The organism is uncultured Modestobacter sp., from assembly GCF_947486615.1.
Classification (GTDB): Bacteria; Actinomycetota; Actinomycetes; order Mycobacteriales; family Geodermatophilaceae; genus Modestobacter.
The window spans coordinates 55,077-110,517 of the sequence record NZ_CANKUD010000012.1 but is presented as its reverse complement, the minus strand read 5'-3'; the positions used below and the strand labels follow the sequence as shown (position 1 = coordinate 110,517).

The 55,441-nt window shown below is 73.7% G+C and carries 56 protein-coding genes (2 of these 56 only partly in view); 24 read left to right on the top strand and 32 right to left on the bottom strand.

From position 1 onward, the window contains the following. The 6 genes from Q1A09_RS19270 to Q1A09_RS19245 form a co-directional block, all read right to left on the bottom strand. Nucleotides 1-326: the 5' portion of a dihydrodipicolinate synthase family protein gene (locus Q1A09_RS19270; protein ID WP_299958757.1), read on the bottom strand. 841 nt of this gene lie to the left of the window's left edge; the window shows 326 of its 1,167 coding nt (coding positions 1-326); the start codon lies at nt 324-326; its stop codon lies off the left edge, out of view. Beyond that, complete coding sequence (locus Q1A09_RS19265; RefSeq protein WP_299958755.1) at nt 323-1,504, bottom strand: Gfo/Idh/MocA family protein; 1,182 nt, start codon at nt 1,502-1,504, stop codon at nt 323-325. Before Q1A09_RS19265 ends, Q1A09_RS19270 begins: the two co-directional genes overlap by 4 nt. Beyond that, nucleotides 1,501-2,913 carry a Gfo/Idh/MocA family oxidoreductase gene (locus Q1A09_RS19260; protein ID WP_299958753.1) on the bottom strand — a complete coding sequence of 471 codons (1,413 nt, stop codon included), beginning with the start codon at nt 2,911-2,913 and terminating at the stop codon, nt 1,501-1,503. The genes Q1A09_RS19265 and Q1A09_RS19260 overlap by 4 nt, the downstream gene beginning before the upstream one ends. Nucleotides 2,914-2,995: 82 nt before the next feature. Beyond that, nucleotides 2,996-4,354 carry an ABC transporter substrate-binding protein gene (locus Q1A09_RS19255; RefSeq protein ID WP_299958751.1) on the bottom strand — a complete coding sequence of 453 codons (1,359 nt, stop codon included), beginning with the start codon at nt 4,352-4,354 and terminating at the stop codon, nt 2,996-2,998. 44 nt (nt 4,355-4,398) lie between these two features. After that, nucleotides 4,399-5,289, bottom strand: coding sequence for a carbohydrate ABC transporter permease (locus tag Q1A09_RS19250; protein ID WP_299958749.1), 891 nt, complete (start codon nt 5,287-5,289; stop codon nt 4,399-4,401). Continuing rightward, on the bottom strand, nt 5,279-6,244 hold the full coding sequence (locus Q1A09_RS19245; RefSeq protein ID WP_299958747.1) for a carbohydrate ABC transporter permease: 966 nt from the start codon (nt 6,242-6,244) through the stop codon (nt 5,279-5,281). The genes Q1A09_RS19250 and Q1A09_RS19245 overlap by 11 nt, the downstream gene beginning before the upstream one ends. Before the next feature lie 417 nt (nt 6,245-6,661). Here Q1A09_RS19245 and Q1A09_RS19240 point away from each other — a divergent pair, with 417 nt between their 5' ends. From Q1A09_RS19240 to Q1A09_RS19225, 4 genes are read left to right on the top strand one after another with little or no spacing between them, the layout of a single operon-like run. Then, nucleotides 6,662-7,840, top strand: a complete 1,179-nt coding sequence (locus Q1A09_RS19240) for a Gfo/Idh/MocA family protein (RefSeq protein WP_299958745.1) — start codon at nt 6,662-6,664, stop codon at nt 7,838-7,840. 2 nt (nt 7,841-7,842) lie between these two features. After that, the gene (locus Q1A09_RS19235) at nt 7,843-8,760 is read left to right on the top strand and encodes a PmoA family protein (RefSeq protein WP_299958743.1); all 918 of its coding nucleotides are present in this window, start codon (nt 7,843-7,845) and stop codon (nt 8,758-8,760) included. After that, complete coding sequence (locus Q1A09_RS19230) at nt 8,757-9,845, top strand: LacI family DNA-binding transcriptional regulator (RefSeq protein WP_299958741.1); 1,089 nt, start codon at nt 8,757-8,759, stop codon at nt 9,843-9,845. Before Q1A09_RS19235 ends, Q1A09_RS19230 begins: the two co-directional genes overlap by 4 nt. Nucleotides 9,846-9,864: 19 nt before the next feature. Then, entirely contained in the window at nt 9,865-10,953 is a 1,089-nt protein-coding gene (locus Q1A09_RS19225; RefSeq protein ID WP_299958739.1) for a Xaa-Pro peptidase family protein, read from the top strand. 43 nt (nt 10,954-10,996) lie between these two features. On the opposite strand, the gene Q1A09_RS19220 is transcribed toward Q1A09_RS19225, so the two are convergent. Further along, the gene (locus tag Q1A09_RS19220; RefSeq protein ID WP_299958737.1) at nt 10,997-12,340 is read right to left on the bottom strand and encodes a polysaccharide lyase family 1 protein; all 1,344 of its coding nucleotides are present in this window, start codon (nt 12,338-12,340) and stop codon (nt 10,997-10,999) included. A gap of 146 nt (nt 12,341-12,486) precedes the next feature. Between Q1A09_RS19220 and Q1A09_RS19215 the strand changes: the two genes are divergently transcribed. Then, nucleotides 12,487-12,939 (top strand): hypothetical protein, encoded by a 453-nt coding sequence (locus Q1A09_RS19215; protein WP_299958735.1) that lies wholly within the window; start codon nt 12,487-12,489, stop codon nt 12,937-12,939. Nucleotides 12,940-12,988: 49 nt separating this feature from the next. Here Q1A09_RS19215 and Q1A09_RS19210 read toward each other — a convergent pair whose 3' ends face one another. Then, nucleotides 12,989-14,827 carry an ABC transporter ATP-binding protein gene (locus tag Q1A09_RS19210; protein WP_299958733.1) on the bottom strand — a complete coding sequence of 613 codons (1,839 nt, stop codon included), beginning with the start codon at nt 14,825-14,827 and terminating at the stop codon, nt 12,989-12,991. Between the two features lie 71 nt (nt 14,828-14,898). Here Q1A09_RS19210 and Q1A09_RS19205 point away from each other — a divergent pair, with 71 nt between their 5' ends. Beyond that, the gene (locus Q1A09_RS19205) at nt 14,899-15,315 is read left to right on the top strand and encodes a MarR family winged helix-turn-helix transcriptional regulator (RefSeq protein ID WP_299958731.1); all 417 of its coding nucleotides are present in this window, start codon (nt 14,899-14,901) and stop codon (nt 15,313-15,315) included. Nucleotides 15,316-15,317: 2 nt separating this feature from the next. On the opposite strand, the gene Q1A09_RS19200 is transcribed toward Q1A09_RS19205, so the two are convergent. The 3 genes from Q1A09_RS19200 to Q1A09_RS19190 all read right to left on the bottom strand — a co-directional run bounded on the left by Q1A09_RS19200 (nt 15,318) and on the right by Q1A09_RS19190 (nt 19,343). After that, nucleotides 15,318-16,190, bottom strand: a complete 873-nt coding sequence (locus Q1A09_RS19200) for a metallophosphoesterase (protein WP_299958730.1) — start codon at nt 16,188-16,190, stop codon at nt 15,318-15,320. Further along, nucleotides 16,190-17,677 (bottom strand): phosphatase PAP2 family protein, encoded by a 1,488-nt coding sequence (locus Q1A09_RS19195; RefSeq protein ID WP_299958729.1) that lies wholly within the window; start codon nt 17,675-17,677, stop codon nt 16,190-16,192. Before Q1A09_RS19195 ends, Q1A09_RS19200 begins: the two co-directional genes overlap by 1 nt. A 91-nt stretch (nt 17,678-17,768) precedes the next feature. After that, entirely contained in the window at nt 17,769-19,343 is a 1,575-nt protein-coding gene (locus Q1A09_RS19190; protein ID WP_299958728.1) for a sulfite oxidase, read from the bottom strand. A gap of 124 nt (nt 19,344-19,467) precedes the next feature. Here Q1A09_RS19190 and Q1A09_RS19185 point away from each other — a divergent pair, with 124 nt between their 5' ends. After that, the gene (locus Q1A09_RS19185) at nt 19,468-20,298 is read left to right on the top strand and encodes a dienelactone hydrolase family protein (RefSeq protein ID WP_299958726.1); all 831 of its coding nucleotides are present in this window, start codon (nt 19,468-19,470) and stop codon (nt 20,296-20,298) included. 18 nt (nt 20,299-20,316) lie between these two features. Here the strand turns inward: Q1A09_RS19185 and Q1A09_RS19180 are convergent, their stop codons facing one another. Continuing rightward, nucleotides 20,317-20,691, bottom strand: a complete 375-nt coding sequence (locus Q1A09_RS19180; RefSeq protein WP_299958724.1) for a VOC family protein — start codon at nt 20,689-20,691, stop codon at nt 20,317-20,319. A gap of 137 nt (nt 20,692-20,828) precedes the next feature. Here Q1A09_RS19180 and Q1A09_RS19175 point away from each other — a divergent pair, with 137 nt between their 5' ends. From Q1A09_RS19175 to Q1A09_RS19160, 4 genes are all read left to right on the top strand, one after another. Then, nucleotides 20,829-22,892, top strand: coding sequence for a hydantoinase/oxoprolinase family protein (locus Q1A09_RS19175; protein WP_299958721.1), 2,064 nt, complete (start codon nt 20,829-20,831; stop codon nt 22,890-22,892). Further along, nucleotides 22,889-24,772, top strand: coding sequence for a hydantoinase B/oxoprolinase family protein (locus tag Q1A09_RS19170; RefSeq protein ID WP_299958718.1), 1,884 nt, complete (start codon nt 22,889-22,891; stop codon nt 24,770-24,772). The genes Q1A09_RS19175 and Q1A09_RS19170 overlap by 4 nt, the downstream gene beginning before the upstream one ends. Nucleotides 24,773-24,991: 219 nt before the next feature. Further along, nucleotides 24,992-25,540 (top strand): hypothetical protein, encoded by a 549-nt coding sequence (locus tag Q1A09_RS19165; RefSeq protein WP_299958715.1) that lies wholly within the window; start codon nt 24,992-24,994, stop codon nt 25,538-25,540. Nucleotides 25,541-25,604: 64 nt separating this feature from the next. Next, nucleotides 25,605-25,742 carry a hypothetical protein gene (locus Q1A09_RS19160; protein WP_299958712.1) on the top strand — a complete coding sequence of 46 codons (138 nt, stop codon included), beginning with the start codon at nt 25,605-25,607 and terminating at the stop codon, nt 25,740-25,742. A gap of 3 nt (nt 25,743-25,745) precedes the next feature. Here Q1A09_RS19160 and Q1A09_RS19155 read toward each other — a convergent pair whose 3' ends face one another. Then, nucleotides 25,746-26,225, bottom strand: coding sequence for a DUF1992 domain-containing protein (locus tag Q1A09_RS19155; protein ID WP_299958709.1), 480 nt, complete (start codon nt 26,223-26,225; stop codon nt 25,746-25,748). Nucleotides 26,226-26,267: 42 nt separating this feature from the next. Here Q1A09_RS19155 and Q1A09_RS19150 point away from each other — a divergent pair, with 42 nt between their 5' ends. Next, entirely contained in the window at nt 26,268-26,795 is a 528-nt protein-coding gene (locus tag Q1A09_RS19150) for an NUDIX hydrolase (RefSeq protein WP_299958705.1), read from the top strand. Between the two features lie 9 nt (nt 26,796-26,804). Here the strand turns inward: Q1A09_RS19150 and Q1A09_RS19145 are convergent, their stop codons facing one another. Continuing rightward, nucleotides 26,805-27,395: an NADPH-dependent FMN reductase gene (locus Q1A09_RS19145; RefSeq protein ID WP_299958702.1), complete on the bottom strand. Its 591-nt coding sequence runs from the start codon at nt 27,393-27,395 to the stop codon at nt 26,805-26,807. 109 nt (nt 27,396-27,504) lie between these two features. Here Q1A09_RS19145 and Q1A09_RS19140 point away from each other — a divergent pair, with 109 nt between their 5' ends. Next, nucleotides 27,505-27,918, top strand: a complete 414-nt coding sequence (locus tag Q1A09_RS19140) for an STAS domain-containing protein (protein WP_299958690.1) — start codon at nt 27,505-27,507, stop codon at nt 27,916-27,918. A gap of 7 nt (nt 27,919-27,925) precedes the next feature. On the opposite strand, the gene Q1A09_RS19135 is transcribed toward Q1A09_RS19140, so the two are convergent. Further along, nucleotides 27,926-28,927: a questin oxidase family protein gene (locus Q1A09_RS19135; RefSeq protein WP_299958687.1), complete on the bottom strand. Its 1,002-nt coding sequence runs from the start codon at nt 28,925-28,927 to the stop codon at nt 27,926-27,928. A 64-nt stretch (nt 28,928-28,991) separates the two neighbouring features. On the opposite strand from Q1A09_RS19135, the gene soxR reads away from it, so the two are divergent. Then, the gene (soxR, locus tag Q1A09_RS19130) at nt 28,992-29,444 is read left to right on the top strand and encodes a redox-sensitive transcriptional activator SoxR (protein ID WP_299958684.1); all 453 of its coding nucleotides are present in this window, start codon (nt 28,992-28,994) and stop codon (nt 29,442-29,444) included. 19 nt (nt 29,445-29,463) lie between these two features. Here the strand turns inward: soxR and Q1A09_RS19125 are convergent, their stop codons facing one another. The 3 genes from Q1A09_RS19125 to Q1A09_RS19115 all read right to left on the bottom strand — a co-directional run bounded on the left by Q1A09_RS19125 (nt 29,464) and on the right by Q1A09_RS19115 (nt 31,842). Further along, nucleotides 29,464-30,000, bottom strand: a complete 537-nt coding sequence (locus tag Q1A09_RS19125) for a MarR family winged helix-turn-helix transcriptional regulator (RefSeq protein ID WP_299958681.1) — start codon at nt 29,998-30,000, stop codon at nt 29,464-29,466. Then, nucleotides 29,997-30,863, bottom strand: coding sequence for an SDR family oxidoreductase (locus Q1A09_RS19120; RefSeq protein WP_299958678.1), 867 nt, complete (start codon nt 30,861-30,863; stop codon nt 29,997-29,999). Before Q1A09_RS19120 ends, Q1A09_RS19125 begins: the two co-directional genes overlap by 4 nt. A 67-nt stretch (nt 30,864-30,930) precedes the next feature. Beyond that, nucleotides 30,931-31,842: a sensor histidine kinase gene (locus Q1A09_RS19115; protein ID WP_299958676.1), complete on the bottom strand. Its 912-nt coding sequence runs from the start codon at nt 31,840-31,842 to the stop codon at nt 30,931-30,933. 459 nt (nt 31,843-32,301) lie between these two features. Between Q1A09_RS19115 and Q1A09_RS19110 the strand changes: the two genes are divergently transcribed. Both Q1A09_RS19110 and Q1A09_RS19105 read left to right on the top strand, forming a co-directional pair. Further along, a complete protein-coding gene (locus Q1A09_RS19110) occupies nt 32,302-33,036 on the top strand; it encodes a GAF domain-containing protein (protein WP_299958673.1) in 735 nt (244 codons plus the stop codon). Between the two features lie 49 nt (nt 33,037-33,085). Then, nucleotides 33,086-33,589 (top strand): phosphoribosyltransferase, encoded by a 504-nt coding sequence (locus Q1A09_RS19105; RefSeq protein ID WP_299958670.1) that lies wholly within the window; start codon nt 33,086-33,088, stop codon nt 33,587-33,589. A 69-nt stretch (nt 33,590-33,658) separates the two neighbouring features. On the opposite strand, the gene Q1A09_RS19100 is transcribed toward Q1A09_RS19105, so the two are convergent. After that, entirely contained in the window at nt 33,659-34,780 is a 1,122-nt protein-coding gene (locus Q1A09_RS19100) for a methyltransferase (protein WP_299958667.1), read from the bottom strand. A gap of 154 nt (nt 34,781-34,934) precedes the next feature. On the opposite strand from Q1A09_RS19100, the gene Q1A09_RS19095 reads away from it, so the two are divergent. After that, on the top strand, nt 34,935-36,539 hold the full coding sequence (locus tag Q1A09_RS19095; RefSeq protein ID WP_299958664.1) for a methyl-accepting chemotaxis protein: 1,605 nt from the start codon (nt 34,935-34,937) through the stop codon (nt 36,537-36,539). A gap of 235 nt (nt 36,540-36,774) precedes the next feature. Here the strand turns inward: Q1A09_RS19095 and Q1A09_RS19090 are convergent, their stop codons facing one another. Further along, on the bottom strand, nt 36,775-37,188 hold the full coding sequence (locus Q1A09_RS19090) for a MerR family transcriptional regulator (RefSeq protein ID WP_299958661.1): 414 nt from the start codon (nt 37,186-37,188) through the stop codon (nt 36,775-36,777). Nucleotides 37,189-37,321: 133 nt separating this feature from the next. Between Q1A09_RS19090 and Q1A09_RS19085 the strand changes: the two genes are divergently transcribed. After that, nucleotides 37,322-38,305 (top strand): arsenic resistance protein, encoded by a 984-nt coding sequence (locus Q1A09_RS19085; protein ID WP_299958658.1) that lies wholly within the window; start codon nt 37,322-37,324, stop codon nt 38,303-38,305. Between the two features lie 92 nt (nt 38,306-38,397). Next, nucleotides 38,398-39,372: an IS481 family transposase gene (locus Q1A09_RS19080; RefSeq protein WP_299958655.1), complete on the top strand. Its 975-nt coding sequence runs from the start codon at nt 38,398-38,400 to the stop codon at nt 39,370-39,372. A gap of 57 nt (nt 39,373-39,429) precedes the next feature. Here the strand turns inward: Q1A09_RS19080 and Q1A09_RS19075 are convergent, their stop codons facing one another. The 6 genes from Q1A09_RS19075 to msrA form a co-directional block, all read right to left on the bottom strand. Then, nucleotides 39,430-39,954, bottom strand: coding sequence for a hypothetical protein (locus Q1A09_RS19075; RefSeq protein WP_299958652.1), 525 nt, complete (start codon nt 39,952-39,954; stop codon nt 39,430-39,432). 11 nt (nt 39,955-39,965) lie between these two features. Beyond that, nucleotides 39,966-40,457, bottom strand: a complete 492-nt coding sequence (locus Q1A09_RS19070) for a hypothetical protein (protein WP_299958649.1) — start codon at nt 40,455-40,457, stop codon at nt 39,966-39,968. Between the two features lie 711 nt (nt 40,458-41,168). Continuing rightward, nucleotides 41,169-41,840 carry a type II toxin-antitoxin system RelE/ParE family toxin gene (locus tag Q1A09_RS19065; protein WP_299958646.1) on the bottom strand — a complete coding sequence of 224 codons (672 nt, stop codon included), beginning with the start codon at nt 41,838-41,840 and terminating at the stop codon, nt 41,169-41,171. Further along, nucleotides 41,837-42,259 (bottom strand): type II toxin-antitoxin system Phd/YefM family antitoxin, encoded by a 423-nt coding sequence (locus tag Q1A09_RS19060; protein ID WP_299958644.1) that lies wholly within the window; start codon nt 42,257-42,259, stop codon nt 41,837-41,839. The genes Q1A09_RS19065 and Q1A09_RS19060 overlap by 4 nt, the downstream gene beginning before the upstream one ends. 49 nt (nt 42,260-42,308) lie before the next feature. Then, the gene (locus Q1A09_RS19055) at nt 42,309-43,223 is read right to left on the bottom strand and encodes a haloalkane dehalogenase (protein ID WP_299958642.1); all 915 of its coding nucleotides are present in this window, start codon (nt 43,221-43,223) and stop codon (nt 42,309-42,311) included. Between the two features lie 55 nt (nt 43,224-43,278). After that, nucleotides 43,279-43,932, bottom strand: coding sequence for a peptide-methionine (S)-S-oxide reductase MsrA (msrA, locus tag Q1A09_RS19050; RefSeq protein WP_299958640.1), 654 nt, complete (start codon nt 43,930-43,932; stop codon nt 43,279-43,281). A 76-nt stretch (nt 43,933-44,008) separates the two neighbouring features. Between msrA and Q1A09_RS19045 the strand changes: the two genes are divergently transcribed. The 3 genes from Q1A09_RS19045 (at nt 44,009) to Q1A09_RS19035 (ending at nt 46,159) form a co-directional block, all read left to right on the top strand. After that, entirely contained in the window at nt 44,009-45,031 is a 1,023-nt protein-coding gene (locus tag Q1A09_RS19045) for an NADP-dependent oxidoreductase (protein ID WP_299958639.1), read from the top strand. A gap of 183 nt (nt 45,032-45,214) precedes the next feature. Beyond that, nucleotides 45,215-45,415 carry a hypothetical protein gene (locus tag Q1A09_RS19040; protein ID WP_299958637.1) on the top strand — a complete coding sequence of 67 codons (201 nt, stop codon included), beginning with the start codon at nt 45,215-45,217 and terminating at the stop codon, nt 45,413-45,415. Nucleotides 45,416-45,430: 15 nt separating this feature from the next. Continuing rightward, nucleotides 45,431-46,159 carry an alpha/beta hydrolase gene (locus tag Q1A09_RS19035; RefSeq protein WP_299958635.1) on the top strand — a complete coding sequence of 243 codons (729 nt, stop codon included), beginning with the start codon at nt 45,431-45,433 and terminating at the stop codon, nt 46,157-46,159. 27 nt (nt 46,160-46,186) lie between these two features. Here the strand turns inward: Q1A09_RS19035 and Q1A09_RS19030 are convergent, their stop codons facing one another. From Q1A09_RS19030 to Q1A09_RS19010, 5 genes are read right to left on the bottom strand one after another with little or no spacing between them, the layout of a single operon-like run. Then, nucleotides 46,187-47,746, bottom strand: coding sequence for a hypothetical protein (locus Q1A09_RS19030; RefSeq protein ID WP_299958633.1), 1,560 nt, complete (start codon nt 47,744-47,746; stop codon nt 46,187-46,189). Between the two features lie 47 nt (nt 47,747-47,793). Beyond that, nucleotides 47,794-48,702 carry a glycosyltransferase family 2 protein gene (locus Q1A09_RS19025; RefSeq protein ID WP_299958631.1) on the bottom strand — a complete coding sequence of 303 codons (909 nt, stop codon included), beginning with the start codon at nt 48,700-48,702 and terminating at the stop codon, nt 47,794-47,796. Beyond that, nucleotides 48,699-49,697, bottom strand: a complete 999-nt coding sequence (locus tag Q1A09_RS19020; protein ID WP_299958629.1) for a glycosyltransferase family 2 protein — start codon at nt 49,695-49,697, stop codon at nt 48,699-48,701. Before Q1A09_RS19020 ends, Q1A09_RS19025 begins: the two co-directional genes overlap by 4 nt. Then, a complete protein-coding gene (locus tag Q1A09_RS19015; protein WP_299958627.1) occupies nt 49,694-50,902 on the bottom strand; it encodes a glycosyltransferase family 4 protein in 1,209 nt (402 codons plus the stop codon). Before Q1A09_RS19015 ends, Q1A09_RS19020 begins: the two co-directional genes overlap by 4 nt. Beyond that, nucleotides 50,899-51,936 carry a Gfo/Idh/MocA family protein gene (locus tag Q1A09_RS19010; RefSeq protein WP_299958625.1) on the bottom strand — a complete coding sequence of 346 codons (1,038 nt, stop codon included), beginning with the start codon at nt 51,934-51,936 and terminating at the stop codon, nt 50,899-50,901. The genes Q1A09_RS19015 and Q1A09_RS19010 overlap by 4 nt, the downstream gene beginning before the upstream one ends. 190 nt (nt 51,937-52,126) lie before the next feature. On the opposite strand from Q1A09_RS19010, the gene Q1A09_RS19005 reads away from it, so the two are divergent. Then, nucleotides 52,127-53,125, top strand: coding sequence for a glycosyltransferase family 2 protein (locus Q1A09_RS19005; RefSeq protein ID WP_299958623.1), 999 nt, complete (start codon nt 52,127-52,129; stop codon nt 53,123-53,125). A gap of 13 nt (nt 53,126-53,138) precedes the next feature. Here the strand turns inward: Q1A09_RS19005 and Q1A09_RS19000 are convergent, their stop codons facing one another. Continuing rightward, the gene (locus Q1A09_RS19000) at nt 53,139-54,776 is read right to left on the bottom strand and encodes an FAD-dependent oxidoreductase (RefSeq protein WP_299958621.1); all 1,638 of its coding nucleotides are present in this window, start codon (nt 54,774-54,776) and stop codon (nt 53,139-53,141) included. 153 nt (nt 54,777-54,929) lie between these two features. On the opposite strand from Q1A09_RS19000, the gene Q1A09_RS18995 reads away from it, so the two are divergent. Beyond that, nucleotides 54,930-55,441 carry the 5' portion of a glycosyltransferase family 2 protein gene (locus Q1A09_RS18995; RefSeq protein ID WP_299958618.1) on the top strand. The gene runs 367 nt beyond the window's last position, so 512 of the gene's 879 nt are visible here — the first part of the coding sequence; its start codon is at nt 54,930-54,932; its stop codon lies beyond the right edge, outside the window.

The window sequence follows — 55,441 nt, the reverse complement described above, 5'->3', positions numbered from 1 at the left end:
CGGGCCTCGGCGGCCGAGCGGCGGATCAGCTCGGCGGTGGTGCTCCAGGGCATGCCCATGCCGCGCTGGGCGGTGTCCATGGCGTCGGCGACGCCGAGGCCGTAGGACCACAGGTGCCGGCGGAAGGCGAGGGTCGCCTCCCAGTCGACGTCCACCGGTGCGCCGGGGGTGTTGTCGCCGAGCGGGTCGGCGACCACGTGCGCCGCGGCGTACGCGGTGCGGCTGGTCAGCGGGCCGTCGGGGCGGGTGAAGTCGCCGGGCCGGCCGAGCCGGTGCTCGCCGACCGTGCCGTCGGACCGGGGCAGCCGAACGGTCGGCCCGGTCACACCGACACCTCCGGGATCTCGATCCGGCGGCCCTCTGCGGAGGACTGCAGCCCCAGCTCGGCGACCTGCACGCCGCGGGCGCCGGCGAGGAAGTCGTAGGGGTGCGGGGCGTCCTCGAGCACGTGGCGGAGGAACTGCTCCCACTGGGCGCGGAAGCCGTTGTCCAGGTCGGCGTTGTCCGGCACGACCTGCCACTGGTCGCGGAACCGCTCGGTCACCGGCAGGTCGGGGTTCCAGACCGGCTTCGGGGTGGTCGCCCGGTGCTGGACCTTGCACTCGCGCAGCCCGGCCACGGCGCTGCCCTCGGTGCCGTCCACCTGGAACTCCACCAGCTCGTCGCGGTAGACCCGCACCGCCCAGGAGGAGTTGATCTGCGCGATCACGCCGCCGGGCAGCTCGAAGATGCCGTAGGCGGCGTCGTCGGCGGTGGCCGCGTAGGACTGCCCGTGCTCGTCGATCCGGGTCGGGATGTGCGTGACCGCCTTGGCGGTGACCGCCGCCGGCCGGCCGAAGAGGTTCTCCAGCACGTAGGACCAGTGGCAGAACATGTCCACGACGATCCCGCCGCCGTCCTCCTTGCGGTAGTTCCAGCTGGGCCGCTGGGCCTCCTGCCAGTCGCCCTCGAACACCCAGTAGCCGAACTCGCCGCGCACCGACAGGATCTGGCCGAAGAAGCCGCCGTCGATCAGGCGCTTCAGCTTCACCAGGCCCGGCAGGTACAGCTTGTCGTGCACGACGCCGTTCTTGACCCCGGCCTCGGCGGCCAGCCGGGCCAGCTCCAGGGCGCCCTCGAGCGACTCCGAGGTCGGCTTCTCGGTGTAGATGTGCTTGCCCGCGGCAATGGCAGCCTTGATCGACTTCTCCCGCGCCTGGGTCACCTGGGCGTCGAAGTAGATCGGTGCGGAGTCGTCCCGCAGCGCCTCGTCCAGGTCGGTGGTCCACCGCTCCACGCCGTGCAGGGCGGCCAGCTCGGCCAGCTTGCGCTCGTTGCGCCCCACCAGGATCGGCTCGGGCACCACCCGGCGGCCGTCGGCGAGCTCCAGCCCGCCGGCGTCCCGGATGGCGAGGATGGAGCGGACCAGGTGCTGGCGGTAGCCCATCCGGCCGGTGACGCCGTTCATGATGATGCCGATCGAGCTGGACACGGTGCTTGCCTCCGAGGCGGGTGTGGTGGTCATCGGGTGCTCCCGGCGGAAGCCGCTGCCGACGCAGGACGCAGCGGGATGCCGAAGTCGGTCAGGTGCACGACCTGGCCGGTGGTGAGGGACTGGTTGGCCGCCGCGCCGACCAGCACGCTGCGGACGCCGTCGAGCCAGCCGGCCGCCTGGCCGAGCGGGTCGGGGCGGGTACCGGGGCGGAACAGGTCGTCCAGCAGCAGCGCGTCGCCGCCGCCGTGCGCCCCGGGCCCCTCCGGGACGTCGATGCGCTGGGCGGTCTCCCAGCGTCGCTGCAGCACCAGTTCGGAGCCCTCGGCGCGGACGCCGGACGCCGCCTGGACCTCCTCGGGGGTGGCGCTGGGGTCGACGGCCACGCCGAACCCGCCGATCACGCCGTCCGCGGCGAGCACCGCGGCCCGCTCGACGACCGAGAGCTCGATCCGGCCCTCGGTGCCGTTGATGCTCACCCGGTAGCCCTCCCACGGGCCGTGGGCGTTGAGCGAGTAGCTGAGCATCGGGCCGCCGGCGTACTGCATGAGCAGCGCCATGTTGTCCTCGATGGTGATGCCCGGGGAGAACACGTCCTGGTCGCGGATGTAGCCGTCCTCGGCCTCCGCGTCCAGGTACAGCTGGCGCAGCCGGTCGTTGCCGGCCAGGTCGAGGGCGAACGGGTCGCCGCCGGCGTCCGGGGCGCCGTGGCTGCGGGCCGGGCGCTCGCCCAGGCCGCGCTCCTTCGCGTTGGCGTCGCCGTAGAACCGCAGGTCGCCCAGGGCGAAGACGGTCTCCGGGACGCCGCCGACCCACCAGTTGACCAGGTCGAAGTGGTGGGTGGCCTTGTGCACGAACAGCCCACCGGACAGCGACTTGTCCCGGTGCCAGCGGCGGAAGTAGTCGGCGCCGTGCACGGAGTCCAGCACCCACTCGAAGTGCACGGAGGTGACGGTGCCGATGGCGCCCTCGGCGATGAGCCGGCGGACGGCGGTGTTCCGCGGCGAGTAACGGTAGTTGAAGGTGACCACGAGGTCCCGGCCGCTGTCGGCGACGGCGTCGGCGATGGTGCGGCAGCCGGCGGCGTCGGTGGTGAGCGGCTTCTCGGTGATCACGTCGTACCCGGCGCGCAGCGCCCGGGAGATGTGCTCGGCGTGCGTGTGGTCGACGCTGGCGACGATGACGGTGTCCGGCCGCTCGCGCTCGAGCATCAGGTCCAGGTCCTGCGGCGCATAGGCCGGCAGCGGGGCGGCGCCGGGGTGGGCGGCAGCGAACTGGCGCTGGTAGTACGCCATCCGGGTGGTGTTCGGGTCGCAGAGGGCGACCAGCTCGCCGACGTCGGCGTGCGAGCCCAGCAGCGCGGCGACGTACATCTCGGCGCGGTGGCCGGTGCCGACGATCGCGTAGCGACGCGGCGCCGGGGTCGGGTCGATGGTGGTCACGTCTCCCTCTCGGCGGTGCAGCACGGGGGTGGGGAAGGGCGGCCAGGGGGCGGCCGATGGCCGGTCGCCCCCTGGCCGACGGTCACGCGATGGCCGACTCGACCTCGGTCATGAACTGCTCGGCGGCGTCCTCCACCGAGATCTGGTCGAACAGGATCTGCTCGGTGTAGCGCTGCAGGATCGCCTGCACCTCACCGGCGCCCTGCGGGGGCAGCGCCGGCGGCTCCTGCAGGTCGGGGGTGATCTCCTCGACGAAGGCGACCGCGGCCTGGCCGGCGTCGTCCAGCGTCGGGGCGATCTGGTCGCGCAGCTCGGTGTTGACCGGCAGGCCACGGTCGGCCTTGATGATCTCCACGGCCTCCTCGGAGTTGATCAGCCAGTCGAGGAACATGGCCGCCTCCTGCGGGCTCTCGCAGTCGCTGCTGATCGCCCAGAACATGGCCGGCTTCAGGTACATGCCGGTCTCCCCGTTCCCTTCGGCGGAGGGGAACTGGAGGAACTGGAGGTCCCGGCCGGCGCCGGCGGTGAGCGCCGGCAGCTCGTTGGTCCACCAGAAGCCCGAGGCACCCCGGCCGGTGGCGACCAGCGCCTGGTCGACACCGCCGTTGAACACCTCGACGGTGGTGGAGGGCGGCGGCTCGGCGCCGGTCTCCGACGCCTCCTTCTCGATGTTCCACCAGTCGACCAGGGTGTCCTGGGTGAACCCGATCTCGCCGTTCTCGTCGAACAGCGCCTCACCCTGCTCGCGGGCGTAGACCTCGAAGTTGGTGTCACCACCGTTGAGGCCCATGGCCTGCATGCCGTACACCTGACCGCCGCTGGCCTGGGTGACCTGCGCAGCCGTCTCGACCATCTCGTCCCAGGTCCAGCTGGAGCCGTCGGGCACCGGCACCCCGGCAGCCTCGTAGGCCTGCGGGTCGATGACCACGGAGAAGGCGTTGACACCGGTGGGGATGGCGTAGGTCGCGTCCTCCACCGCACCGGTCTCGGCGACGTTCTCGTCCAGGTCGCTGGTGTCGATCGTGCCGTCCTCGATGTAGGGCGTGAGGTCCAGCAGCGCGTTCCGGTCGGCGTACTCGCGGACGTACCGGGTGTCCTGCTGCATGAGGCAGGGCGCCTGGCCGCCGGCGGTGCTGGTCGCCAGCCGGTCCCAGTAGTCGGCGAACCCGGTGAAGTCGCCCTCGATCGTGACGCCCTCGTTCTGCGACTCGTAGAGGTCGATCAGCTCCTGGGTGGCCGCGTGCCGGGTGTCGCTGCCCCACCAGGAGAAGCGCATGCTGACCGGCCCGTCCTCGCGGGTGGTACCGCCGTCCGCGGCCGCTCCCCCGCCGTCGTCGCCGCCACAGGCAGCGGTGGTCAGCAGCAGTCCGAGGACGCCGCCGGCCACCCCCAGGCGGGTGGGCCAGGGCGCGCGGGCCCTCTGTGTCCGGATCGTGTGCACGTTCCTTACCTCCTTGTAAGTGATGCGTGAGCTGAGGGGTGTCGTCACTTGAGCCCCGTGGTGGCGATCCCTCGGACGAGGTATCGCTGGCCCGCGAGGAAGAAGCCGAAGACCGGCGCCAGGGCGACGATCGACATGGCGAAGACCGGACCCCACGGCGTCTGGCTCGTCGCGTCGACGAAGGTCCGCAGGGCGACCGGCACGGTGTACATCTCCGGGTCGGTCAGGAAGATCAGCTGGCTGAAGAAGTCGTTCCAGGTCCAGATGAAGGTGAAGATCGCCGTGGTGGCCAGGGCCGGCACCGACAGCGGGATGACGATCCGCCAGAAGATGGCGAAGTGCCCGCAGCCGTCGATCCGTGCGGCCTCGTCCAGTTCGGTCGGGATGCCCCGGATGAACTGCACCATCAGGAAGATGAAGAAGCCGTCGGTGGCCAGCAGCTTCGGCACGATCAGCGGCCAGTAGGTGTTGATCCAGTCCAGTTCGGAGAACAGGACGTACTGCGGGACGATCACCACGTGGATCGGCAGCATCATCGTGCCGAGCATCACCGCGAACCAGAACTTCTTGAACTTGAACTCCAGCCGCGCGAACGCGTACGCGGCCAGTGAACAGGCGAGCAGGTTCCCGATGATCGAACCGACGACGATGACCAGCGAGTTCCAGATGTAGTGGTCGAAGTCGCGGGGCAGTGCCGTCCAGCCGTCGGGGTAGTTGGACCCGGTGACGCGTTCGGGCACCAGCCCGGTCTGGCTGAAGATGTCCTCGGTGAACTTGAACGAGCTCGAGAGCATCCACAGCAGCGGGTAGAGCATGAGCAGCGCGCCCAGGATGAGCACGGTGTGCGCCAGCCAGCGCGGACGCTGCTTGATCTTGCGGTCGGGCAGCTTCTCCGTGGCGGCCACCGGGGGCGCCACGGTCAGGTCAGTCGCCATAGAACACCCAGTACTTCGATGCGAGGAAGTTGATCGCGGTCAGCCCACCGACGATGAGCAGCAGGAACCAGGCCAGCGCCGACGCGTAGCCCATGTCGAAGTTCCCGAAGCCGCGCTGGTAGAGGTAGAGCGTGTAGAACAGCGTCGAGTCCGCCGGCCCACCCGTCCCGCCACTGACGATGAACGCTTGCGTGAAGGTCTGGAAGGCGTTGATCGTCTGCAGCACGAGGTTGAAGAAGATGATCGGCGAGAGCAGCGGCAGGGTGACCTGGAAGAACTGCCGGGCCTTCCCTGCGCCGTCCAGGGACGCCGCCTCGTAGTACATCGTGGGGATCTGCCGCAGGCCGGCCAGGAAGATGACCATCGGTGCACCGAAGGTCCACACGTTCAGGACGATCAGCGTGCCGAGCGCGTAGTCGGGGTTGGACACCCAGCCCGGGGGGTTCTCGAACCCGATGAACCGGAGGACCTGGTTGAGCAGCCCGTCGGACCCGAAGATCTGCCGCCACAGGATGGCGATCGCGACGCTGCCGCCGATCAGCGACGGCAGGTAGTAGACCGACCGGTACAGCGCCAGGCCCTTGAGCCCGCGGTCCAGGACCATCGCCAGGAAGAGCGCAAAGGCGAGCTGCAGCGGGACCGACACGACGACGTAGATGAACGTGACCTTCAACGACTGGTAGAAGCGCGGGTCGTTGAACATCCGCTCGAAGTTGTCCAGCCCGATCCACTCCGGCGAACCGATGAGGCTGTAGTCGGTGAAGGACAGGTACGCGGAGGCCGCGATCGGCCCGGCGGTGATGAACAGCAGTCCGGCGAACCACGGCGCCAGGAACAGGTACGGCGCGAGCCGACCGGACTTCTTCCTCGTCGCGCGGGGCGCGTCGTGGCCCCTCCCCGGGGGAGCCTCGTCGTGCGGGCGTTCGCGCGACGAGACGTCGAGCGTTGACGACACGGGCTCTCACCTCTCTGTGAAGCTCGTCGGACCTCTTCGTCCGGTCGGCTCGGGTGTGCAACGGCTCACACACCCGGAAAGCGCTTTCTAGTCTCCGCGACGGGGGCTTGTCAACGGTCGATCGTGGGCACCCGGACCCCCTCGCAGGCTTGTGCGCTGCCTCACATCCGGGTAAGCGCTTTCTACTCGGTCGGCCTTCGGCATGTCAACGAGTCGACTCGCGACAGTCGCCCACCGGCACCGACCGACGACCCGGAACAACGGACTGAACAGCACGTTCGTCGCCACGATCGATCCGCAGCCCGGCGTGTCCGACACCCCGTTCTCGGAAAGCCCTTTCCGGGGACCGGGTGTCTGGTTAGGCTCGTTCCGGCGTCGGCGACCGTGCCGGCGGCTGGCTTGATCAAGGGGGATCACGTGCCAGGACAGTCCGAGCTCGCCGGCCGGGTGGTGCTCGTCGGGGCCCACGGTCACGGCCGCTGGCACCTGCAGAACCTGCGCCGGCTGGCCGAGGTGAGCGACGTACGGCTGGTCGGCGTCTGCGACCCGCGCCCGCTGGACGACGAGCTGCGCGCCCTGGCCGGCGACGTCCCCGTCTCCGCCTCGCTGGACGAGCTGCTCGCCGCCACCAGCCCCGACGTGACGGTCATCTGCACGCCGATCCACACCCACACCGACCTGGCGCTCACCGCGGCCCGCGCCGGCAGCGCCGTCCTGCTGGAGAAGCCGCCGACCCCGACGATGGCCGAGTTCGACCGGCTCGTCGAGGGGATCGAGGCCACCGGGGTGCCCTGCCAGATCGGCTTCCAGAGCCTGGGCTCGGCGGCCATCGGCCGGGTACGCGAGCTGGTCGACGGCGGGGCGATCGGCGCGGTGCGCGGCATCGGCGGCGCCTGCGCCTGGGTCCGGGACGCCACCTACTACGGCCGGGCGAGCTGGGCCGGGCGGCGCAGCGTCGACGGGGTGCCGGTCGTCGACGGCGCCCTCACCAACCCCTTCGCCCACGCGGTGGCCACCGCACTGGCCCTCACCGGGGCCACCGGCGCCGGCTCGCTGGAGTCGGTCGAGGTGGAGCTGTACCGCGCCAACCCGATCGAGGCCGACGACACCTCCTGCCTGCGGATCCGCACCGCCGACGGGACGGTCGTCACGATCGCCGCGACGCTGGCCGCCGAGCGCCCTCGCGACCCCGTGCTGGTGGTGCACGGCAGCACCGGGCGGATCACGCTGTCCTACAAGACCGGCGAGGTGCGGCTGCAGGCCGGGGACGTCGACGAGACGAGCACGCACCCCAGCGCCGACCTGCTCGAGGACCTGCTGGCCCACCTGCGCGACCGGTCCCGCCCGCTGCTCGTCCCGCCGTCGGCGACCCGCTCCTTCATGGAGGTCGTCGAGGCGGTCCGCTGCGCCCCCGACCCGGTGGAGATCCCCGACCGGCGGGCCGAGGGCGCGGGGCCCACCGCCCACCAGGTCGTGCCGGGCATCGACGCCCTGGTCGACCGGGCGGCCGACGAGCTGCGGCTGTTCTCCGAGCTGGGGGTGCCCTGGGCACAGGAGCCGTCGGTGCGGCAGCTGACCACCCCCGCGGACCGCTGACCGTGGCGCTCAAGGCCCTGCACCAGGGGCACGTGCCCGAGGCCCCCTCCCCCGCCGGCGGGGTGCTGACCACGCTCACCGTCGGCGGCACCGTCGTGGCCACCTGCTGGGACGGCGCCGGGCTGCCCGACGTCCTCGCCCCCCGGCCGTTCCTGCACCCGGTGACCACCCTGGCCGGCACGCCGGTCACCGACGCCCAGCCGGAGGACCACCGGTGGCACCTCGGCGTCTCGGTCACCCTGCAGGACGTCGGCGGGGCGAACGTCTGGGGCGGCCGCACCTACCTGCGCGAGCAGGGCTACACCTGGCGGCCCGACCACGGGCGGCAGCGGCACACCGGCTGGGCGGCCCGCGCCCCCGGCGGGTTCCGGGAGAACCTGGACTGGCAGGGCCCCGACGGGCGGACGCTGCTCATCGAGGAGCGCGTCGTGCAGGCGACCCCGGCTCCGCTCACCGGCGCCTGGACCCTCCAGCTGTCCACCACCCTGCGCAACGCCACCGACGCCCCGCTGGAGCTGGGCAGCCCGGCCACCAACGGCCGCAGCGGCGCCGGCTACGGCGGGCTGTTCTGGCGCTTCCCGCCGGTCACCGACGTGCGGGTGTGGAGCCCGGACGCCGAGGGCGAGGACGCCGTGCACGGCTCCCGCGCCGCCTGGGTGGCCTTCGCGGCCCGCGGGCCGGCGCCGTTCACCGTCGTCCTGGCCGCCGCCGACGCGGCCACCCGGGACGACCCGTGGTTCGTCCGCGTCGGCGACTACCCCGGGCTGGGGTCGCAGCTGGCCGCCGAGCACCCGGTGCGGCTGGCCCCCGGGGCGGCCACCACCCGCGCCTTCCGGGCCCTGGTCGCCGACGGCACGCCGGACACCGCCGCGATCGGGGATGCGCTCGCGGCCGCGCCGGGCCAGGGTGAGCGGCGATGACGACTGCCCGGGAGAGCTCGACCGGCCGGCGCAGCGAGCAGGACGGCCCCACCGTCGTCCGGCGGACCGGCCCGGTGCTGCTGTCGGAGGTGGCGGCCCACGCCGGCGTCTCGCTGGCCACCGCCTCCCGCGTGCTCAGCGGCAGCCGCTCCGTCGGCGAGCCGCACCGTGGCCGGGTGCTGGCCGCCGCCCAGGAGCTGCGCTACACCCCGAACGCGCAGGCCCAGGCGGTGGCGCGGGGTGCCAGCAACGTGGTCGGGCTGATCATCCACGACGTCCTGGACCCGTACTTCTCCAGCATCGCCGGTGGCGTGATGCGGGAGGTGGAGGAGCGCGAGCTGGTCGTCTTCCTGGCCAGCACGCACAGCGACGTCGACCGCGAGCTGGAGTTCGTCCAGACGATGCGCTCGCACCGGGTGCGCGCGCTGATCATCTGCGGCAGCCGCACCACCGACCGGGCGCACACCGAGCGGCTGGTGCACGAGCTGGAGGGCTACGCGGCGGCCGGCGGCCAGGCCGCGGTGATCAGCCAGGACCGGCTGGGCACCCACGCCGTCGTCCCGCAGAACCGCACCGGGGCCCGGGAGCTGGCCCGCGAGCTGGTCCGGCTGGGCCACCGCCGCTTCGCGGTGCTGGCCGGCCCCCGCGGGCTACTGGCCTCCCGGGACCGGCTGACCGGGTTCCGCGAGGGGCTCACCGCCGAGGGCGTCGACGCCGCCGACCTGCTGGTGCTGCACGGCGACTTCACCCGAGAGGGCGGGGAGCAGCTGGCCACCCGGCTGGTGGCCGACGGTTCGCCGGCGACCTGCGTGTTCGCGGTCAACGACGTGATGGCGCTCGGCGCGCTGGCCGCCTTCCGGGCCGCCGGCGTCCGGGTGCCGGATGACGTCTCACTGGCCGGCTTCGACGACATCGCCCCGCTGCGCGACGTCGTCCCCTCGCTGACCTCGGTGCGCCTGCCGCTGGCGGAGATGGGCGCCCGAGCGGCCCAGCTGGCGCTGGACACCGAGCCGCAGACCCCCAGCCAGACCGTCAAGGTCGACGCCGAGGTGGTGCTGCGCGGCAGCACCCGCCGGCCGGCCTGACCACTCCCCGGAGGACGCCGTGCAGGACCTGGACCGACCCTCGGCCACCGACCGCGCGGTCAAGCGCGCCCGGGTGCTCGACCTGCTGCGCCGGGCCAGCCGGGATCGGCTGGTGCTGACCAGCGTCGGCTCGCTGGCCTGGTACCTGGACGGCGCCCGCCCCGCGGTCCGGCTGTCCGCCGAGCGCGGCGTCGTCGCGGTGGTGGTGGACGCCGACGGCGACACCGTGGTGGTGCCGAACAACGAGGCCGAGCGGTTCGCCGCCGAGGAGCTGCCGGCCGACGTGGCGGTGCAGGTCACCGACTGGTGGGCGCCGCTGCTCGGGCCGGAGCTGGCCGCCGGCGGCCCGGGCGTGCTGGTCGAGGACGACGCGGTCGCCGCCGAGGGCCTGCGCGCCGCCCGCGCGAGCCTGCTGCCGACCGAGACGCAGCGGTACCGCCGGCTGTGCCGGGACGCCGCCGAGACGCTCACCGCGACGGCGTTGCAGCTGCACCCCGGGATGACCGAGCGCGAGGCGGCCGCCCGGCTGGGCGGTGGGCTGATCGCCCGCGGGGCCGACCCGGTCGTCGTCCTGGTCGCCGGGGAGGAGCGGCTGCCCTTCCGGCACGCGCTGCCCACCGCCGGCGCGCTGGGCCGGCGGGTGATGCTGGTCGTCTGCGCGCGCCGGCACGGGTTGATCGCCAACGCGACGCGGTGGGTCGCCCTGGCACCGCCGACCGCGGCGGAGGCGGACGCCGATGCACGGATCCGCGCGGTGGAGACCGCGTTCCTGGCCGCCTCCACCCCCGGGCGCACGCTGGGCGAGGTGTTCGCCGCCGGTGCCAGCGCGTACGCCGACGCCGGCTTCCCCGCCGACGAGTGGACCCGGCACCACCAGGGCGGCCCGACCGGCTACTGGGGGCGCGACCCGGTCGCCGGCCCGGACAGCTCGGTGCCGCTGGTGGCCGGGCAGGCCGTCGCCTGGAACCCCTCCGCCCCGGGGGTGAAGACCGAGGACACCGTGCTGCTGGGCGAGGCCGGGCCGGAGGTGCTCACCACCGACGGCGTGTGGCCGGCCAGCCGCGACGAGCTGGGCCTGCTGCGCCCCGACGTCCTGGTCCGCGGGTGAACGACGCCCTCCCCGCCGGGTGCGGCGGGGAGGGCGTCCTCGTTCAGCGGAGCCGGCCGGAGCCGGCCTTGACCTTCACCAGCACGGGGACGGCGACCGTGGGGTCGATCCGCTCCACGTAGCTGGGCGTCCAGCTCACCGTGGTCGGGATGTCCGGGTCGGCGGCGGCGTTGTGCGCCTCGACCAGGCTGGTCCGGCGCGGCCAGGAGCGGCCGCTGGTGACCAGCGTCCCCGACTCGTCCACGCCGGTGCCGTCGAGCGCGGCACCGCGCCAGTCCTCGACGAAGGCCGCCGGGTCGACCCCGGCGGCGAGCTGCACGAAGTTGTTGTCGGCGACGATCTCGGCCTCCACGCCGACGCCCCAGCTGTAGTAGTAGGACTCCGGGTCGGAGACGACGTACCAGTTGTTGTAGACGTGCACGTCGCCGTAGCGCACCCGGGGCGCCCGCTGGCCGATGTCCTCCCACAGGTTGTGGTGGAAGGTGATCCGCAGCCGGCCGCGGTCGGCGACCCGGCTGTTGGAGGAACCGATGAGGTTGGTCTTGTCGTGGTTCCGGAACTCGTTCCAGGAGACGGTGACCAGGTCGGCGGAGTTGGTGATGTCCAGCAGCCCGTCGTGCACCTCGAACTTCTGCCCGTAGACGGTGGGCAGCGCCTCCGGCGGGTTCTGCCCGTCGTCGAAGGTGTTGTGGTCGACCCAGACGTGGGTGGACTCGGCCAGCCACAGGTTGTCGTAGGCGGCGTTCCAGGCACCGGCGTCGCCGTCGGTCGGGTCCCAGGCGGTGAAGCAGTCGTAGGTGTCCGACAGCCGCAGGTTCCGGATGACCACGTTGTCCGAGCCGCGCACGGTCAGCGCGGCGCCGACGATGCCGGCGTCCCGGCCGACCCCGACGATCGTCACGTTGGAGCCCACGTACTGGCGCACCTGGGCGTTCTGCACCGCGGCGGAGGCGGCCCGGGCGTCCTCCAGCGGGCCGCTGGGCTCGGTCTCGGTGCCCCACACCGCCGGGTCGTAGGCCGCGATGTAGTCGGCCATGTCGAAGCCCTCGACCTCGTAGGAGGCACAGTCGACGGTGCCGTCGGCGGCCCGCCGCTGGGCGTCCAGGACGCCGTGGACGTAGACGATCCGCGGGGTGGTGTCCCCGCGTGCGCCGTTCCCGCCGAGCGCGGCGCGGAACTCCTCCCAGGTGGAGACGTGGACGGCGTTCGCCGGGTCGGCGGCGGCCCCGCCGGTGGTGCCGCCCTCGGCGGCGGCCCAGCCGTCCTGGGCGCCGAGCACCTCGCGGCCGAGGTCCTTGCCATGGGCGGCGGCCGTGCCGGCGGGTGCCAGGGTGACCATGAGGGCCCCGGCGGCGCCGAGGACGAGGGTGCGTCGCAGTACGCGCATGACACTCCGATGTGTTCAGCGGGCGGAACGGGAAAACGCTTTCCCAGTGACGTGAGTCACGCTAGTTCCGGCTCGGAATCGGTGTCAAGACGTCCGAGACGACTCGCCGGGGTTCGTCCACCGGTGATCATGGGCAGGGGCTGGTCATGGCTTCCCGTGAGAGCTCCGGCCGCCGTCCGCACCGGCTGCGCGAGGTGGCCGCCACCCGCCGCGGGTACGTGCTGGCCTGGTGGGGGTTCACCGCGACGTTCGCGCTGCTGCGGCTGGTCACCTGGCTGATCCGGGAGGACCTCACGTTCCTCGGGGACGTCGCGGTCGGCGGAACCCACCTGCACCACTACCTGTGGGGCATCCTGCTGATCGCCGTGACCGGCGGCGCGGCGCTGGGCAACCGGCCACCGAAGGTGCGGGCCGCCCTGGGCCTGTTCTTCGGCGTCGGACTGGCCCTGGTGGTCGACGAGGCAGCGCTGCTGATCCAGCTCGAGGACGTCTACTGGGACACCTTCGGCTGGGTCAGCGTCGGCCTGGCCCTGCTGGTGATCGGCGTGGCCGGCAGCGTGCTGGCCCTGACCGAGGCACCCCGCGAGCCGGGCCGCTGAGCAGCCGGACGGCAGCTCCCGGGCTCGCACCGGCACGCCGCACCCAGGGTCACGCCAGCACGGCCTCCCGCTCGGCCGCCCCGGCCAGCTCGGCGTAGCGGCCGCCGCGGGCCAGCAGCTCCTCGTGCGTGCCCTGCTCGACCACCCGGCCGGCGGCCAGGACGGCGATCAGATCGGCGTCCCGCACGGTGGACAGGCGGTGGGCGATGGTGATCGTCGTCCGGCCCCGGCTGGCCTCCTCCAGCGCGACCTGCACGGCGCGCTCGGTGGTGTTGTCCAGCGCGCTGGTGGCCTCGTCGAGCACCAGCACCCGCGGGTCGCGCAGCAGGGTGCGGGCGATCGCCAGCCGCTGCTTCTCCCCGCCGGAGAACCGGTGCCCGCGGGCGCCGACCACCGTGTCGTAGCCGGCCGGCAGCGCGGCGATCACGTCGTGCACCTGGGCCCGGCGGGCGGCCTCGACCAGCTCGGCGTCGGTGGCGTCGGGCCTGGCGTGCCGCAGGTTCTCGGCGATCGTGCCGTGCAGCAGGTAGGTCTCCTGGGCGACGACGCCGACGGTGCGGGCCAGGTCGGCCAGCGTCACGTCCCGGACGTCGACGCCGTCGATGGTCACCCGGCCGGTGGCCGGGTCGTTGAGCCGGGCGACCAGGGAGGCCAGCGTGCTCTTGCCCGAGCCGGTCTCCCCGACCAGGGCAAGGGTCGCGCCGGCGGGCACGACCAGGTCGACGTCGGTCAGCGCGTCGCGGTGGCCGTCGGGGTAGCGGAAGCCCACGTGGTCGAACCGCACCTCACCGCGCACGTCGCGCAGCGGCACGGGGTTCGCCGGGTCGTCGATGTCCACCGGCAGGTCGAGGTACTCGAACACCCGGCTGAACAGCGCCATGGAGGCGGTCAGCGAGACGCCGATGTCCAGCAGGCCCATCAGCGGGCGGAACAGCGCGCCCTGCAGCGTGGTGAAGGCGACCAGCGTGCCGATGGTCATCCCGCCGGACGTCGCGGGCAGCCCCGCGGCCAGGTAGATCAGCGCCGGGATGCCGGCGAACACGATGCTCATCGTGGCCATCCGCCAGCGGCCGGCCAGCTGGGAGCGGACCTCCAGCCCGACCAGGTCGTCGGAGGTGGTGGCGAACCGCTGCGACTGCGCGGGGCCGGCGCCGAGGGTCTTGCCCAGCAGCACCCCGCTGACGCTGAGCCCCTCCTCGACCTGGGAGTGCAGGTCGGCCAGGTGGCGCTGGCGCTGGGCGGTGATCTGCCGGCGCATCCGGGCGACGCGGCGGGTCAGCCAGATCGCCGGCGGCAGCACGACCAACGACAGCAGCGACAGCCGCCAGCTCAGCGCGGCCATGGCGATCACGGTGCCGATCACGGTGGTGGCGTTGGCCGCGAACGAGGTGGCGGTCGAGGTGACCACCGACTGCATGCCGCCGATGTCGTTGGTCAGCCGCGACTGCACCTCCCCGCCCTTGGTGCGGGTGAAGAAGCCGAGCGACTGGCGCTGCAGGTGGGTGAAGACCGACGTCCGCAGGCCGTGCATGACGTGCTGGCCGACGGTGGTGGACAGCCAGGTCTGCAGCACGCCGAGGACGGCGGTCACCGCGGTGACCGCGACCATCCCGGCGACCGCCCAGGCCAGCAGCTGCACGTCCTGCTCGGGCAGGGCCTCGTCGATGACCAGCCGGACGAGGAACGGCGTGGCGAGCGCGATGGCGGAGCTCGCCACGATGAGCGCGACCACCAGGGCGAGCTGCCCGCGGTACGGGCGGAACAGCCCGGCGACCCGGCTCCAGCGCACGGGCGAGCGGTCGAGCTGGGCGCGGTCGGCCGGGTCGGGCCGCCCACCGGGGCGCCCGCCTCCCCGGCCGGCCTGGAAGGTGTCGTCGATGGCGACCACCCCTCTCTCGGAAGTTTGCTGAGGTTACCTCACGGTGTGGCAACCGCGCAGTCCCCGCTACTGTTCCCGGCATGCGCGACGGCGGAACGGCGACCCTGGGCGACCTGCTCATGCGGGTCGCGCGCACGCTGCGCCGCCGGTTCACCGCCACGCTCGCGCCCTGGGACCTCTCCCCGCACCAGGCCCGGGCGCTGCGCGTCGTCTGCGCCCGCGACGGCGTCCGCCTCTCCGAGCTCGCCGAGGCGCTGCGCATCGCGCCGCGCTCGGCGACCGAGGTCGCCGACGGCCTGGCTGAGCGCGGCCTGGTCGAGCGCACCGCCGACCCGCGAGACCGGCGCGCGGTGGTGCTGGTGCCCACCGACGCCGGCCGCACCGTCCAGCGCGAGGTCGAGGAGGCCCGGGCGGCCGACTCCACCGAGCTGTTCGCCCGGCTGTCGGCCGAGGACCGCGCGACGCTGGAACGGATCCTGCGTCAGCTCACCGACTGACCTCAGGCCGGCGGGCGCAGCTCGAAGAAGACGACCTGCGGCGGGGCGTTGATCCGCACCGGGACGACGCTGAACCCGAGGCCGCAGGTGACGAACAGCGCGTTGCCGTCGGCGCCGTGGTCCTCCGGCGCCCACCCGTCGACCACGACCTCCTCCTCGTCGGTGAGCCCCAGGTAGCTCCACTCCGGCGTCCCCGGGAGCGCGATCTGGCCGCAGTGCGTGTGCCCGGCCACCGCCAGCGGTGCGCTGTCCGCCGGCAGGTCGGGGAAGGCGCTCGGGTTGTGCATCAGCACGACCCGAGGCGCGTCCGCCGGCAGTCCGCTCAGCGCCTGGCCGGGGTCGGCCACGCCGGGGCGGGAGGCACCGATCCCGACGACGTGCAGCGGATCGGTCCCGGTGCCCGGCACCGGGACCGACTCGTTGACCAGCACCGGGACGCCCGCGCCCTCCAGCGCCGTGGTCAGCTCCGTCACCGCGCCGCTGGCGTGGTCGTGGTTGCCCAGCACGGCGTAGGTGGGGATGCCGGACTCCAGCAGCGGGTCCAGCAGGTCCAGCACCGTCGCCACCTCCGGGTCGACGTCCGGGCCGGCGTCGTACACGAAGTCCCCGCCGAGCAGGACGACGTCGGGGTCGGCGTCCACCGCCCGCTGCGCCGCGCGCTCGACCATGCCCGTGTTGGCCCACCACATGCCGATCTGCACGTCGGCCAGCAGGGCGACCTCGATCGGGTCCGCCCCCGCGGCCAGGCCGGGCAGCTCGACGGTCTCCCGTTCCTCGTCCAGCACCAGTCGCGGCTCGATCAGCGCGCCGTAGCCGATGAGCAGCACGAGCACCGCGAGCAGCGCCAACCCGGCACGGACGAGCCAGCGCCCCATCAGATGCTCGCCGTCGCGCTGCGCGCTGGCACCGGCTCCTCGGCCGGCTGCTGCCGGCCCAGCTGGAAGGCCCACGCGCAGCCGAGCACCCAGACCGTGCCCAGCAGCAGCCCGGCGACGACGTCGGTCGGGTAGTGGGCGGCGACGTAGAGCCGGGAGAGGGCGATCGCCGCCGCGAGCAGCACCGGCACGGCCAGCACCGCCCACCGTGTGCGGTGCTCGGCATAGGCGATGACCAGCGCCGCGAGTCCGCCGTAGAGGGCGACGGCCATGCCCGCGTGACCGGAGGGCCAGCTGGCGCCGGTGGGCAGCCCGTCGGTCAGGTCGGCGACCTCGGGCCGCAGCCGACCGACCACCTGGCCGACGACGAAGTACAGCAGCAGCTCGCCGAGGACCACGGTCAGGACGAACACGACCGGGCGCCAGCTGCCGACGACGGCCAGCGACAGGACGGCGAGGCCGAGCCCCACGGCGATGACCGCCCGGGTGCCCGACAGGGTGCCGACCGCCTCGGCCACCGTGGTGAGCGTGTCGGCGCGCTGGTCGACGAACCACCCGGCGACGCTGCGCTCCCATCGGCTCAGCGCGGTGTCGCCCAGCACGCCGGTGACCAGCAGACCCAGCCCGGCGAGCGTGGCGAACAGCGCCACCGCCACCCCGGCCAGCCGGAGCACCGTCGTCCACCCCGCGGGCAGCGCCGCCTGGTGGGTCGGGGCCGGCCGCGGCACCTCCGCCGGGTCGACGTCCAGCGGGTCCATCGGCTCGTCGCTGTGCTGGTGCCGGTCGTGCTGCCACCCGCGGAAGGCCACCGTGGTGATGGCCAGCCAGGCCACGCCGAGCGCCCAGCCGGCCAGGACGTCGGAGACGAAGTGCACGCCCAGCGCCAGCCGGGTGAAGCCGATCACGAACACCAGCAGGGCCAGCCCCGCGACCAGCCACGGCCGCAGTCGGCGGCGCACCAGTGGCAGCACCACCAGCGCCAGCACGCCCCAGGTGACCACGGCCGTCATGGCGTGGCCGCTGGGGAAGCTGGCGTTGCTCGGGGTGTCCACCACCGGGTTCTCCACCACGGGCCGGGCCCGGTCGGCGATGAACTTGGTGAGCGGCACCAGCACGGCGAGCCCGATCCCGGAGACCGCGACGAACGCGGCCAGCCGCCGGTGCTGCCGGATGAGCAGGAAGAGCGTGGCCAGGGTCGTCACCAGCACCGACGCGCCGGCACCGCCGAGGTCGGTGACGCCGCGCAGCACGCTCACCAGCAGCGGGGACCGGCTGACCACCTCGTTCAGCTCCGCGGCGACGTCGCCGTCCAGGGAGGCCAGCGGCGACCAGTTCTGCTGGACCAGCAGCCACAGCGCCAGGAAGGGCACCGCACCGACCAGCAGGGCGACCAGCCCGAGGACCGCGCGGACGCCGAACCGGCCGGGTGCCCGCGGGCGCTCGTCGGCGGGCGGCGACCAGGTCGAGGTACCGGGAGGACTGCTCATCCTCCCGGCCTACCCACACCCGGCCGGACAGCCGCCCCGGGCGCCTTGCAGTCGTGTCACGTTCCGCCGGCGAACCGGTGACGCCTCGGCCTCAGCCATCGACGTCGACCTCGATGGCCGGGTGGCCGGAGGCGCCGTCCGGGGCGACCGGGGTGCGCTCGTCGGTCTGCCGCTCGCCGGCGCCGTCGGTGGCCCGGGCGGTGATCACGTGCCGGCCGGGGGTGGCGTCCCAGGGCAGGTACCACTGCCGCCAGCAGTCCACGTCCAGCTGCTCGGCCAGCACCGCCGGCTGCCACGGCCCGTCGTCGATCCGAACCTCGACGCCCTCGATGCCCCGGGTCGGCGCCCAGGCCACCCCGGCGATCGGCTGCCGGCCGGCGCTCACCGAGCCGCCCGGGCGGGGGACGTCGATCCGGGACTGGGTCTTGATCGGCCCCTCCTTCGCCCAGCCGCGCGGGACCCAGTAGCCGTCGACGTCCCAGTCGGTGAGCTCGATCGAGGACAGCCACTTGGTCGCCGACACGTACCCGTAGAGCCCCGGGACGACGAGCCGGGCCGGGAAGCCGTGCTCGGCCGGCAACGGCTCCCCGTTCATCCCGACCGCCACCATGGCCTCCTCCAGGTCCAGGGCGGTGACCGTGGGGAACCCGGCGGTGAACCCGTCGACCGAGCGGCTGAGCAGCTGGGTGGCACCCCGCTGCACACCGGCGCGCTCCAGCAGCGCCCGCAGCGGCACCCCCTGCCAGCGGGCGTTGCCCACCAGGTCACCGCCCACCTCGTTGGAGACGCAGGCCAGGGTCACGTCGGCCTCGATCTGCGGCATCGCCATCAGCTCGTCGTAGGTCAGGGAGAAGGGCTGGTCGACCAGGCCGGTGATCTCCAGCCGCCAGTCGGCCGGGTCGACGGTGGGCACCCGCAGCGCGGTGTCGATCCGGTAGAAGTCCTCGTTCGCCACGTACAGCGGGGTGAGGCCGGGGATGTCCAGGTCCGCCCCGGCGAGTGGCGCCGGTGCCGGACGGGCGGGCCGGGGCAGCCGGATCGCGGCCCGGACGGCGTCCAGCCGCTCGCGGCCGGTCAGCAGCCAGCCGCCGACCCCGCCGGCCACCGCCACCGCCGCCGCGCCCGCGGCCAGCAGCAGGAAGCCACGCCGGCCCGTGCCCGGCGAGGCGTCCGGCCGGGCCTCCCGGGCGGCCGCGGCGAGCAGGCGGTGCAGGACGGCGACCCCGACCGCGGCGCCCAGCAGCCCGGCCAGCACCGTGCCGAGCGGGGAGACGTCCTCCGTGGCCAGGCCGGCGGCGACGCCCACGGCGGTGACCAGCACGAAGGCGACCGCGCCGATGAGGAACCGGTACCGCGCGAGCAGCCCGGTCGCGGCGCCCAGCCCAGCGGCGACCAGGGCGATCGAGGCCAGCAGCACCGGCTTGTCGTTGCTGCCCAGCGCGGCGATCGCGGCCCGCTCGAGCCAGCCGGGCACGCTGTCGATGACGGCGTCCCCGACCGACAGCACCAGCGAGGGCACCCGGTCCACCAGGCCGCCGACCAGCTCGGCCACGCCGATCCCAGCGGCCGCCGCGAGCAGCCCGGACGCCGCCGCGCGGCCGGCCGGTACGGAGCCCGCACCGCCGGTGTCGATCCGCTCGTCCCCGGTCGGTGCTGCCGTCGCCATGACCCCAGGTTCACCCGGCGCGCCGGGTCGGGTGGGCCCACGTGGCCAACCGACGCCAGATCGTCACGCACCATCCGGAGGCGCAGGGCTCGACCGATCGGCCGTCGTGCTCCACGATCAACCGATGACAGAGTCGTCATCACTCGCAGGCTGGGCGTCCGAGCCGTTCACCAACGCCGGCATCACCCACACCCTCCACACCCGCGGCTCCGGCCCGGGCGTCGTCCTGCTGCCGGAGATCCCCGGCATGACCCCGCAGGTGCTGGGGCTGGCCGACCACCTGGTCGACGCCGGCTTCACCGTCACCGTGGTCTCCCTGTTCGGTGAACCCGGTAAGCCGATGACCCCCGGCTACGCGGCGCGCAGCCTGGCCGCGGCCTGCATCAGCCGGGAGTTCCGGGCCTTCGCCAAGCGCGCCGACCGGCCGGTGGCCGAGTACGTCCGGGCCGTGGCGCGCCGGGTGCACGACCAGGTCGGCGGCCCCGGGGTCGGGGTGATCGGCATGTGCTTCAGCGGCGGGTTCGCCCTCGCCTCGGCCGCCGAGCCCGCCGTCCTGGCGCCGGTGGCCAGCCAGCCCTCCATCCCGTTCCCGCTCTCCGCCGGGCACCGGCGCGACCTGGGCATGTCCGACCGGGAGCGGGACGCGATCGTGACCCGGGTGGAGAAGGAGGGGCTGTGCCTGCTCGGGCTGCGGTTCAGCGAGGACGCCGCCGCGCCCCGGGACCGCTTCCGCTCGCTGCGCGCCGCCTTCGGCGACGGCTGGCTGCCGATCGCGCTGAACTCCCGCCCGGGGAACGAGGCGGGCATCGGCAGCAAGGAGCACATGGTGCTGACCAGCAAGGACGTCGAGACGCCCGGGCACCCGACGCACGAGGCCCGCGAGCAGGTCGTGGCGTTCCTGCGGGAACGCCTGGCCACCCAGCCGGCGGACCGGGCAGCCGCCTCGGCCGGCTGACCGGCGCGACCCGGCCGGTCACCCCTCGATGTAGAGGCAGAACGGGTGGCCGGCCGGGTCGCGCATCACCCGGACGTCGTCCTGCGGCTGGAACCCGGCGACCGTCGCGCCCAGGGAGACGGCGAACTCGACCGCGGCGGCCAGGTCGTCGACGGCGACGTCCAGGTGCAGCTGCATCCGCGGGTCGCCCTTGCCCGCCGGCCAGACCGGTGGCACGTGGTCGGGCTCCAGCTGGAACGACAGCGCCGGCCCGCCGGGGCGCAGCGTGACCCACTCCGGGTCGTCGGTGCCGATCGGCCAGTCGAGCAGCGCGGCGTAGAACCGGGCCAGCCCGCGCGGGTCGGGAGTGTCGAGCACGGTGGCGGTCAGCGTCATCCGCGGGCGGTCTGCCATGCGCGGGACGCTAGCCAGGACCACCGACGGAACGACAGCCCCCGCTCGGCGAGCGCAGCGCGCAGCCGGCCGACGGCGGCACCGAGTTCATCGGCGACCTTCCCGAGGCGGGTACCTCAGCACTAAGGTTTCTCGGCATGAGCGCTCGGCGGGTCCGCATCGGCATCGACACCGGGGGCACGTTCACCGACGTCGTCGCCGTCGACGAGGAGACCGGCGAGGTCGCCACCACGAAGACGCCCTCGACGCCGGCCGACCCGGCCGACGGGTTCCTCGCCGGCGTGCGCAAGGTGCTCGACCAGCTGGGCCTGGACGGCTCGGCGGTCACCGCGGTCAGCCACGGGACGACGGTGGCCACCAACCAGCTGCTCGAGGGCAAGCTGGACCGGATCGGCTTCATCACCACCGAGGGCTACGGGTCGGTGCTGGAGATCGCCCGACAGTCGGTGCCCGACGGTTACGGCAACAGCTACTTCTGGGTCAAGCCGCCGCGGATCGTCCCGGCCGACCTGGTCCGCACGGTGCGCGGGCGGCTCGACGTGAGCGGGGCCGAGGTGCGCCCCTTCGACCGGGACGACGCCGTCGAGGCCGCCCGGTTCTTCAAGGACGCCGGGATCACCACCATCGGCGTCTGCTTCCTGCACTCCTACGCGAACGACGCCCACGAGCGGGCGATGCTCGACGTGCTCCACGTGGAACATCCCGGCGCCGTGGTCTCGATCAGCTCCCAGGTGCTGCGCGAGTACCGCGAGTACGAGCGCTCGGTGACCACCCTCGTCGATGCCGCGGTCAAGCCCAAGGTCGGCGCGTACGTCACCAACATCCGCCGCCGCCTCGACGAGATCGCCCCCGCCGTCCCCTTCTACGTGATGAAGAGCAACGGCGGCGTGCTCAGCGCGGCCGAGGTGGTGCACCAGCCGATCACCACGATGCTCTCCGGCCCCGCCGCGGGCGCCCTGGGCGCCGCGCTGATCGCCGGCACCGCCGGGTTCGACCGGGTGCTCACCTGCGACGGCGGCGGCACCTCCACCGACGTCACCGTGGTGATCGACGGGGAGCCGACGCTGACCACCGAGGGCTCGGTCGGCGACTACCCGTCCAAGATCCCGATGATCGACGTGGTCACCGTCGGCGCCGGCGGCGGCTCGATCGCCTGGCTGTCACCCGAGGGCACCCTCAAGGTGGGGCCGAAGTCGGCCGGCGCCGACCCGGGGCCAATCTGCTACGCAGGAGGCGGCGAGCAGCCCACGGTCACCGACGCGCACGTCGTCCTCGGCCGGATCCCCCCGCACCTGCTGGGCGGGGAGATCCCGCTGTCGGTCGACGCCGCCCGGGCCGGGCTGGAGCAGCTGGCCGGCAAGCTGGGCCTGACGGTGGAGGCGCTGGCCGGCGGCATCCTGGAGATCTCCGCGTGGAACCAGGCCAACGCGCTGCGCCAGGTCACCGTCGCCCGCGGCCTCGACGTCCGCGATTTCACCCTCACCACCTTCGGCGGCTCCGGCTCGCTGCTGGCCTGCCGGCTGATGGACGTGCTCGGCCTGCCACGCACCCTGGTGCCGCCGAACCCGGGCAACGTCAGCGCCTTCGGGCTGCTCACCGTCGACGTCCGCAACGACTACGTGCAGACGATGGTCGCCCGGCACGCCGACGTCTCCCCCGCCACGCTGGCCGCCGCCTTCGCCGACCTCGAGGGCCAGGCCGAGGTCGCCCTGGACGGCGAGGGCTTCCCGCGCGGCGAGCAGCGGATGCAGCGCACCGCCGACCTGCGCTACGTCGGCCAGGCGTTCGAGGTGCGGGTCGCGGTCGGGGACGGGGAGCTGGACGAGGCGGCCATCGACGCGGTGGCCACCGCCTTCCACGCGGCGCACCACCAGCTCTACGGCTACGACTTCGCCACCGATCCACGGCAGGCGGTGGAGTGGGTGAACCTGCGGGTCAGCGGGATCGGGCCGATCCGCCGTCCGGAGATCGTCGAACTCACGCCGTCCGGCCGGGACGCCCGCCGCGGGACCCGCCCGGTGTTCTTCGACGAGTGGGTCGAGGCGCCGCTGTACTGGCGGCCCGACCTCTCCCCCGGTGACGTCGTCGCCGGCCCGGCGATCGTCGAGGAGTTCGGCTCCACCGTCCCGGTGCACCCCGGCTTCGCCGCCACCGTCGACCGCTTCGGCAACCTGCTGCTCACGAAGGAGACCACCCGATGACCAGCCATGTTGGCCAACAAGGCCGGGTGGACGGCGCCGACCCGGTGCTGGTGGAGATCGTCGCGGGGACGCTGGCGGCGATCGAGCGGGAGGTGGAGACGTCGATCGGGCGGACCTCCCGCTCCCCGATGATCCGCGACGCGCACGACTTCCGGGCCGGCATCCACGACCGCCGGCTGCGCAAGCTCACCGGCCGCTCGTACTCCGCGCTGGTGCAGCCGGTGGTCCGCGACCACCCGATCGACACGATGAACCCCGGCGACGTCTTCTTCCACAACGACGTCTACCTCTCCGAGGGCGGGATCGGCCACCTGCCCGACCTGTGCGTGACGGTGCCGGTCTTCGCCGACGTGGACGGGGCGCCGACCGTGGTCGCCTTCGTGCAGGCCTTCGGCCACCACGACGACATCGGCGGCGCGGTGCCCGGCTCCATGCCGTCGGCGGCCACCAGCGTGTTCGAGGAGGGCCTGATGGTCCCCCCGATCAAGCTGTGGGACCGCGGTGTCCGCAACGACGCGGCGCTGACGATCATGACCCGCAACTCGCGGATGCCCGACTCTCTCGCCGCCGACCTGGACGCCGAGTGCTCGGCCTGCCTGGCCGGGGCACGACGGCTCGGTGAGCTGTTCGACCGGTACGGGGTGGCCGCGGTCGAGGCGTGCTTCGAGTCGATCCTCAGCAACTCGACCGAGGTGTACCGCCGGGAGATCCTGTCCCAGATCCCGGACGGCTCCTACGTCTGGGAGGACTACGCCGAGCACGACGGCGTCGACGCCCCGCAGCTGCACCGGCAGCGGATCACGCTGACCATGGACTCCACGAAGGACGTCCCGCTGGTCATCGACTTCACCGGCACCGGCCCGCAGGCCAAGGGCCCGATCAACCACTGCGGCGACTACGCCGACGGCAACTTCCTGAAGAAGTGGCTGGCGCCGATCCTGCGCAACCTGGCCGAGTCGCCGGAGCGGACGGCGCAGCTGGACGTCAACGAGGGCGTCGTACCGCTGATCGAGATGCGGTTCCCGGAGAAGGGCACGCTGCTCACCCCGATCTTCCCGGCGCCCACCAACGCCCGGACGTTCGTGATCCTGCGGCTGCTCGGCGTGCTGGCCGGGGTGCTGGCCAAGGCCACCGGCGGCCGGATGCCCGCCGACCAGGAGACGATCCGCTACACCGGCGTCTACGGCACCGACGTCAACGGCGAGCCGTACCTGATGCGCGAGGTGCTCGGCGGCGGCTCCGGTGGCCGGTACTACGCCGACGGCGAGGACACCATCCACGTCGTCCCGGACTCCCGGAACCTGCCCACGGAGTTCACCGAGTCCCGGTTCCCGCTGCGGATCGAGCGGCTGGCGCTGGCGAAGGACTCCGGCGGGCCGGGCCGGTACCGCGGCGGCTGCGGCTACGAGAAGGACATCCGGGTGCTGCGCGACGCGCACTTCATGTCCATCGCCGACCGCTCGATCCTGTCCTGCTGGGGCGTGAAGGGCGGCAAGGCGGGGCGCCCGTTCTCGATCACCGTCGACCCGGGCGGCCCGGACGAGCACGAGGTCGACGCGCTGGCCGACGCCGAGCCGCTCAAGGCCGGCACCGTCGTGCGGGTACGGACGACGGGCGGCGGCGGCTGGGGTGACCCGCTGGAGCGGCCGATCGAGGAGGTGCTGCGCGACATCGCCTGGCACAAGGTCAGCGTGGCCGGCGCCCGGGACGACTACGGCGTCGTGATCCAGGACGACGGGACGCCCGACCACGCCGCGACCGAGGAGCTGCGGGCGTCGATGCGGGCCGGGCGGCCGGACGTCGAGCCGTTCTTCGACCGCGGCCCGGGCTACGCACTGCTCTCCGGCGGGGCCGCGTTCAACGAGTTCGACCTGCTCTGACCTCCTCGCGCGCGGCCGTCATCCGCGCAGGTCGCGGATGACGGGCCGGTGACACCCGCGGCCGGCCGGAACCTCCCACCGAGACCGGACGTACCGGTACGTCACGTCTCGGTCAACCCTGGCCGTGATCCCGCATCCCCGATCCTGATCAGGCAATTCCTCTCGTGACCAACCAGCACGCGGCCCACCGGAGTCGCGTTCACGAGAGGACGACACACAGTGCGCACCCACAGCAGCCGTTTCGCCAAGCTCACCATCGCGGGGACCCTCGCGCTCTCCCCGCTGACCCTGACCGCCTGCGGTGACGACACAGCCGGGCCGGAGGAGGGCGTGAGCGCGGGCGACATCCAGGAGGAGGACGCCACGACCGACCCGGGCCTGGACGTCGGCACGGAGAGCGACCCGGTGATCGGCTACGACGGCCTCTACGACACGGCGTTCTCCGAGGAGTCCAACCAGTACGTGGGCCAGCAGGTGACCGTCTCCGCGACGGTCAACGAGCTGATCGGCCCGAACGCCTTCTCCATCGCCGGCACCGACGACACCTCGGTCGAGCCCCTGCTGATCGTCGGTGCCGACTCGGCGAACGGCCTGGAGTCCGGCCAGGTGGTGCAGGTGACCGGCACCGTGGAGGAGCCGTTCAACGAGGCCACGGCCGAGGGCGACCTCGGCATCGAGCTGACCGACGACGCGTTCCTGGACTTCCAGGGGGGCGTGTACATCGCCGCGGAGGACGTCAGCACGTCGGTGCCGACCGAGACCGAGTGATCGCACCGCGCGTCCCGCCCGGTCAGGTGGCCGGGGCCGGCCCGTCGGCGCAGGCTCGTCGGTGATGACCGAGCCCGAGCACGAGACCGAGAGCCCCAACCTGCACCCCGGCCAGTACGACGAGGGCGGGACCGGCGGCATGGCCACCCGCGAGCTGCAGGCCCGGCACGCAGACGACGAGGAGCCGGACGAGCAGGACTGACGGTCAGGCCGCCCGCCGCCGGAGCCACCGCCGGCGGGTCGGTGCCGGGGCGGGCGCCGCGGCCTCGGGGACGACGACCGGGCGGGTGCGCCGCCACTCGGTGACCATCTCCTCGACGTCGGGCATGCCCACCGGCACCCACGGCCCGTCGACCGGGCGGCGGTAGTACTGGTCGACCCGGGCCACGTGCGCCTCGACCACCGCGCGGGCCAGCTCCTCGGTGGGCTGGCGGGCGACCCGGGCGGGCAGCTCCTCGCGCTCCTTGCGCAGCGCCAGGCCGGTGGGCAGCATCGCCGCGACGTCGGCCTCTTCCCGCTTGGCCCACTCCAGTGCCCACTCGTAGCTGCTCTTCTCCCGGTCGCGCCGGGGCAGCGGCTTGCCCGCGCCGGCCAGCCCTTCCAGGTCGCCGCGTTCCCGGGCCTGGACGATCTGGTGCTCGACCCAGCTCTCGAAGGTCATCCCCTCGGGCTTGCGTTCGGTCATCGGCGTCCTCCTCCGCACGCGCCGTCTGCCAGTCTCTGCCCCATGCGGACGACGAGCACCCGTGAGGTCTACCGGAACCCCTGGATCCGGCTGCGCGAGGACGCGATCGAGCTGGACGACGGGTCACCGGGCATCTACTCGGTGGTGGAACGCCCGGACTTCGGCCTCGTCATCCCGGCCGAGCGGAACGGGTTCTGGCTGGTCGAGCAGTACCGCCACCCACTGGGCCGCCGCTCGTGGGAGTTCCCGCAGGGCACCTGGCCGACCGGCGCCGGCGGGTCGGCGGAGGAGCTGGCCCGCGCCGAGCTCGCCGAGGAGACCGGGCTGCGGGCCGGCTCGCTGCGCCACCTCGGGCACCTGGACCTCGCCCCGGGGCTGGCCACCCAGGAGTTCGACGTGTGGCTGGCCACCGACCTGACCGTCGGCCCCACCGCCCGGGAGGCCTCCGAGGCGGACATGGTCAGCGCGTTCGTGACCGAGGCCGAGCTGCGGGCGATGGTGGCCGACGGCCGGTTCACCGACGGCCCGTCGCTCGCCGCGCTCAGCCTGCTGCTGCTCGACCGGAGCTGAGGCCGCGGGCTACGCGGCCGGCTCCTCGACCGTCTCGCGCAGCGGCCGCAGCGCGGTGGTGATCCGCAGCAGCTCGTCGAGCATCGCGTTGCCGCCGGCGGCCAGCTGGTCGTTGGGCACGAAGTCGCCGTCCGCGGTGAGGAACTGCTGGAAGAACGGGATGGTCGCCGCCTCGACCACCGGGACCATCCGCAGGGCCGTGAGCACCGGCTTGAGCGCGGTCGCCGCCCGCAGGCCCGCCGAGACGCCGCCGTAGGAGACCAGGCCGGCGGCCTTGTCGGCCCACTCGACGCTGAGGAAGTCCAGGGCGTTCTTCAGCGACGCCGGGAACGAGTGGTTGTACTCCGGGGTGACGAACACGAACGCGTCGGCGCGGCCGACGATCGCGCTCCAGTCACGGGTGTGCTGGTGGGCGTAACGCTGCAGCCGCGGGTGGTCCGGCTCGTCGAACACCGGCAGCCCGACCTCGGCCAGGTCGACCAGCTCCACGTCGAAGCCGCCGTGGACGTCGGCCAGCTGGGCCACCCACCGGGCGACGGCGAGGCCCTTGCGACCGGGGCGGGTGCTGCCGACGACGACCTGCAGCAGGGGCTGGGACACGGGAGCTCCTCGGACGCACTGGTTGAGAGGTCAACAGTATGCCGAGGCAACCATCTCCCCGGCGGTGCACCCAGGAGTGAAGCGGCCCACATCCGGGAAGGTCACCGGCATGGCCGAGTCAGAGCACACCGCCGAACCCGATCACAGCGCCGAGGTCACGGTCACCGCCCAGGACGACACGTCCGCGGAGATCACGCTGGTCGGCGAACTGACCGAGGACGCCCGCCGCCCGCTGGTGCGCGTGATGACCGACCTGATGCTCGGCACCCCGCAGCTGCACCGGGTCGGCCTGGACGCCTGCGGCGTCACCTTCATGAACTCCGCCGGCATGTCGGCCCTGGTGCAGCTGCAGAAGATGGCCGAGCCCCGCGGCATCGAGCTGACCCTGACGGTGCAGAGCGACGCGGTGGCCAGACCGCTGCAGCTGTCGGGCCTGTGGCGCCGGTTCACCATCGTCGACCGCCGCGAGGGCCACCCGGAGGACGTGCACGAGGGCATGCACCCCGGCGTCGAGCACCGCTGAGCCCCGCTCAGACCAGCGCGACGGCCCGCAGCCCCGACCCGACGGCGGTCGGCACACCCCGACCGGCGGCCTCCACGGCCACCTCGGCGAACTTCAGCACGTGCTCGTCACCATGGCCGGCCGCCCGGTCGACCAGCTCGTCCACCGACAGCCCGGCCGGCGGGTCCGGCAGCGGCTGCGGACTGCGGTAGGCAGCGGTGATCGCGGCGGCGGTGACCCAGGCGGCCCGGTAGGTGCCCGCCCACAGCTCCCGGGGCAGCGAGGGCAGCACCAGTGCCGCGGCCCGGGGTGCGGTCGCCGCGTGCACCAGCATCACCGGGCTGCCGGGGGTCCAGCGGCCGTACCGCTGCACGGCCGCGTCCACCAGCGCGTCCAGCCCGGCCGGGACGTCGTCCGGCGCGGCCGCGGCCCGGACGGCGGGTGCCCACCCCGGCTCCTCCCCCACCCTCGCCAGCCGGGTCCGGAAGCCACCCGGCCCGGCCAGGACCGGCACCCCGTCCAGCGCCCCCGCCGCGGGGCGGTCGCCGTCCGGCCGGGTGCGGCCGGGGGCGGGCAGCCAGCGGGCCGCCCAGTAGCCGAGCGCCTGCGCCAGCTCGGCCCGCCGCGGGGCGGTCCCCTCCTCCCGCAGCGCGCGCACCGCATGACCGGTGCGGATCAACCCGTGGGTGGCCGAGGCGAGCGAGCCGGGCAGCAGCCGGGGCCACCAGGTGACCAGCACGTCCACCCAGGGCCGCTCGGCGAGCTCCCGGTCGAACAGGGACAGCCAGTCGCCGAGCCGGCTCGGGTCACCCAGCACCTCCCGCCACTGGTCGGGTGGGATCGGCCAGCGCGGCCGCGGGGCCTCCTCGAGCCGGTCAGCGTAGCCGTCCAGCCAGGCGTGCACCCGACCACCCGCACCCAGCCGCAGCAGGGCGTCGGCCGCCATCGGGCCGTGGTTGGACAGCCAGCCGTCGAACTCCGGGCCCGTGGTGCGCATCCGCTCGTACACCTCGTCCAGTTCTGCGCTCATGCGGACAGCTCACCAGCTCAAGTCACCTTGAGCTCAAGCCCTCTTGAGCTGCGACACTCCCGGCGTGGACGAGCTCATGGGCATCGGGGACGTCGCCGTGCGGGCCGGCGTCTCCGTCCCGACGGTGCGCTACTACGAGGAGCGGGGACTGCTCAGCAGCGTCCGCGACGGTGGGAACCGACGTCGCTACCCGCGCTCGGTGCTGCGCCGGCTGGCCTTCGTCGCCGCCGCGCAGCGGGTCGGGTTGTCGCTGGAGGAGATCGCCGCATCGCTGGCCGGGCTGCCCGAAGGCCGCACCCCCACCCGGGCGGACTGGACCCGGCTCTCCCGCGACTGGCGGCCCCGGGTCGAGGCCCGGATCGCCGAACTGGAGCGACTCCGCGACGACCTCAACGGCTGCATCGGCTGCGGCTGCCTGTCCCTGCGCCGGTGTGCCCTCTACAACCCCGGCGACGGGGCACGGAGCGAGGGGCCGGGCGCCCGCTGGGTCAGGGAGGCCCGCCGCCCGGTGCCGTGACGCCCCGGCGCCGCGCGGCTCAGCTGGGGTCGGGGGTGCCGCCGGGCACCCGGCCCAGCGAGATCAGCCAGCGGCGCAGCAGCCCGGCCAGCTGCTCCTGCTCCTCCGCCGACAGCCCGGCCAGCATGCCGTGCTCGGTCTCCAGGTGATCGGGCAGCGCGGCGTCCAGCGCCGTCCGGCCGGCGTCGGTGAGGGTGACCACGACGGCCCGCCCGTCGGCGTCGCTGCGCCCGCGGGTGATCAGGCCCTTCTCCTCCAGCCGGTCCAGCCGCTGGGTGATCGCCCCGGAGGTGACCAGCGCGGTGCGCATCAGCGCGGTGGGCGTCAGCTGGTAGGGGGCGCCGGCCCGGCGCAGCGCGGCGAGGACGTCGAAGGACGGCGCGTCGAGCCCGTGCCGAGCGAAGGTGGCCCGCTGGGCGAGGAAGACCTCACGCTGCAGTTGGCTGACCCGCCCGATCACGCCCATCGGCGAGCAGTCCAGGTCCGGCCGCTCCTGGGCCCACTGGGCGAGGATCACGTCCATCGCGTCGCCGGTGGACACCAGCTGCTCGCTCACGCCGGCGTCCCGGGGCCGGCCAGACCGAGGTGGCCGAGGTCGAGGTCGGCCAGGTGCTCGGCGAACGTGCGGGGCGGCCGGCCGAGCAGGTCGGTCAGCACCCGCGGGCTGCCGGTGAACCCGTGCGCGCGGTAGTGGTCGAACATGGTGCGCCGGCACCGGCCGGCGAAGGACGTCGGCACCTCCCCACCGGGGATGACGTCGTCGGCCTCCACCGGCTCGCCCAGCCGGGCGGCGATGCGCTCGGCTATCTCCGGGGCGGTGAGCGCCTCGGGCCCGGCGGCCTCGAAGGTGCCGCCGTCCAGCCCGTCCTCGGTCAGCAGCACCGCGGCGGCCTCGGCGACGTCGCGCAGGTCGACCAGCGACTGCGCCGTCCGCAGGCCCCAGAAGCTGCGCAGCACGCCGCTGGCGTGCACGGCCTCCAGCTGGGTGTCCACGTTCTCGGCGTAGGAGCAGGGCTGCAGCACCCGCCAGGACCGCAGACCGCTGGCGTCCAGCGCCTCCTCGGCCTGGTCCTTCGCGGCGTGGTGCGGCATCACCCGCAGCTGCGGGCGCAGCACGGAGTGGTAGACCAGCCGCGGCAGCCCGGCCCGGCGGGCCTCGGCAAACAGGGCGGGTGCGCCCTCGGCCTCGTCGGGGTCGAAGTTGGGCCAGATCAGGTACATCGCGTCGGCCCCGGCGAAGACCTTCGACCAGGCCATCGGCTGGGTCAGCTCGGCCACGACCACCTCGGCGCCGAGCTCGGTCAGCTCCGGGCGGGGGCCCCGCCGGGAGACCACGGCCCGGACCTGCTCGCCGCGCGCCCGCAGCGCCCGGACGACGGCCGCTCCCGTCTGCCCTCCGGCCGCCGTCACCACGATCACACCGACACCTTAGGTCTGAGAGACCGTTCCGGGTCGGCGCCGTGCCCTTTCCGGGTGAGCGGGGCGCTCAGTGCAGGGGCGAGCTCAGCCGGACGGTGAAGCCCTGCACGTCGTGCAGCAGGTCGACGTGGTCCCACAGCTTGCGGGCCAGCCACAGGCCCATCCCGCCGCGGGAGAGGTCGTCGCCGTGCGCCGGCCGGAAACCGGCCAGCGGGTCGATGAGCCCCCGACCGCGGTCGGTGATCGTGCAGACCACCCGGTCGGCCGAGGCCCAGACCCGTGCCGACACCGGGGGTGTGCCGTGCCGGAAGGCGTTGGCGGCGATCTCGGCGACCGCCAGGTGCAGGTCCTCCCGCTGGTCACGGTCGGGAACCTGGGCGGCGAGCACCGCGGCCAGCTGGTGTCGCAGGTCGGCCAGGGTGGTGGCGGCGTCGAGGGCGTAGACCGGCGGGCCGGCCTCCATCGCCTCCCGGGGCAGGGGCAGCTGCCGCAGGAAGTGCGCCGGGCGCTGGTACTCCAGGTTCGGCGTGACCACCCCGCCCCGGAGCAGCTGCGGATGGGTCCTGCGCACGGTCTCGATCACGTCGTCCGGGATCGTGGAGGCGTCGTAGCAGCACAGCGCATCGAGGGGCATGCCGGCGATCACCACGTTCGCCGCGGCCTCGTACCGGGCGGCCTCCCGCCACTCGCGGGGTGCACCGCCGACGAGCGGCTGACCGAACAGCCGCATCCGGCCGGTCCGTGTCCGGCCGGCCTGCTCGAGGAGGGTGCGGGTGGCACCGAAGGCGTCCGGGGCACGGACGCCCCGCATCGAGACGCGGGGGTCGCTGACCAGCGCGTCCCCGGCGCCGCGGAGCTCGGCGCGCAGCAGGTCGGTGGTCTGCGGATCGCAGGACACCACGGCCAGGTCCCCGGCCCGCAGCCCGTCCTCCAGGTAGGGGACGGCGACGGCGAGCAGCTCGTCGGTCGACCGCACCACGACGGCGGTGTGGCCGTGGCCGTCGCTCGCGCCCGTCCGGAGAGCCGGCCCGCCGCCGTCAGCCCGGGCACGCTGCGACGAGCGTGTGGGCTGAGCTCCGAGCAGGGACACGGGACCTCGCGGGGGACGGTGGGACTCGCAGAACTGGTGGCATTCTCAGCTACCCACCCCCACTCTCGGCAACCGGGCTACCGATCATGACCCCCACGATCGGGTGAACCGCGCCGCACCCGGACGCTGGGCACGCGAACGATCGCAGCAGGTCGGGAACTCGCCGGGGTCGTGTGCCGCCGACCGGCCCGGTGCACCCACCGTCGACCCCGATCAGCCAGGCCGCTCTCCCCCGGCCCGGACCCCACGCGCGACAGGTGTGCAACGGGTGCGTCGCGGGGTAAGGGCGCCAGACGGCACCTCCGGTCCAGCCACGGCCGGGCCCGAGGTGTCGACCGAGAGGGAGGCATGGACCTCACGCAGGAGTTCACCGCCCGTGTCACCGCCGCCGAGCCGGAGCTGCCCGGCCCCGAGCTGCTGCCGCTGCGCCTGGCGCGCGCGTGCGCCGACCTGCTCCCGGTCGCCGGGGCGGGACTGAGCGTCTACTTCGCCGCCGACCGCCGGCTGCCGCTGGGTGGCAGCGACTCGGTGGCGGGAGTGGCAGAGCGGCTGCAGTTCACCGTCGGCGAGGGCCCGTGCCTCACCGCCCACAGCAGCGGGAAGCCGGTGCTCGCCGCCGAGGACGAGATCCGCGCCCGCTGGCCGGTCTTCCACGACGCGCTGGTCTCGCACACCCCGTACCGCGGGGTGGTCTCCCTCCCGCTGCACGGCGGACTGCAGGACGTGGGCGCCCTGGACCTGTACGTGCGGCCACCCGGCTCGGTGCGCGACCTGGGCCTGGCCGACGCCCTGGCGGTCACCACCGCGCTCAGCGACACGTTCGCCACCGCGATGGACGCCGAGCCACGCAGCGAGTCCGGGCCGGCCTGGCTGGACGCCCCGGCTGCCGACCGCCGGGCGCGGGTCTGGCAGGCGATCGGCTTCGTCAGCGTGGGCCTGGAGGTGGACAGCACCGACGCGCTGGCCCTGCTGCGCGGGCAGGCCTTCGGCGCGGACCGCGACCTGGACGACGTCGCCGCCGACGTCCTGGCGCGGCGGCTTAGCCTGGCCGACCTGTCCGGGTCGGCCGGCTCGCCGCGATGAGGCGCACGCCACGTCGCCCGGACCCGCCCGGACCTGCGACGATCCGCGGGTGAGTGCGCCAGCCGAGCCCCAGCGCGAGACGCTGACCTACCAGGACTTCGGCCGGGCGGCGCGGGAACTGGCCCAGCAGGTGGCCGACAGCGGGTTCGAGCCGGACATCGTGCTGTCCATCGCCCGCGGCGGCCTGTTCCTCGGCGGCGCCCTGGGCTACGCGCTGGACGTGAAGAACCTCTTCGTGATGAACGTGGAGTTCTACACCGGCGTCGACGAACGGCTGGAGCTGCCGGTGGTGCTCCCGCCGACGCTGGACGTCGTCGACCTGACCGGCGCCCGGGTGCTGATCGCCGACGACGTCGCCGACACCGGCAAGACGCTGGAACTGGTGAAGGACTTCTGCGCCGGGCACGTCACCGAGGTGCGCACCGCCGTGGTCTACGAGAAGCCGCGCTCGCTGGTCCGGTGCGACTACGCCTGGAAGCAGACCGACGCCTGGATCGACTTCCCCTGGTCGAGCCTCCCACCGGTGGTCTCCCGCGGCGGCAGCGGCCACTGAGGAAGGACCCCCTCGCCCCCACCACTCACACGCTCGTGTCGGGCCCCTGAGAGGGGGCCGGCAGGGCCGTCAGTGGCGGGTGGTGGCGGTGATGGTGAACGTGGGGTCGCGGGTCACCTGACGGGTGGGGCCGACGAGCCGGCGCAGCGCGTCCCGATGCGGCAGGTGGCTGTTGTAGACACACCACAGCTCCCCGCCCGGCCGCAGCACCCGGGCGGCCGCGGCGAACAGTCGCTCCGCCGCCGCGGCGTGCACCGCGGCGCCCAGGTGGAACGGGGGGTTGCAGACCACCAGGTCGACGCTCCCGTCGGGGACGCTGCTCGCGGCGTCGTCCCGGGTGACGGTGACGCGGCCGGTGAGCCCGTTGGCGGCGACGGTCGCCTCGGCCGATGCGCACGCGGCGGCCGAGGAGTCCGAGGCGGTCACCGCGAGCTGCGGGCGGGCGGCGGCCAGCCCCACCGCGAGCACCCCGGTGCCGCAGCCCAGGTCCAGCGCCGTCCGGGCGTCCGGGACGGCGCCGGGCAGCACCTGCAGCAGCGCCCGGGTGCCGCGGTCGACCTTGGTGCCGGCGAAGGCGGCGCCGTGGGCGCAGACGGTGAGCCCCAGGTCGGCGTGCTCCCGGCACACCGGGAAGGACGACGCCCCCGGCCGGGGACCGCGGGCGACCAGCAGCCGGGACTTCTGCCGGCCGCGGGTGGCGTGCACCTCGGCGAACGAGTCGCCCAGCACGTCGTTCATCGCGTGGGTCATGTGCTTGACCCGGCCGCCCACGAGGACCGTGACGTCGGGGTCGGCGTCCGCGGCGACCACCTCGGCGAGCTCCCGCAGCGCGTCCAGGCCCTTGGGCGCCTGGGCCAGCACCACGCGGGCGCCGCGCACCAGCTCCGGGCCCAGCGGCAGCGACCGGTAGCTGCCGGCGTGGCCGGTGCGCTCGGCGTTGGCGGCCAGCGCGAGCTCGCCGACCCGCAGGTCCTGGTGCACCCGGGGCCGGACCGCGCCGTGCAGGGCGACCGCGCCCAGGGTGAGCGCGCCGTGCGAGTCGTCCAGCAGCACCACGTCGTCCGGGTGCTGCGCGATCAGCTCGGCGGCCTCGTCGAGCAGCAGCCGGTCGGTGGCGTCCACCGCGACGAGCTCCGGGGCGTCGACGTCCGGGTCGCGGCGCAGCTGGGCGAACAGTTCGTCGGGGGACACGCCGTCCACTGTGCCGGGCGGTCCGGGTGACCCCGACACCGCCCTGTTCGCCTGATCGGGTGATCTAGTTCCGGAAAGGCACCCCGGGTGCCGATGTGCCTGGTGCCGGTCGTGGCCCCACGGACGGCGGAGCACCGCCCCCCGGGAGACCCCCATGCCCCGCACCGCGCGCCTGCCCGGCGCCCAGTGGTTCGCCGACCGCCCCGTGCGGATCAAGGTGCTCGCCTCCACGGCCGCCGCCGGCACCGTCGCCGCCGTGATCGGTGGCCTCGGCCTGACCGCGCTCGCCGACTCGGCCGCCACCAGCGAGGCCATCTACGCCGACAACGTCCTCAGCATCGAGGAGATCGGCCTGATGATCGACGACGTCGAGCAGATCCGGCTGGCGATCGGTGCGGCGACCGCCGTCGACACGCACGCCCCGCCGCTGTCCGACGTCCACACCCTGGTCGCGGACTACCAGCACCAGGTGAGCGCCTACGCGGCCAACCACCCCTCCGGGCACGAGCACGACCTGGTCGCCGAGGCCACCGACGACCTGGCCCAGATCGACACGCTGACCAGCACCGTGCTGCTCCCCGCCGCCTCGGCCGGGGTGACCACCGCGGTGCCGGCCGGTGCCGAGCAGGTGGAGCCGCTGCTCACCGAGGTGATCGAGGACCTCGACGAGCTGCGCGCGATCGACACCCGCGAGGCGGCCGCCGCGGCGGCCAACGCCCGGGCGTCCTACGAGCACCACCGCACCATCGCCCTGGTCGTGCTGGGCGTGGGGCTGGCGGTCGCGGCGGGGATCGGCCTGCTGGTGGCCGCGGTCATCACCCGGGGCATCCGGTCGGTGCAGTACGTGGCCGAGGGGCTTGCACAGGGCGACCTGACCCGCAGCACCGGGCTGACCAGCAAGGACGAGCTCGGCCGGATGAGCGCCGCGCTGGACGAGGCGACCGGCGCGATGCGCGGCGTGATGGCCGAGGTCGGCTCGTCCGCCGATGCGGTCGCCGCCGCCGCCGAGGAGCTCTCCGCCTCCTCCGCCCAGATCGCCTCCTCCGCCGAGGAGACCAGCGCCCAGTCGCAGGTGGTGAGCTCCGCCGCCGAGGAGGTCTCCCGCAGCGTCGGCACGGTGGCCGCGGGCGCCGAGCAGATGGGCGCCTCCATCCGGGAGATCTCGCAGAGCGCCAACGCCGCGTCCGGGGTGGCCGCCCAGGCGGTGGCCCAGGTCCGGGAGGCGACCGCGACCGTCACCGCCCTCGGTGAGTCCAGCCGGGAGGTGACCGCCGTGGTCAAGCTGATCACCTCGATCGCCGAGCAGACCAACCTGCTGGCCCTCAACGCCACGATCGAGGCCGCGCGCGCCGGGGAGGCCGGCAAGGGCTTCGCCGTCGTCGCCGGGGAGGTCAAGGAGCTGGCCGAGCAGACCGCCCGCGCCACCGAGGAGATCACCCGCCGGGTCGAGGCGATCCAGGCCGACTCGACGGGTGCCGTCACCGCCATCGACGGCATCACCGGCGTGATCGGGCAGATCAACGACCACCAGACCACCATCGCCAGCGCGGTCGAGGAGCAGACCGCGACCACCGCGGAGATGGCCCGGTCGGTCACCGAGGCGGCCAGCGGCTCGAACGAGATCGCCGCGAACATCACCGGCGTCTCCCAGGCCGCTGACTCGACCACCCAGGCGCTGACCCAGACGACGACGGCGGTGGCCGAGCTCTCCCGGATGGCCACCGGCCTGCGCGGGGCGGTGGGCCGCTTCACCTGGTGAGGCACGTGGACTCCGAGCCGGTCTGCGCTCGAGCAGCGTCGTCACCGCCGGGCCAGCGACGGCGCTCGCAGCCAGCACCGATCGTGCCGCGGCCAGGCCGCCCAAACAGAATCAGCGGCCGGCCCCACATGACGGCTCGTCATCGGCGTGGCCTCACACCGCGCTCACGGCGATCCCAGCCGGGCCGTTCGATCGAAGTCTGGCGGTCCGCCGAGCAGGATCCCCGGCGCGCAGCTCAGGCGGATGGCTCCAGTGGGCGGTTCAATGCGCACTCCGAGGAGCACAGGTCGTCCCGATCAGGGCAGGCGGCCAGGCCGGCGTCGGCCGCCCGCAGGCGCTGACTGAGCCGTTCCAGCCGGGCGCGCTTGGCCTCGATCTGACGCAGCTGCTCGGCCAGCAGCGGTCGCAGGCTGTCGCGGACTTCGGTGCAGGAACGGGTCTGCAGTCCCTCGAGGTGCCGGGCGATCTCCTCCAGCGGAAGACCCAGCTCCTTGCTCGCCTCGATGAGGTCGAGCCGGGCGAGGACGTCTTCGTCGTAGTCGCGGTAGCCGTTGGCGGCGCGCCGTGCGGTGATCAGGCCGACCGTCTCGTAGTAGCGCAGCGCCGTCGCCGGGACCCCGCTGCGTCGGCTGACCTCAGAGATCCGCACACCGCCCAGGCTAGGGCCCGCCGTTCGGCTTGACCTTCCAGCGGCTCGAAGCTCTACCGTCGGCGCCCGTGCCTGTCCCCTCGCTGCCGCCTGCCCCGCTGCCCGGCCCCGCGTCTCACCTGCGGCGCCCGGCATGACCGGACACCTCATGGCCCGGCTGGAGCGCCACCAGATCGGCCTGTACCTGCTGGCGATCATCGCCGGAGCAGGCATCGGGCTGCTGGTTCCTGGCGCCCCAGGGCTCGAGGTGGCGATCAACCCAGTGCTGGCGCTGCTGCTCTACGCGACCTTCCTCGGCATCCCCTTCGCCGCGATCACCCGGGCCGCGCGGGACGGGCGGTTCATGGTCGCCGTGGTCGTGCTGAACTTCGTCCTGGTGCCGGTGATCGCCTACGGCCTGTCGCGCCTCGTCGCCGACTCCCCCGCCCTGGTCTTCGGGATGCTGCTCGTGTTGCTCACCCCCTGCATCGACTACGTCATCGTGTTCAGCGGCCTCGCCGGAGCCGCCTCCGAACGGCTGCTGGCCGCCTCCCCGCTGCTGATGCTCGCCCAGCTGCTGCTGCTGCCGGTGTACCTGCTGGTCTTCATCGGCCCCGAAGGCCTCGACGTCGTGGAGGCTGGCCCCTTCGCCGAGGCGTTCCTCGTGCTGATCGTGCTGCCGCTGACCGCGGCCGCCGCCACCCAGGCGCTGGCCCGCCGCCACCGGGTCGGCGCCCGTCTGCAGGCACTGGTGCAGGCCCTCATGGTCCCGCTGATGATGACCACCCTGGCCGTCGTCGTGGCCTCCCAGGCGCAGCTGGCCAGCGAGGCCGCCGACCAGCTCCTGCGCGTGGTGCCGATCTTCGCCGGGTTCCTGGTCGTCATGGCCGTCGTCGGTGCACTCACCGGCCGCACCTTCGGCCTCGACGTCCCCTCGCGGCGAGCCCTGGTCTTCAGCGGCGCCACCCGCAACGGCCTGGTGATCCTGCCCCTGGCCCTCGCGCTGCCCGCATCGCTGGCACTGGCACCAGCGATCGCCGTCACCCAGACCCTCGTCGAGCTCATCGGCATGGTCATCTACGTCCGCCTCGTGCCCGTCCTGGTACCCCAGCAGCGCCCCACACCCACACTGCCCTAGGTGTACTGACCAGGACCGTTGTTGACGTAGGAGCGACCTCCGGGTCGGGTGGAGCTGTCTGACGGCATCCATTCCGACCGCGGAGGTCGCTCGTGTCCCACGCTAATGCCCGGCTGACTCCGGCCGGGCGCCTGATCTTGGTTGAGCGGATCGCCACCGGTCGCCCACCAGCACACGTGGCCGCGGAGATGGGCGTCTCCCGGGCATGTGCCTACAAGTGGTGGAGCAGGTGGCGGACCGAGGGCAAGGTCGGCCTGGTCGACCGGCCCAGCCACGCCCCCAGCCACCCCAAGCGCACTCCGGCCTGCACCCAGACCCGGGTCCGGATCTCCCGGCACCTGTCCCGCTCCGGGCCGGTCGCCATCGCAGCGCACCTGAACGTGCCGGCCTCCACCGTTGGCCGCGTCCTACGCCGGCACCAGACGCCGCCGCTGGCCGCCTGCGACCCGGTCACCGGGCAGGTCATCCGGGCGACTCGGCGCAGCGCCAACCGCTACGAACACGACCACCCCGGCTCCCTGGTCCACGTCGATGTGAAGAAGCTCGGACGCATCCCCGACGGTGGCGGCTGGCGCGCCCACGGCCGCGGCACGCGCCCCACCTCGGCTCGCGGACTGGGCTATGACTACGTCCACGCCGCCATCGATGACCACTCCCGGCTGGCCTACGCCGAGATCCTGGGAGATGAAAAGGGCCCCACCTGCGCCGGGTTCCTCACCCGCGCCGCCGCCTTCTACGCCAGCCACGGCATCACCATCGAACGGGTCATCACTGACAACGCCAAGAACTACCGCGTCTCCCGGAACTTCGCCGCCGCCGCAGCCGCGATCGTCGCCCGGCAGAAGTTCATCCGCCCGCACTGCCCCTGGACCAACGGCAAGGTCGAACGCTTCAACCGCACCCTCGGCGCCGAGTGGGCCCACTCCCGGCCCTTCGCCAGCGACGACACCCGCGCCGCCCTCTTGCCCACCTCGCTGGCCCACTACAACCTGAACCGGCCCCACCTGGGTATCGGCGGACGCTCACCCACCGACCGCGTCAACAACGCTGCGGGTCAGTACACCTAGAACAAAGAACGGCGGGTGTGTCGGCCGGAACCGACACACCCGCCGAACTGTCGTGCCTCAGGAGACCTTGCTGGTCATGAAGTGCCACTCGTTCTTCGGCACGTTGTAGCTGACCGACGTGCCGACCTTGGTGCGGGCGCAGCTCGCGCTCTCCCGGTACCTGGTCACCGAACCCCGGTACTTCATGGCCCCGATCTGCAGGCGGCCGACGTTCATGGTGTCGGGCACGACCCAGGCACCACTCGCCGACGTAGTTCCGGCCTTGCTGGCGGCGACCGACACTCCGGTGTTGACCTTCACCGCGGCGAGGGCCGCCCCTACGCTGATGTCGGTGTTGGCGCTGACGGTGCCGGTCACCGTGAAGGTGGTCGACGTGCTGATCGCCAGCGTCACGCCCCTGTTGCCGGTGATCGAGCTGTTGAGCCCGGTCGCCTGCTGGAAGCCCACGCCGGTGTTCGAGGCCACGTTCACGTAGCCACCCTCGCAGAGGCCCTGCACCCCCTGCTCGCCGGCCATGGCGACCGAGCCGCCGCTGGCAACGAGGGCGAGGGCCATCGCCGAGGTGATAATGCTCTTCTTCACAGTCGCTTCTCTCATAGGGTAGTGGGTATGGCAACGATCCAGTAATCGATGCCGGCCGGGATGTCGAGATCCACCTCGAACTGCGATCCCTCCGACGGCACGGGAATGCCGCCGTTATTCAGGAATCGCGGCGCACACGGACCCGCGAAGAAAAGGCCCATTGTCAATGTGTACTCACTGTCTGGCGTGCAGGACACATAAAAGCGGATGCGCTCGACACCTTCAGGTCTATCTATCGAGAACACCTGCGGACCCGTGCCCTTCTCGTGCAACAAGGTCGTCACCCCTTCTGCGACGAAGTCGCTTGAGTCGGGGTTCGTGATCTCGTCCAGCGGGTCTTGGAGCACCGGAGCAGTCGCCGACGCAGAAGCAGTCGTTGACGAGGCCGACGGCGACTCCGCTACCTGCTCGCCATCCTTTTCATCGTCCGAGCACGCCGACAAAAGGAGCATTCCAAGCGCGAGCAAAGCGGCTCCCGCCGAACTGCGGACGATTCTCAACACCCACCTTCCCTCTCGAGTTGCGGCTTGTTTGGCAGCACAGTAGGGACACCACTTGACCATGTCAACGGTGTCGTCCCACGAGTCACGAGAACCTTTAGTGAGCGGGAGCAAGGACCTGGCTGATGTATCGACGGATGAAGGAAGTCGGTCTTCGCATCAACATTTTCAGGCCCATGTGGCAGTCTGCAATCGTTTCCACAAGGACGCGCGGCCAGGAGGTCTTGCATTTCGCCCAGACGACTGCCACTGTCCGGCACACCTAGGGCGTGTCTTTCAAGTGCGGGTCCAGGCGAGGACGACGGCTCCGCGGTAGATGAGTGCGTGCTTGTCCTAGCGGGTGGCCAGTCCGCGCCCCTGCTTGAGCAGGGCGAAGGAGCCCTCGACGACGTTGCGCTTCTTTACAGCTCCCGGTCGCAGCTGACCGGTCGGCCGCCCTTGCTGCCGCGGCGGGCGCGGTGGCCTTGCTGGTCGCGGGGCTCGGGTATGACCGCGCTACCGACTGACCACCCAAGAAGTTCGCCCGAAGTCGATACAACATAAAGGAGGTTATGTTGTATCGGCGTCGCTGGGATCTGGGTGCATCAGGATGGTGGTACATCACCGCCTGATGGGTGAGCGGTGAGCTCGGGACGCCCGCCGGAATGACGGGGACTGAGTCCCGCGCTGTCGGCGCGTTGATCCCTCGAAGGCCCCCTGGGCGGCGCTGCTGCGTCAGTGCGAGGTGGTGATGAACTCGTCCCACCGACGGTGGGCCCCGGCATCGGTCAGCTGCGCCACCTCTGCCGGCGGCAGGCCCACGACCTTGATCAGCGACTGGACCAGCCAGCTGGGCAGCCCTGGCGCCACGTCGGCTCCGGTGCCGTCGTCCGCAGGGCCCGTGGCGGGTTCAGCGCTGGCCGGCTGGATGCCGGCAGCGGCCCTGCCCAGCCGTTCGATGGCCTCCGCCAGCGGGACGGTCGCCGACGTGGCGGACAGGGTCGCCACCCGGGCGGTCATCTCGGCGTAGACCTCGCTGTCACTCCGTGCGCCCAGCGCCCACACCTCCGCGACGTCGACCACCGGGCGGCCCGCATCGTCGTGGGTGATCCGCCAGACGATCCGCCAGTTCCGGTTCCCGACGACGAGCTTGCGGTAGCCGATCAGCGCCCCGCGCAGCGCCTCACCAGCTTCGGGGTCACGCTCCAGCAGCAGACACTTCTTCAGCGCCCACCGCACGACCTGCGGGTCGCCCTTGCGCACCATCGACTGCAGGTCGGACAGTGCTGCGTCGGTGAACCGGACGACGGTGCGCTCGGCGTCGGGATGCCGACCGGACGTGCGCCCTGCGGCGGCGGGGCTCTTCCGCGTGGTCTTTCCGGCCGGCTGTCGGGGCCGGCTGGTCACCCGCATCCGGCCGCGAGGTCGTCGTCCAGTTCGGCTTCGAGCTCAGCGCGGTCGAGCCCGAGCGCGCTCAGCACCTCGTCCAGGCCGGTGCGGTGCCCGGTGTCGGTGGCCGCCCGTGACAGCAGCAGCGCGGTCTCGCGGAGGTCGGTCTCCAGGCGCTGGATCTCCTCGAGGTGGCGCATGCTGACCACGGCGGCCACGGCTCTGCCGTGGCGCTCGACGATGACGTCGGCACCGTTCTCCGCATCCCGGAGCAGTTTGGGCAGCCCGGACTTCGCCGCGTCGGTCACGGAGACGACGTGCGCGTGCGGATCCAAGACCGTCATGACGCCCACGGTACGGTTCGACTGAGCAGATTTCTGCACAGATCGCCGCGGCGCCACCCCGTTCGAGGAACCGGCTGGCTCATGGCGTTCCACCGACGACCGGTACGCGCGACGAGGCAGGCACGGCAACGTGCCGACGTCGCTACCGGGGTGTGGCGGCGATCAGGTCGACGACCACCTGGGCCAGCTCGGGGCCGACGTCCTCCTGGAGGAAGTGCCCGCCGCCGGCCAGCGTGGTGTGCAGCATCCCCTGCGCGCCGGGAACCAGCTTCTGGAAGACCGCGTCGCCGCCGCCGGTGATGGGGTCGGAGTCGGAGAACGCGGTCAGGAACGGCTTGTCCCAGGTGCGCAGCACCGCCCAGGCGGCGCGGTTGGCCTCGGCGGCCGGGTCGTCGGGGCGGGTGGGCACCAGCGACGGGAACACCCGGGCGCCGGCCTTGTACCGGTCCTCGGGGAACGGGGCGTCGTAGGCCGCCACCACCTCGGGCGCCAGGTCGGTGGCGGTGCCGTTGGAGACGATCCGGCCCACCTGCATGCTGGTCATCCCCGCGGCGGCCCGCTGCCAGGCGAGGAAGGCCTCGCTCATCGGGCGGTCACCGGTGGGCAGGCCGGTATTCGCCGCCACCACCCGGGCGAACCGGTCGGGGTGCTCGGCGACCAGGCGCAGCCCGATCAGCCCGCCCCAGTCCTGGCAGACCAGGGTCAGGTCCGTGAGCCCCAGCTCGTCGAACAGGGCCTGGCGCATCCAGCCCACGTGCCGGGCGTAGGTGTAGTCGGTCAGCTCGGTGGGCTTGTCGGAGCGGCCGAAGCCGACCAGGTCCGGGACGACGACGCGCAGACCGGCCGCGGTGAGCGCCGGGATCATCCGGCGGTACAGGAACGACCACGACGGCTCGCCGTGCAGCAGGAGCACCGTCTCGCCGTCGTCCGGGCCCTCGACCAGGACGGCGACCCGCAGCCGACCGCCGTCCCCGTCGTCCACCTCGACGTAACGGGGCTCGTAGGGGAACTCGGGCAGGTCGGTGAACCGGCTCTCGGGTGTGCGCAGTGCGTCCATCGCAGGCCTCCTCGACTGGTGGGCGTCGCCCGACGCTATCGAGGAGGCCCGGGCGTCACACGCCGGGGAGGCCGATCGGGCAGGCGACGCCGGTGGAGTTCACCGGGCAGTAGCCACCGGGAACCTTGTACAGGTACTGCTGGTGGTAGGCCTCGGCGTAGAAGAAGTCGCCGAGCGGGGCGATCTCGGTGGTGATCTCGCCGTAGCCGGCCGCGGTCAGCCGTTCCTGGAACAGGTCGCGGCTCACCGTGGCAGCGGCCTCCTGCTCCGGGCCCTGGGTGTAGATGGCCGAGCGGTACTGGGTGCCGATGTCGTTGCCCTGGCGCATGCCCTGGGTCGGGTCGTGCTCCTCCCAGAACTCCTTCAGCAGCCGGTCGTAGGAGAGCACGGCCGGGTCGAAGACGACCAGCACGGCCTCGGTGTGCCCGGTGCGCGCCGAGCAGACCTCCTCGTACGTGGGGTTCGGGGTGTACCCGCCGGCGTAGCCCGCGGCGGTCGACCACACGCCCGGGGTCTCCCAGAACACCTTCTCCACACCCCAGAAGCAGCCGGCGCCGAAGACGGCGGTCTGCATCCCCTCGGGGAACGGCGGGGAGATCCGGTGGCCGTTGACCGCGTGCACCTCGGGGATGCCGGGGAGCGGTTCGACACGGCCGGTCAGCGCGTCCTCCGCGGTGACCGGCCGGGTCTTGGCGCGGGAGAAGAACATGCGCTGACTGTATGTCCGTCCGGCAGCCGGCGGCCCCCGGCTCGTGCGACCGCGCGGGCAGGGGCACCCTCGGGGGATGCCGATCCAGACCCGCGAGTGGCAGCTGATCCGACGTCCGCAGGGCGAGCCGGTGCCGGAGGACTTCCGTCTCGTGACGATGGAGCGGCCGGACCCCGCGCCCGGTGAGGTCGTCGTGCGGACGATCGCGATGTCGGTCGACCCGTACATGCGCGGCCGGATGAGCGCGACGAAGTCCTACGCCCCCAGCTGGGAGCTCGGCGAGACGATGCAGGGCGGCACCGTCGGGCAGGTGGTCGCCTCCCGGTCGGACGACGTCCCCGAGGGTGCACTGGTGCTGCACGGGCTCGGGTGGCGGGACGTCGCCGTCGTCCCGGCCGGGCACGTGTCGGTGGTGGACCCGCTGCCCGGCCTGCCGCTGTCGCTGTACCTGGGCGTGCTCGGCATGCCGGGGCTGACCGCGTGGGCCGGGCTGTTCCGGCTGGCGTCCTTCCGGGAGGGGGACGCCGTCTTCGTCTCCGGCGCCGCCGGGGCGGTCGGCAGCCTGGTCGGCCAGTTCGCCCGGCTGCGCGGGGCGTCCCGGGTCGTGGGCAGCGCCGGGACGCCGGAGAAGGTGCGCTGGCTGCGCGACGAGCTCGGCTTCGACGCGGCGTTCGACTACCACGACGGGCCGGTCGCCGACCTGCTCGGCGCGGCCGCACCTGAGGGCATCGACGTCTTCTTCGACAACGTCGGCGGGGAGCACCTGGAGGCGGCGATCGGGGCGTTCCGGACGTACGGCCGGGCCGCGCTGTGCGGGTCGATCTCCGGGTACAACGCGACCACCGCCCCGCCCGGGCCGCGCAACCTCGGGCAGATCGTCGGCAAGCGGCTGACCCTGCGCGGGTTCATCGTCGGCGACCACGCCGACCTGCGCCCGGAGTTCGTGACCGCGGTGTCGGGGTGGCTGCGGGACGGTTCGGTCGTCGCCCGCGAGACGGTGGTCGACGGCCTGGACTCCGCGGTGGACGCCTTCCGCTCGCTGCTGCGCGGCGGCAACACCGGGAAGATGGTCGTCCGGCTGGCCCCCGACCCGCGCTGATCGGGTGATCACCCCGGACGCACCGGGGCCTCCCGGGCGCCGACACCCCGCTGAACCCGAGGTGATCACCCCGGGCTGAGGGCTGCCACCGGGCCGTCGAGACCACCCTCAGCCCGGGGTGATCATGTGGGGCGCGGGCCGGGGCCCGGTTGGCGATCGGCGGATCAGGGCAGACTCCGGCCCATGTGGCTCTTCCTCACCCGCCGTTTCCGCATGTGGGTCATCCTGACCGTCCTCGCGCCACTGGCCGTGAAGGTGCTGCGCCGCCTCGGCCGGACGCTGGAGCAGCGCAACGGACCCTCCGCGGTCAGCAACGGCCTGCTCAAGGCCGGCGACCTCGGCGAGCGGGCGCAGCGGAAGCTGGGCGGCAAGCGCCGCCGCTGACCCGAGGACGACGACGTGAGCACCCCCGACACCCCGGACGCCGACCGCCCCGACCCGCGCACTCCCGCCCTGGAGCAGCTGCCCGCGGTCGGCGAGACCCGCGGGATCGCGCTGTTCTGCCACGGCGGCACCGTCGCCAGCGTCGACCCGCCCAAGGAGCGCGCGCTCTCGCTGGTGCGGATGCGGGCGTTCCAGTCGTTCGTGCACCGCAGCACCGCTGACCGCGGGATCGCCACCGCGCTGCTCCGCTACCGGGTCGCGGGGTGGAACGGCGAGGCGGCCGACGCGTACGCCGACGTCCGCTGGGCGATCGCGCAGCTGCGGGAGCAGTACGGCACCGACGTCCCGATCGTGCTGGTCGGGCACTCGATGGGCGGGCGGGCCGTGCTCCGGGCCGGCGGCGAGCCCTCGGTGACCGCGGTCTGCGCGCTCGCCCCCTGGACCCCGCCCGGCGAGCCGGTCATGCACCTGGGCGGGCAGACCGTGGTGATCCTGCACGGCCGCGGCGACCGGTGGGTGCCCGCCCGGCTGTCCGCGGAGTTCGCCGTCCGGGCGCGGCGGGCCAAGGCCCGGGTGGCCCGGTTCACCATCGTCGGCGGGCACGGCATGGTCCGGCGGTCGCACCGCTGGCACGCCTTCGCCCGGGACGTCGTCCTGGCCGGCACCGGCCTCGAGCCGATGCCTGAAGCGATCGCCCACGCCCTCACCCAGCCCAGCCCCGAGGGCCTCGCCGTCCCGCTCTGACCGGGCCGGGCGTGCGTGGGTCGGCTCTCAGCCCGCGGAGGACACCTCGTAGACGTGCACGTTCTCCAGCCCGTCCGGGGTGACCTCCCGGCCCGGGGGGTCGGCGAGCGGCTCGCCCCACGCGACGAAGGTGGCGATCCCCCGCTCTGCCAGCAGCGCGTCCAGCCCCTCGCCCAGTTCGTGGTCGCGGGGCTGGCCGTAGTACTGGCACTCCAGCTCGAAGCAGATCACCGCGGTCCGCTCCCAGAAGCCGTTGGACGCGACCGGGCCGGTCAGCCCGCCGTCGCTCCGCAGCGCGGCCGTCACCTCCTGGGCCCGCGCGCCCTCGTCCACCCGCTCGAACATCCGCGGCACCGCCTGCGCCGCGACCGTCACGGCCAGCACGGTCGCGACGGCGGGCAGCACCCAGCGATGCCGCCCAGGCAGCGCGACCAGGACCCGCTGCAGGAAGAGCGCCGCCGGCACGGCCAGCAGCAGCAACAGGAACCAGGTGTAACGGCGTTCCACGAACAGCACCGCGTAGCCGCCGGCGTAGATCGCGCCCGCGGCCACGATCCCGGCCACGACCAACCGGGACGCCGGCGACCCCGCTCGCTCGCGGCGCCGCAGGAAGAGCACCCCCACGGTGCCGGCGATGCCCAGCGCGGACACCACGATCATGTCGTCGGTCAGCAGGTCGGCGCCCAGGGCGACGGTGTCGGTGACGTTGTCCAGCAGCCGGTCGGCCGACTCCCCGCCGGCGCCCCAGCCGTCGGCGTTGACCGGCATCCGGGACGGGTCCTCCCAGATGCTCACCGCCTCCTCGCTCGGCGGCGTCAGCAGCCCGGCGTAGCGGATCGGGTTGCCCTCCGACCCCGGCCCGGCGATCGTCACGTTGTAGCGGGCCGACTTGGTCACGGTGAACCGGTCGTAGGTCGCCGACAGCGCCGCCACCCACGGCGCGAACAGCACGCCGACCACCACGAGCGCCAGCAGGCCGGAGGCGCCCACCCGGCGCCACGCCGCGGGCACCCCCCGCGACCGGTACCAGTGCAGCGCCAGCACCACGGCCAGGTGGACGACGACGAAGGGCAGCGCGTAGATCTTGGTCAGCACCGCCAGCCCGGCCCACAGCCCGGCCCGCAGCGCCACCGCCCGGCTGGTCGGGAAGTCCGGCCGGAGCACCTCGCTGCACCACAGCAGCAGGAAGCCCGCCATCAGCACGTCGACGAACACGCCGTAGTGCGCCATGGCGAGCAGGAACGGGCTGATCGCCAGGGCGAGTGCGTCGCGCACGGCCGGCCGAGCGCCGGCCACGTCTGCCAGCCGGCGGAACGCCACCAGCGCCAGCACTGACGACGCCACCTGCAGCACGCCCGCGGCGAGCAGCGGCTCCACCCCGACCACGAGCAGCGGCACCAGGAACCACGACCAGAGTGGCCCCCAGTAGCCGTTCACCGGCAAGCCGCCCTCGGCGTACTGGCGGGCGATGGAGACGTAGGCCAGGCCGTCAAGGCCGATGTCGTCCCGGAAGAGCGGCGCGAGCAGCAGCCCGACGACCGCGAGCGGGGCGACCACGGCCACCGTCCGCCAGGGCTCCCGGGTCACCGTGCGCCACCCGGCCGGACGGGGCTCCGCGTGCGTCGTCGCCGTGCTCACACCGCCGCCTCGGCGCCGCTGCGCCCGCCGCGTTGCTGCCGCAGCTCGAAGGCGAACCCGGCCGCGTTGGCGACCTGCGACACGGCCATCAGCCCGGCCAGCGGCACCGCCCGGGCGAGCGGGGCCCGGCCGAACGGGTAGGTCAGCAGCTCCCAGTAGAAGCGCGCCGGTTCGATCCGCACCTTGCCCTCCCCGGCGGCCACCCGCCGGCGGTGCACGTCGTAGGCGCCGCGCCCGTAGTTCCAGTGCTGCCGGCAGAACCCGCGCAGCGCCATCGTGTGCGAGTGGCGGACGACCGCGTCGGGCGCCTCCACCATCAGGTGGCCGGTGCGCTGCCAGCGCTCGCACAGCTCCCGGTCCTCGCCACCCGGCCGGGGGAAGGTGGTGTCGAAGCCGCCGAGGGCCAGGAAGCCGGCCCGGGGGACGGCGAGGTTGTTGCTGGCGAAGAAGCGGCTCGCCGCATCGTCGTCGAACCACTCGTACAGGAAGCTGACCAGCAGCTGGCTGGCCTCGGCGCACCGCTGGTCGGGCAGCGCGTTGACGATCGAGCCGCCGATCATCGCCCCGGGGTCGGCCCGGTGCGCGGCGGCGAGCGCCCCCACCCAGCCCGGTGCGGGCTCGCAGTCGTCGTCGGTGAAGGCCAGCAGCTCCCCCGACGCCTGCTCGGCGCCGACGTTGCGCGCCACCGCCGGCCCGGCATTGGCCTGCCGGTGCACGGTCAGCCGCAGCCGGTCGGTGAACTCCGGGAGCAGCGCGGCGAGCGGCTCGGGGCTGCCGTCGTCCACCACGACGACCTCGAAGGCGTCGCGGGGGTGGTCCTGGGCGGCCAGCGCCGTGAGGCAGCTGCGCAGCCGCTCCGGACGCCGGTAGGCGGGGATGACGACCGACACGTCGGGCGCGGTCATCGGGCCGGCACCGCCTCGGCGAGCCGCTCCCGGTCACTGCGGCGCAGGTGCTGCATCCGGTCCATCTCGAAGACGGCCAGGACGTCGGGCGCCCGGCCGGCCCCGCGCAGGTACCCGGCCGCCTGCCCGGCGGCGTCGAACAGCAGCGCGGCGACCATCCCGGGCAGCACCCGCCGGGACAGCTGCGCGTGCGCACGCCCCGGAGCCAGGTGCTCGGCGTGGATGCGGCGGAACCGCACCACCGGGATCAGCGGCGCGGCGGCGGCGTACAGCACCCGCTTGACCGCCGACCACCGCTCCTGGCGGCGCCGGTCGTCGCCGTAGAGCCGGCCGGCGTTGACCCGCAGGTCCGCCGTCGCCGGGACGGTCGAGGGGTTGACGTGGGCGATCCGGGCGTCCGCGGCGAGGAACATCCGCCCGCCCTCGGCCCGCAGCCGGTCGTGCAGCCCGCCACCGCGGACCATCAGGTCGGGCAGCTCGTCGCCGAAGGCGGCCAGCGCCGCCCGCCGGTAGGACCCGTTGTGGCTGGGCACGTCGCGCATCTCCCCCGCGGCGGCCGGGTCGATCCACCAGCCGTAGCCGAGCAGCAGGTTCGCCCAGCTGAGGCCGCTGTCCGGGTTGGCGTTCTCCATCACCGACCCGACCGACACCCACGGGGCGTCGGCGTAGGCCGCCAGGAGCGCCCGGGCCCACCCGGGGCGCACGTAGGCGTGGTCCTCGATGACGGCGACCAGGTCCGCGCCCACGGCGAGCACCCCGCGCGCAGCGGCCCGGTCGACGTTGGGGATCGGCCCGACAGCCAGCGTGCGCACCGCCGAGAAACCAGCCAGCTCGCTGGGCCGGGCGTCGGCGACCGCGGACTCGGTGGTCGCCACCAGCACCAGCTCCAGCTGGCCGGCGACGTCCTGTTCGCGCAGGTGGCGGACGGTGCGCCGCACGTGCGCGAAGTCGTGCGGGGTCACCACCACGATGGACAGGGCCGGGCTGGCGGTCATGCGGAGGACCTCACGTCATCGGCGTCGGGGGGCAGCAGTGAGCGGTAGAGCTGCTCGAGGCGCGCGACGGTGACGTCCTCGGCGTAGCTGGTCTGCGCGGTCTCCCGGCCCCGGCGGCCCAGCTCCTCGCAGCGCGGGCGGTCGGCCAGCAGGGCGCCCAACGCGGCGGCCAGTGACTCGACGGACCCGGGCCGGACCAGCAGCCCGGTGCTGCCGTCGCGGACCACCTCGCCGGGCCCGCCGAGGTCGGTGGCGACGACGGCGGTGCCGCGCATCATCGCCTCCAGGGTGACGTTGCCCAGCGGCTCCTCCCACAACCCGGGGACGGCCTGCACCCAGGCGTCGTCGAACCGCCGCTCCAGGGTCGCCCGGTCCAGGTGCCCGGCGACCTCGACCCGCCCGGTGAGGCCCAGCCGGGCGACCTGCTCGTCCAGCGCGGCGCGGCCGGGGCCGTCGCCGGCGATGAGCAGCCGGGCGTCCGGCACCGCAGCCGCGACCTGGGCGAAGGCGTCGACCAGCACCTGGACGCCCTTCTCCGGCACCAGCCGGCCGGCGAACGCCACCAGGGGCGGACCGGTCAGCGGTGGGCGCGCCGGCCGGTGCCGGACGCCGTTGGGGATGACGTCGGCGACCGGGATGCCGTTCTCCTCCAGCCGCCGGCGCATCGTCCCGCTCAGGGTGATCACCGCGTCCAGCGACCCGGCCCAGTGCTGGCGCAGCCGCTGCTGGGTCATGTCCAGCGCCCAGGACTGCGGCGTCACGCACCGGTTGCGCAGGCAGGCCCGCCCGGCCGGGAACGTGCAGCGCGAGCCGTCCGGGAGCACCTTGGTCCCGCGCGGGCAGATGGCCTTGTAGTAGACGGCCTGCCACACCGTCGGGACGCCGCGCAGCAGCGGGAGGACCAGCGGGGAGAGCTGGGTCAGGTACATCCGCAGGTGGACGACGTCGGGCCGGAAGCGCGCCAGCTCCCGGCGCAGCGCGAGCGCGGCCGAGGGGTTCGCGGTCTGGTTGACCACCCGCAGCTTCGGGTGGGTCGTGCCGAAGCACACCGCGTCCGCCTGCGAGGGGACGCCGAGCTCCGAGGCGGAGGACGTCAGCAGCCGCACCTCGTGGCCCGCCTCCCGCAGCAGGTCGCGGGTGCGCAGGGCCTGCAGCTCGGCGCCCCCGACCGGGGTGCCCCCGTCGTTGAGCAGCAGCACCCTCACCCGGTCGGCCCCGCGACGCGTTCCAGCGCGCCGGTGGCCGCCGACCGCTCCGCCGCCTCCACGACGGCCAGGCTGCGCACGCCGTCCTCGATCGTCGCGCCGCTCGTGGCCCCGGTCCGGACGTCGTCGACGAACGCCGCCAGCGAGGCCGCGAAGGACGGCTCGGGCGGCGGGCGGAGCCGGTCCAGGGTGGCCGACGCGCCGGAGAGCAACGCCCGGGCCGCGGCGGCCGGGCCGCCGGCACCACCGGCCGGCACCACCGTGAGCCGGCGCCGGCCCATCCGGTCGGCCTCCAGGGTGGCGCCGGTGCCCAGCACCTCGATCCGGTCGCTCGCGGCAGCCGAGACCGTGGCCAGCAGCTGCGCGACGGCGCCGGTGGACAGCTGCAGCGTGACCGCCGCGGTGTCCTGGACGCTGTGCCGGGAGGAGATCGAGGCGGCGACCGCCTCGATCTCCGCGCCGAGCAGGTAGCGGACCAGGTCCACGTGGTGGGAGGCGAGGTCGAGCAGGGCGCCGCCGCCGGTCTCCCGGGCGCGCTTCCACTCCGGCACCTCGCGGGGCGCCGAGCTGAACACCGAGCGCAGCGCCACCACCTCGCCCAGCTGCTGGTCGGTCAGCGCCCGGCGGACCTGCCGGTAGAGCGGGTGGAACCGGAAGTTGAAGCCCACCGCGCCCCGCCGGCCGCTGGCCGCCCACGCCTCCTGCACCCGGCGGGCCTCCGCGCCGTCCAGCGCCAGCGGCTTCTCCACGTAGGTGTGCCGGCCGGCCTCGAAGGAGGCGATCGCGGTCTCGGCGTGCAGGTGGGTCGGCAGGCAGATCACCACCGCCTCCACCGCGGGGATGGCCAGCAGCGCCTCGACGTCGGCCACCCCGACCGTGCCGGGTGCCATCTCCAGCGCGGCCGCCCGGGTGCCCGGGTTCTGCTCGGCGACGGCGACGAGCCGGGCCGAGGGCAGGTCGCGCAGGATCGGCAGGTGGAACATCCGGGCGATCCGGCCACAACCCACCAGGCCCACGCCGATCGGTGCGCTCACGTCCACTCCCCTGGCTCGGCGGCACCGCCGGAGGACGGCGGCGTTCGGCACAGGCTATCGGCCGGACCCACCCCGTCCCGACGGTCTCCGGGGCACCGGCCGGCGCGTGCTAGCGTCCGCCCCGGTCCTGATCGACGCCCCTGGGCGTCGTCCACGAGAGGTGCTGCACGCGCCGCCAGGGAGCCTTCCGATGAGCGGCCCACCGTCACTGTCCCTCGTGCTGCCCGTCCACCGCGACGGCCCGGAGCTGCGCCGCTGCCTCGCCGCGGTCGACGCCCTCGACCCCGCGCCGGTCGACGTGGTCGTGGTGGTGGACGGCGCCGATCCGCAGGTCGTGGAGCGGGTGCGGCCGCACGCCACCGAGGTGATCCCGCTGACCACCCGGGGCGGCCCGGGTCGCGCCCGGAACATCGGCGCACGCTCCGTGCGGGGCGAGGTGCTGCTGTTCATCGACGCCGACGTCGAGGTGCGCCCCGACCTGGTCGCCCGGGTCGCCGCCCACCTCGGTGAGCACCCCGAGGTGGACGCGCTGATCGGCTCCTACGACGACTCCCCGGGCGCGCCGAACTTCCTGTCCCAGTACAAGAACCTGCTCAACCACTTCGTGCACCACCGCTCCCGCCGGGAGGGGTTCACCTTCTGGGGGGCGTGCGGCGCCATCCGCCGGACGGCGTTCACCGCGCTGGGCGGCTTCGACGAGGCCTACACCGAGCCCAGCATCGAGGACATCGAGCTCGGCCAGCGGCTGCGCGCAGCCGGCGGCCGGATCCACGTGGTGCCGGAGATCCAGGTCAAGCACCTCAAGCGGTGGACGGCGACCTCGCTGGTGCGCGCCGACGTGCTCTCCCGGGCGCTGCCCTGGAGCGAGCTGATCGTCAGCCGGACCGGCTTCGACGACGACCTGAACATCGACCGCGCCGGGCGGGCCAAGGTCGCCGCGACCGGCGCGCTGCTGCTGGGCATGGTCGCCGCCCGCCGGCGTCCGGGCCGTCGCCTCGCCGCGGCGTCGGCGGGCACGCTGCTGGCCCTGGACGTCCCGCTGCTGCGCTTCTACGCCCGGCACCGCGGCCTGCCCTTCGCCGCCGCCACCGTTCCGTGGCTGTGGCTCTCCTACGCCTACAGCGGCGCGGTCTTCGGCTACGTGCTGCTCCGCCACCGCCTGACGACGGGCCGAACATCGGCCGACTGAGCTGCTCCGCGGGCTACTGGTCGCCGGGCGCGCGGAGCGCCGGGGCCCGCTCGTCGTCCCGCAGCGCCAGCAGGTGGGCGCTGAGCCGGCGCGCCAGCGCGGCGATGGTGAAGGTCGGGGTGGCGCACTCGCCGGTCGGGAAGACCGACGCGGTCGCGATGTAGAGGTTGTCGGTGCCGAACACCCGGCAGTCGCGGTCGACCACGCCCTCCTCCGGTCGCGCGGCCATCCGGGTCGCGCCGATGTGGTGGTTGGCGTCCCCGGCGTCGGCGAGGGTGAGCTCGTCGGGCCCGAAGTCGAGCTCACCGAGGCCGGCGCGGGCGAAGGCGTCGGTCAGCAGGCCCTGCAGCCGGCCGAACGACTCGTGGTCCAGTGGGCTGAGCTGCCAGTCGATCTCCAGCTCCCGCATGCCCAGCGCATCCCGGCGCGCGCCCAGCCGCAGCCGGCTCTCCGGGTTGGGTGCCTGCTCCAGGTAGATCGCCGTCGCGTAGTGCGCCACCCGGCCGCGGCGCCGGCGGTGCACCCGCTGGCCGACGTACTGGCGCAGGGTGCGCGGCGCGGCGGCCCGGGCCAGCGTCGCCCGGGTGAGCCCGCGCAGGCTGCGGTTGCGCAGCGCCTCCCGAACAGCCACCACGTCGGCGGCGGGGTAGTCCAGCTCGTAGTCGAAGACCGGGCGCACCGACACCGCGTGGTCCAGCAGCCGGTGCCGGCGCTGCTCCTCCAGGGAGAGACCGAACAGCAGCTGGTCCCGGGGCAGCGGGTCGGTGGCGAGCCAGTCGGCCATCCGGCGCAGCGCCGGACTCGGCCGCAGCACGGCCCGCTTGGTCTTGGGGTGGTCCTGGAAGTAGCGCCCCACCAGGCCGTGGGCGTTGCCGATGCCCTCGGGCAGCTGGCGGTCCGAGGCCAGCAGCAGCCGGGCCGGCTCCAGCCCGCCGGTGGCGAGCACGACCTGGTCGGCGGAGAGCTCGGCCCGGTGCCCGCCCAGCGACCGGACGACGACGGTCCGCACCCGCCGGTGCGCGTCGTCGAGCACCAGCTCGGTCGCGGTCGCCCCGAGCAGGACCTGGACGTTCGGCATGGCGCGGAGCTCGTCGCGGTAGCGCTCGGCCATCCGCAGCGGGCTGGCCTGCCAGTGCAGCAGCGAGCTGTCGATCCCGGCGGCGGTGCACTCCTGCGCCAGCGGGTGGTGGCGGCCGCCGTCCGGCAGCGCGTCGACGTCACCGATCCCGTGGTCCCGCGCCACCTCGGCGTGGAAGGGGAGGAGCTCCTCGCGGGTGATCGGCCAGCCGCTGCCCGGCACCCACTCCCGCTGCTGGAAGGTCAGCGGGTTGAGCAGCCGCCACTTGCCGGTCCAGATCGTGGACGTGCCACCGAACTGCCGGATCCGGGTCTCGCCGCGGAAAGCCCGGTCCAGGTAGGGGTTGTGCGGGCCCTCCGGGTCCGGCTCGCGCAGCGGCTTGCCGACGTTGGAGAAGCGGGCGAGGTCCTGGGCGGCCGGGTCGAAGGAGTCCCGGCCGGCCTCGATCAGCAGCACCCGCAGGCCGCGGCGGCCCAGCTGCACGGCCAGGTCGATCCCGGCGAAGCCCGCCCCCACGACGGCGACGTCCGCGTGCGGGACATCCTCGCGCACGTCGGCCAGCTCTGCGATCACGGTGACGCTCCCGGTTCGACGACTTGGCCCTCCGACGTCGGCCCCAGGGCGCCCCGACAGTAGCGACCGGGCGGCCGGGGCCGTGCGCCGAGGGTTCGGCCCCGGGCCGTGCGCCGAGGATTCGACCGGAGAGCCTCGCCGTAGGGTCCGGGCATGGTCGCCGCCACCGTCGTCATCTCGACGTTCAACCGTCCCGGGCTGCTGGCCGACGCCGTGGCCAGCGCACTGGCCCAGACCGGGGTCGACCACGAGGTGCTCGTGGTCGACGACGCCTCCACCACCCCGGTGCGACTGGAGCCGCACCCCCGGCTGCGGGTGGTCCGGCTGGAGACCAACGGCGGCGTCTCGGCGGCCCGCAACGTCGGGCTGGCCGAGGCGCGGGGCCGGTGGATCACCTACCTGGACGACGACGACCTGCTCCTGCCGGACCACCTGGAGGTGGCGCTCGCCGCCCTGGCCACCACCGACCTCCCGGCACCGGTGGCCTCGCTGTCCGGGGTGGAGATCGTGGACCGCGAGGGCCGGGTGGTGGAGACCCGGCTGCCCCCGACGCTGCCCCGGGGTGCCCGGTTCCACCTGGAGGACCCGCCGCCCGGCCGGTCCTTCGCCCTGAAGTCCACCCTGGTGGTGGAGCGGGCCGTGCTGCAGGAGATCGGCGGGTGGGA

Excerpts from the sequence above, each read along its gene's own strand:
- Q1A09_RS19265 (WP_299958755.1), bottom strand. The coding sequence starts at position 1,504 with ATGACCACCACACCCGCCTCGGAGGCAAGCACCGTGTCCAGCTCGATC.
- Q1A09_RS19250 (WP_299958749.1), bottom strand. The coding sequence starts at position 5,289 with ATGGCGACTGACCTGACCGTGGCGCCCCCGGTGGCCGCCACGGAGAAG.
- Q1A09_RS19230 (WP_299958741.1), top strand. The coding sequence starts at position 8,757 with ATGACGACTGCCCGGGAGAGCTCGACCGGCCGGCGCAGCGAGCAGGAC.
- Q1A09_RS19220 (WP_299958737.1), bottom strand. The coding sequence starts at position 12,340 with ATGCGCGTACTGCGACGCACCCTCGTCCTCGGCGCCGCCGGGGCCCTC.
- Q1A09_RS19215 (WP_299958735.1), top strand. The coding sequence starts at position 12,487 with ATGGCTTCCCGTGAGAGCTCCGGCCGCCGTCCGCACCGGCTGCGCGAG.
- Q1A09_RS19205 (WP_299958731.1), top strand. The coding sequence starts at position 14,899 with ATGCGCGACGGCGGAACGGCGACCCTGGGCGACCTGCTCATGCGGGTC.
- Q1A09_RS19200 (WP_299958730.1), bottom strand. The coding sequence starts at position 16,190 with ATGGGGCGCTGGCTCGTCCGTGCCGGGTTGGCGCTGCTCGCGGTGCTC.
- Q1A09_RS19195 (WP_299958729.1), bottom strand. The coding sequence starts at position 17,677 with ATGAGCAGTCCTCCCGGTACCTCGACCTGGTCGCCGCCCGCCGACGAG.
- Q1A09_RS19190 (WP_299958728.1), bottom strand. The coding sequence starts at position 19,343 with ATGGCGACGGCAGCACCGACCGGGGACGAGCGGATCGACACCGGCGGT.
- Q1A09_RS19185 (WP_299958726.1), top strand. The coding sequence starts at position 19,468 with ATGACAGAGTCGTCATCACTCGCAGGCTGGGCGTCCGAGCCGTTCACC.
- Q1A09_RS19180 (WP_299958724.1), bottom strand. The coding sequence starts at position 20,691 with ATGGCAGACCGCCCGCGGATGACGCTGACCGCCACCGTGCTCGACACT.
- Q1A09_RS19175 (WP_299958721.1), top strand. The coding sequence starts at position 20,829 with ATGAGCGCTCGGCGGGTCCGCATCGGCATCGACACCGGGGGCACGTTC.
- Q1A09_RS19170 (WP_299958718.1), top strand. The coding sequence starts at position 22,889 with ATGACCAGCCATGTTGGCCAACAAGGCCGGGTGGACGGCGCCGACCCG.
- Q1A09_RS19160 (WP_299958712.1), top strand. The coding sequence starts at position 25,605 with ATGACCGAGCCCGAGCACGAGACCGAGAGCCCCAACCTGCACCCCGGC.
- Q1A09_RS19155 (WP_299958709.1), bottom strand. The coding sequence starts at position 26,225 with ATGACCGAACGCAAGCCCGAGGGGATGACCTTCGAGAGCTGGGTCGAG.
- Q1A09_RS19150 (WP_299958705.1), top strand. The coding sequence starts at position 26,268 with ATGCGGACGACGAGCACCCGTGAGGTCTACCGGAACCCCTGGATCCGG.
- Q1A09_RS19140 (WP_299958690.1), top strand. The coding sequence starts at position 27,505 with ATGGCCGAGTCAGAGCACACCGCCGAACCCGATCACAGCGCCGAGGTC.
- Q1A09_RS19135 (WP_299958687.1), bottom strand. The coding sequence starts at position 28,927 with ATGAGCGCAGAACTGGACGAGGTGTACGAGCGGATGCGCACCACGGGC.
- Q1A09_RS19110 (WP_299958673.1), top strand. The coding sequence starts at position 32,302 with ATGGACCTCACGCAGGAGTTCACCGCCCGTGTCACCGCCGCCGAGCCG.
- Q1A09_RS19095 (WP_299958664.1), top strand. The coding sequence starts at position 34,935 with ATGCCCCGCACCGCGCGCCTGCCCGGCGCCCAGTGGTTCGCCGACCGC.
- Q1A09_RS19085 (WP_299958658.1), top strand. The coding sequence starts at position 37,322 with ATGACCGGACACCTCATGGCCCGGCTGGAGCGCCACCAGATCGGCCTG.
- Q1A09_RS19055 (WP_299958642.1), bottom strand. The coding sequence starts at position 43,223 with ATGGACGCACTGCGCACACCCGAGAGCCGGTTCACCGACCTGCCCGAG.
- msrA (WP_299958640.1), bottom strand. The coding sequence starts at position 43,932 with ATGTTCTTCTCCCGCGCCAAGACCCGGCCGGTCACCGCGGAGGACGCG.
- Q1A09_RS19045 (WP_299958639.1), top strand. The coding sequence starts at position 44,009 with ATGCCGATCCAGACCCGCGAGTGGCAGCTGATCCGACGTCCGCAGGGC.
- Q1A09_RS19040 (WP_299958637.1), top strand. The coding sequence starts at position 45,215 with ATGTGGCTCTTCCTCACCCGCCGTTTCCGCATGTGGGTCATCCTGACC.
- Q1A09_RS19025 (WP_299958631.1), bottom strand. The coding sequence starts at position 48,702 with ATGACCGCGCCCGACGTGTCGGTCGTCATCCCCGCCTACCGGCGTCCG.
- Q1A09_RS19020 (WP_299958629.1), bottom strand. The coding sequence starts at position 49,697 with ATGACCGCCAGCCCGGCCCTGTCCATCGTGGTGGTGACCCCGCACGAC.
- Q1A09_RS19005 (WP_299958623.1), top strand. The coding sequence starts at position 52,127 with ATGAGCGGCCCACCGTCACTGTCCCTCGTGCTGCCCGTCCACCGCGAC.